Origin of the sequence: Microbacterium sp. MPKO10, assembly GCF_026107415.2 — a bacterium.
Classification (GTDB): domain Bacteria; phylum Actinomycetota; class Actinomycetes; order Actinomycetales; family Microbacteriaceae; genus Paramicrobacterium.
In genome coordinates, this window is sequence record NZ_JAPCHX010000004.1 from 341,338 (window position 1) to 399,008 (window position 57,671).

General features: G+C 65.0%; 53 protein-coding genes and 2 tRNA genes (2 of these 55 only partly in view). 19 read left to right on the top strand and 36 right to left on the bottom strand.

Features of this window, described 5'->3' with window-relative positions:
• Positions 1-127 carry the beginning of an anti-sigma factor gene (locus OK352_RS09790; RefSeq protein ID WP_265141287.1) on the bottom strand. 470 nt of this gene lie to the left of the window's left edge, so the window shows 127 of its 597 coding nt (coding positions 1-127); its start codon is at positions 125-127; its stop codon lies off the left edge, out of view.
• 214 nt (positions 128-341) lie between these two features.
• Positions 342-971 carry a DNA-directed RNA polymerase subunit beta gene (locus tag OK352_RS09795; RefSeq protein WP_265141288.1) on the bottom strand — a complete coding sequence of 210 codons (630 nt, stop codon included), beginning with the start codon at positions 969-971 and terminating at the stop codon, positions 342-344.
• Positions 972-1,074: 103 nt separating this feature from the next.
• Here OK352_RS09795 and OK352_RS09800 point away from each other — a divergent pair.
• Positions 1,075-1,150 (top strand) — tRNA-Lys (locus OK352_RS09800).
• 371 nt (positions 1,151-1,521) lie between these two features.
• Here the strand turns inward: OK352_RS09800 and OK352_RS09805 are convergent.
• Together OK352_RS09805 and OK352_RS09810 are read right to left on the bottom strand one after the other, a co-directional pair.
• Complete coding sequence (locus OK352_RS09805) at positions 1,522-2,754, bottom strand: LPXTG cell wall anchor domain-containing protein (RefSeq protein ID WP_265141289.1); 1,233 nt, start codon at positions 2,752-2,754, stop codon at positions 1,522-1,524.
• Positions 2,755-3,000: 246 nt separating this feature from the next.
• Positions 3,001-4,080 carry an A1S_2505 family phage non-structural protein gene (locus tag OK352_RS09810; protein WP_265141290.1) on the bottom strand — a complete coding sequence of 360 codons (1,080 nt, stop codon included), beginning with the start codon at positions 4,078-4,080 and terminating at the stop codon, positions 3,001-3,003.
• Between the two features lie 130 nt (positions 4,081-4,210).
• On the opposite strand from OK352_RS09810, the gene OK352_RS09815 reads away from it, so the two are divergent.
• Entirely contained in the window at positions 4,211-6,100 is a 1,890-nt protein-coding gene (locus OK352_RS09815) for an ABC transporter ATP-binding protein (RefSeq protein WP_265141291.1), read from the top strand.
• 465 nt (positions 6,101-6,565) lie between these two features.
• Positions 6,566-8,224 (top strand): thiamine pyrophosphate-binding protein, encoded by a 1,659-nt coding sequence (locus tag OK352_RS09820; protein WP_265141292.1) that lies wholly within the window; start codon positions 6,566-6,568, stop codon positions 8,222-8,224.
• Between the two features lie 150 nt (positions 8,225-8,374).
• Here OK352_RS09820 and OK352_RS09825 read toward each other — a convergent pair whose 3' ends face one another.
• Positions 8,375-8,641, bottom strand: a complete 267-nt coding sequence (locus OK352_RS09825; RefSeq protein WP_265141293.1) for a hypothetical protein — start codon at positions 8,639-8,641, stop codon at positions 8,375-8,377.
• A gap of 242 nt (positions 8,642-8,883) precedes the next feature.
• On the opposite strand from OK352_RS09825, the gene hpaH reads away from it, so the two are divergent.
• The 6 genes from hpaH to hpaD all read left to right on the top strand — a co-directional run bounded on the left by hpaH (position 8,884) and on the right by hpaD (position 15,501).
• Positions 8,884-9,669, top strand: coding sequence for a 2-oxo-hept-4-ene-1,7-dioate hydratase (gene hpaH / locus OK352_RS09830; RefSeq protein WP_265141294.1), 786 nt, complete (start codon positions 8,884-8,886; stop codon positions 9,667-9,669).
• Positions 9,654-10,475 (top strand): HpcH/HpaI aldolase family protein, encoded by an 822-nt coding sequence (locus OK352_RS09835; RefSeq protein ID WP_265141295.1) that lies wholly within the window; start codon positions 9,654-9,656, stop codon positions 10,473-10,475. Before hpaH ends, OK352_RS09835 begins: the two co-directional genes overlap by 16 nt.
• A 147-nt stretch (positions 10,476-10,622) precedes the next feature.
• Complete coding sequence (locus OK352_RS09840; protein ID WP_265141296.1) at positions 10,623-12,074, top strand: fumarylacetoacetate hydrolase family protein; 1,452 nt, start codon at positions 10,623-10,625, stop codon at positions 12,072-12,074.
• Positions 12,056-12,754 (top strand): GntR family transcriptional regulator, encoded by a 699-nt coding sequence (locus OK352_RS09845; protein WP_265141297.1) that lies wholly within the window; start codon positions 12,056-12,058, stop codon positions 12,752-12,754. The genes OK352_RS09840 and OK352_RS09845 overlap by 19 nt, the downstream gene beginning before the upstream one ends.
• 19 nt (positions 12,755-12,773) lie before the next feature.
• Positions 12,774-14,267 carry a 5-carboxymethyl-2-hydroxymuconate semialdehyde dehydrogenase gene (gene hpaE / locus OK352_RS09850; protein ID WP_265141298.1) on the top strand — a complete coding sequence of 498 codons (1,494 nt, stop codon included), beginning with the start codon at positions 12,774-12,776 and terminating at the stop codon, positions 14,265-14,267.
• Between the two features lie 91 nt (positions 14,268-14,358).
• On the top strand, positions 14,359-15,501 hold the full coding sequence (gene hpaD, locus OK352_RS09855; protein WP_265141299.1) for a 3,4-dihydroxyphenylacetate 2,3-dioxygenase: 1,143 nt from the start codon (positions 14,359-14,361) through the stop codon (positions 15,499-15,501).
• Between the two features lie 467 nt (positions 15,502-15,968).
• Here hpaD and OK352_RS09860 read toward each other — a convergent pair whose 3' ends face one another.
• On the bottom strand, positions 15,969-17,810 hold the full coding sequence (locus OK352_RS09860; RefSeq protein ID WP_265141522.1) for a phosphoenolpyruvate carboxykinase (GTP): 1,842 nt from the start codon (positions 17,808-17,810) through the stop codon (positions 15,969-15,971).
• 154 nt (positions 17,811-17,964) lie between these two features.
• Here OK352_RS09860 and OK352_RS09865 point away from each other — a divergent pair, with 154 nt between their 5' ends.
• Complete coding sequence (locus OK352_RS09865; protein WP_265141300.1) at positions 17,965-19,407, top strand: helix-turn-helix transcriptional regulator; 1,443 nt, start codon at positions 17,965-17,967, stop codon at positions 19,405-19,407.
• A gap of 72 nt (positions 19,408-19,479) precedes the next feature.
• Here OK352_RS09865 and OK352_RS09870 read toward each other — a convergent pair whose 3' ends face one another.
• From OK352_RS09870 to topA, 13 genes are all read right to left on the bottom strand, one after another.
• A complete protein-coding gene (locus OK352_RS09870; protein WP_265141301.1) occupies positions 19,480-20,238 on the bottom strand; it encodes an ABC transporter permease in 759 nt (252 codons plus the stop codon).
• 10 nt (positions 20,239-20,248) lie between these two features.
• A complete protein-coding gene (locus tag OK352_RS09875) occupies positions 20,249-21,136 on the bottom strand; it encodes an ABC transporter ATP-binding protein (protein ID WP_265141302.1) in 888 nt (295 codons plus the stop codon).
• On the bottom strand, positions 21,133-21,429 hold the full coding sequence (locus tag OK352_RS09880; RefSeq protein WP_265141303.1) for a transcriptional regulator: 297 nt from the start codon (positions 21,427-21,429) through the stop codon (positions 21,133-21,135). Before OK352_RS09880 ends, OK352_RS09875 begins: the two co-directional genes overlap by 4 nt.
• The gene (locus tag OK352_RS09885; RefSeq protein ID WP_265141304.1) at positions 21,422-22,102 is read right to left on the bottom strand and encodes a hypothetical protein; all 681 of its coding nucleotides are present in this window, start codon (positions 22,100-22,102) and stop codon (positions 21,422-21,424) included. The genes OK352_RS09880 and OK352_RS09885 overlap by 8 nt, the downstream gene beginning before the upstream one ends.
• A 301-nt stretch (positions 22,103-22,403) precedes the next feature.
• Positions 22,404-23,003, bottom strand: coding sequence for an isochorismatase family protein (locus tag OK352_RS09890; RefSeq protein WP_265141305.1), 600 nt, complete (start codon positions 23,001-23,003; stop codon positions 22,404-22,406).
• Between the two features lie 14 nt (positions 23,004-23,017).
• On the bottom strand, positions 23,018-24,430 hold the full coding sequence (gene dacB, locus OK352_RS09895; RefSeq protein WP_265141306.1) for a D-alanyl-D-alanine carboxypeptidase/D-alanyl-D-alanine endopeptidase: 1,413 nt from the start codon (positions 24,428-24,430) through the stop codon (positions 23,018-23,020).
• A 24-nt stretch (positions 24,431-24,454) separates the two neighbouring features.
• A complete protein-coding gene (locus OK352_RS09900; RefSeq protein ID WP_265141307.1) occupies positions 24,455-25,447 on the bottom strand; it encodes a Gfo/Idh/MocA family protein in 993 nt (330 codons plus the stop codon).
• A gap of 9 nt (positions 25,448-25,456) precedes the next feature.
• On the bottom strand, positions 25,457-26,392 hold the full coding sequence (locus tag OK352_RS09905; protein WP_265141308.1) for an aldose 1-epimerase family protein: 936 nt from the start codon (positions 26,390-26,392) through the stop codon (positions 25,457-25,459).
• Between the two features lie 291 nt (positions 26,393-26,683).
• Positions 26,684-26,756, bottom strand: a tRNA-Thr gene (locus OK352_RS09910).
• Positions 26,757-26,954: 198 nt separating this feature from the next.
• Positions 26,955-28,514, bottom strand: a complete 1,560-nt coding sequence (locus OK352_RS09915) for an alpha/beta hydrolase (RefSeq protein ID WP_265141309.1) — start codon at positions 28,512-28,514, stop codon at positions 26,955-26,957.
• 10 nt (positions 28,515-28,524) lie between these two features.
• Complete coding sequence (locus OK352_RS09920; protein WP_265141310.1) at positions 28,525-29,655, bottom strand: DNA polymerase III subunit delta'; 1,131 nt, start codon at positions 29,653-29,655, stop codon at positions 28,525-28,527.
• A 127-nt stretch (positions 29,656-29,782) separates the two neighbouring features.
• A complete protein-coding gene (gene tmk / locus OK352_RS09925) occupies positions 29,783-30,400 on the bottom strand; it encodes a dTMP kinase (protein WP_265141311.1) in 618 nt (205 codons plus the stop codon).
• Positions 30,397-33,153, bottom strand: a complete 2,757-nt coding sequence (topA, locus tag OK352_RS09930; protein ID WP_265141312.1) for a type I DNA topoisomerase — start codon at positions 33,151-33,153, stop codon at positions 30,397-30,399. Before topA ends, tmk begins: the two co-directional genes overlap by 4 nt.
• Before the next feature lie 208 nt (positions 33,154-33,361).
• Here topA and OK352_RS09935 point away from each other — a divergent pair, with 208 nt between their 5' ends.
• Positions 33,362-33,598 (top strand): hypothetical protein, encoded by a 237-nt coding sequence (locus OK352_RS09935; RefSeq protein WP_265141313.1) that lies wholly within the window; start codon positions 33,362-33,364, stop codon positions 33,596-33,598.
• Positions 33,599-33,810: 212 nt separating this feature from the next.
• Here the strand turns inward: OK352_RS09935 and OK352_RS09940 are convergent, their stop codons facing one another.
• From OK352_RS09940 to OK352_RS09965, 6 genes are all read right to left on the bottom strand, one after another.
• The gene (locus OK352_RS09940) at positions 33,811-34,308 is read right to left on the bottom strand and encodes an Rv3654c family TadE-like protein (RefSeq protein WP_265141314.1); all 498 of its coding nucleotides are present in this window, start codon (positions 34,306-34,308) and stop codon (positions 33,811-33,813) included.
• Positions 34,308-34,634, bottom strand: a complete 327-nt coding sequence (locus OK352_RS09945; RefSeq protein WP_265141315.1) for a TadE family type IV pilus minor pilin — start codon at positions 34,632-34,634, stop codon at positions 34,308-34,310. The genes OK352_RS09940 and OK352_RS09945 overlap by 1 nt, the downstream gene beginning before the upstream one ends.
• Positions 34,627-34,818, bottom strand: coding sequence for a DUF4244 domain-containing protein (locus OK352_RS09950; RefSeq protein WP_265141316.1), 192 nt, complete (start codon positions 34,816-34,818; stop codon positions 34,627-34,629). Before OK352_RS09950 ends, OK352_RS09945 begins: the two co-directional genes overlap by 8 nt.
• 378 nt (positions 34,819-35,196) lie before the next feature.
• Entirely contained in the window at positions 35,197-36,090 is an 894-nt protein-coding gene (locus OK352_RS09955; protein WP_265141317.1) for a hypothetical protein, read from the bottom strand.
• A 35-nt stretch (positions 36,091-36,125) separates the two neighbouring features.
• Positions 36,126-37,112, bottom strand: coding sequence for a TadA family conjugal transfer-associated ATPase (locus tag OK352_RS09960; protein WP_265141318.1), 987 nt, complete (start codon positions 37,110-37,112; stop codon positions 36,126-36,128).
• 94 nt (positions 37,113-37,206) lie between these two features.
• Entirely contained in the window at positions 37,207-37,518 is a 312-nt protein-coding gene (locus tag OK352_RS09965) for a helix-turn-helix domain-containing protein (RefSeq protein ID WP_265141319.1), read from the bottom strand.
• 160 nt (positions 37,519-37,678) lie between these two features.
• On the opposite strand from OK352_RS09965, the gene OK352_RS09970 reads away from it, so the two are divergent.
• Together OK352_RS09970 and acs are read left to right on the top strand one after the other, a co-directional pair.
• Entirely contained in the window at positions 37,679-37,957 is a 279-nt protein-coding gene (locus OK352_RS09970) for a hypothetical protein (RefSeq protein WP_265141320.1), read from the top strand.
• Between the two features lie 561 nt (positions 37,958-38,518).
• Positions 38,519-40,486: an acetate--CoA ligase gene (gene acs / locus OK352_RS09975; RefSeq protein ID WP_265141321.1), complete on the top strand. Its 1,968-nt coding sequence runs from the start codon at positions 38,519-38,521 to the stop codon at positions 40,484-40,486.
• An 814-nt stretch (positions 40,487-41,300) separates the two neighbouring features.
• Here the strand turns inward: acs and OK352_RS17695 are convergent.
• Positions 41,301-41,564, bottom strand: coding sequence for an endonuclease domain-containing protein (locus tag OK352_RS17695; protein ID WP_372338092.1), 264 nt, complete (start codon positions 41,562-41,564; stop codon positions 41,301-41,303).
• On the opposite strand from OK352_RS17695, the gene OK352_RS09980 reads away from it, so the two are divergent.
• Positions 41,478-41,810: a hypothetical protein gene (locus OK352_RS09980; protein ID WP_265141322.1), complete on the top strand. Its 333-nt coding sequence runs from the start codon at positions 41,478-41,480 to the stop codon at positions 41,808-41,810. The two genes, OK352_RS17695 and OK352_RS09980, sit on opposite strands and share 87 nt — an antisense overlap.
• Positions 41,811-42,492: 682 nt before the next feature.
• Here the strand turns inward: OK352_RS09980 and OK352_RS09985 are convergent.
• Entirely contained in the window at positions 42,493-42,963 is a 471-nt protein-coding gene (locus OK352_RS09985; protein WP_265141323.1) for a hemerythrin domain-containing protein, read from the bottom strand.
• Between the two features lie 298 nt (positions 42,964-43,261).
• Between OK352_RS09985 and OK352_RS09990 the strand changes: the two genes are divergently transcribed.
• The gene (locus OK352_RS09990; protein ID WP_265141325.1) at positions 43,262-44,251 is read left to right on the top strand and encodes a glycoside hydrolase family 3 N-terminal domain-containing protein; all 990 of its coding nucleotides are present in this window, start codon (positions 43,262-43,264) and stop codon (positions 44,249-44,251) included.
• Between the two features lie 212 nt (positions 44,252-44,463).
• Here OK352_RS09990 and OK352_RS09995 read toward each other — a convergent pair whose 3' ends face one another.
• The gene (locus tag OK352_RS09995; protein ID WP_265141326.1) at positions 44,464-44,934 is read right to left on the bottom strand and encodes a RidA family protein; all 471 of its coding nucleotides are present in this window, start codon (positions 44,932-44,934) and stop codon (positions 44,464-44,466) included.
• Entirely contained in the window at positions 44,934-45,092 is a 159-nt protein-coding gene (locus tag OK352_RS10000; RefSeq protein ID WP_265141327.1) for a Sp36 family protein, read from the bottom strand. The genes OK352_RS09995 and OK352_RS10000 overlap by 1 nt, the downstream gene beginning before the upstream one ends.
• A gap of 99 nt (positions 45,093-45,191) precedes the next feature.
• On the opposite strand from OK352_RS10000, the gene OK352_RS10005 reads away from it, so the two are divergent.
• Together OK352_RS10005 and OK352_RS10010 are read left to right on the top strand one after the other, a co-directional pair.
• Positions 45,192-47,744 carry a transglycosylase domain-containing protein gene (locus tag OK352_RS10005; RefSeq protein WP_265141328.1) on the top strand — a complete coding sequence of 851 codons (2,553 nt, stop codon included), beginning with the start codon at positions 45,192-45,194 and terminating at the stop codon, positions 47,742-47,744.
• 2 nt (positions 47,745-47,746) lie between these two features.
• Positions 47,747-48,709 (top strand): metallophosphoesterase, encoded by a 963-nt coding sequence (locus OK352_RS10010; RefSeq protein ID WP_265141329.1) that lies wholly within the window; start codon positions 47,747-47,749, stop codon positions 48,707-48,709.
• A gap of 3 nt (positions 48,710-48,712) precedes the next feature.
• Here the strand turns inward: OK352_RS10010 and OK352_RS10015 are convergent, their stop codons facing one another.
• The gene (locus OK352_RS10015) at positions 48,713-49,348 is read right to left on the bottom strand and encodes a MerR family transcriptional regulator (protein WP_265141330.1); all 636 of its coding nucleotides are present in this window, start codon (positions 49,346-49,348) and stop codon (positions 48,713-48,715) included.
• Between the two features lie 72 nt (positions 49,349-49,420).
• Between OK352_RS10015 and OK352_RS10020 the strand changes: the two genes are divergently transcribed.
• Entirely contained in the window at positions 49,421-49,834 is a 414-nt protein-coding gene (locus OK352_RS10020) for a hypothetical protein (protein ID WP_265141331.1), read from the top strand.
• Between the two features lie 97 nt (positions 49,835-49,931).
• On the opposite strand, the gene OK352_RS10025 is transcribed toward OK352_RS10020, so the two are convergent.
• Positions 49,932-50,960: a methyltransferase gene (locus OK352_RS10025; RefSeq protein ID WP_265141333.1), complete on the bottom strand. Its 1,029-nt coding sequence runs from the start codon at positions 50,958-50,960 to the stop codon at positions 49,932-49,934.
• A 155-nt stretch (positions 50,961-51,115) separates the two neighbouring features.
• Here OK352_RS10025 and OK352_RS10030 point away from each other — a divergent pair, with 155 nt between their 5' ends.
• Positions 51,116-51,661, top strand: a complete 546-nt coding sequence (locus OK352_RS10030; RefSeq protein ID WP_265141334.1) for a hypothetical protein — start codon at positions 51,116-51,118, stop codon at positions 51,659-51,661.
• Between the two features lie 32 nt (positions 51,662-51,693).
• Here the strand turns inward: OK352_RS10030 and allB are convergent, their stop codons facing one another.
• The 5 genes in view from allB to OK352_RS10055 are tightly spaced (at most 48 nt apart) and all read right to left on the bottom strand, a layout consistent with a single transcriptional unit that may run on beyond the window.
• Positions 51,694-53,052 carry an allantoinase AllB gene (gene allB / locus OK352_RS10035; RefSeq protein WP_265141335.1) on the bottom strand — a complete coding sequence of 453 codons (1,359 nt, stop codon included), beginning with the start codon at positions 53,050-53,052 and terminating at the stop codon, positions 51,694-51,696.
• Positions 53,049-54,179: a glycerate kinase gene (locus OK352_RS10040; protein WP_265141336.1), complete on the bottom strand. Its 1,131-nt coding sequence runs from the start codon at positions 54,177-54,179 to the stop codon at positions 53,049-53,051. Before OK352_RS10040 ends, allB begins: the two co-directional genes overlap by 4 nt.
• Positions 54,180-54,187: 8 nt before the next feature.
• Positions 54,188-55,966 (bottom strand): glyoxylate carboligase, encoded by a 1,779-nt coding sequence (gene gcl, locus OK352_RS10045; RefSeq protein WP_265141337.1) that lies wholly within the window; start codon positions 55,964-55,966, stop codon positions 54,188-54,190.
• A 24-nt stretch (positions 55,967-55,990) separates the two neighbouring features.
• Positions 55,991-56,869 carry a 2-hydroxy-3-oxopropionate reductase gene (locus OK352_RS10050; protein ID WP_265141338.1) on the bottom strand — a complete coding sequence of 293 codons (879 nt, stop codon included), beginning with the start codon at positions 56,867-56,869 and terminating at the stop codon, positions 55,991-55,993.
• Between the two features lie 48 nt (positions 56,870-56,917).
• On the bottom strand, positions 56,918-57,671 hold the 3' portion of the coding sequence (locus tag OK352_RS10055; RefSeq protein ID WP_265141339.1) for a hydroxypyruvate isomerase family protein. It continues 38 nt past the right edge of the window; 754 of the gene's 792 nt are visible here — the last part of the coding sequence; the start codon falls outside the window, past its right edge; it ends in the stop codon at positions 56,918-56,920.

The window sequence follows — 57,671 nt, forward strand, 5'->3', positions numbered from 1 at the left end:
CTTTTTTGGCCGCTCTGCGCTGGGCCTTGTGCTCTTTCCAATCGGTAGCACCGGCCTCGGTCGACGCGCTCCTGCCCGACTTGGTCGTCGGTGCGCTCGATGGCGTTGTGTGATTCTCGTTGCTCACGGTTACCAGCTTCTCATGGGGAGGGGTGCACACCTGTGAAGGTGCCGCGGCGAGCCATAACCACGCCCGAACGCAGAGAGTGACCGGGCCGCTGAACGCCTCTCGGCGGAAGGCCGCTCGAAGCGGCAAATGTTGGAGCCCGGGGTTAGCGGCCCGGCCACGAAAGAGTGTAACGCATGGCTCACGGGGTTATTCCCAGTCTCTGTTGCGCCGCTCAGTCAAGCTCGTCACGGTGCCACAAGCGGGCAGCAGACGCCAGGTCGCTCGCGTATGTCGCCAGGCGCAGAGCCCGTCGTGTGAGGTCACTCGCGCGCTCCGGCTCGGTGGATTCGAGGTCGTCGGCGATGCTCGTGCACCCCGCAGCCGACACACGGCAGTATGCGGCGGCGCGATCAAGCGCGATCGTGAAGTCTCCCTCGAAGACGCCACGCAGAATCCGGTCGGCAAGTTCGATGATCTCACCGGGTCCGGTCGGCTCGGATGCTCCGGCGACGACGGGATCGATCGTGCGCAGAATCTCTGAGCCGCGCTGAAAGACGAGTCCGCACCCATGGGGATCGTCACGCACCTGCATGCGCAGCAGGTAGATGCGCCAGAGGCATCCGGGGAGGCTGCGGCTCGTGGCATGCGACCACAGTTCGGCAATGGTGTCAATGCCGTGCTCGTCTGTGTAGGCGACGAGCCGTGTGACGAGATCCGGGTCGTCTTCTTCCCGCACGCGCGCGAGCAGAGCCCGCGCGGTCTCGTGCGCGATCCGGCTGGTCTCGGCCGGATCGATCCCGCCCTGGATGTTCTCGAATGCCGACGCCGGGTAGCGTGCAGGCTTGTGAAAGTCTCGCGTCAAGCAGTACTCCTTCATGACGAGGGTGCTCGTACAACGGTACTCGCGCCGCCGACTGCCGTGGTGGTCACATCGTCCAGAAAAGACCTGTAGATTAACAGGGTCGGCGCCTGTAGCTCAGTTGGTAGAGCATCGGACTTTTAATCCGCGGGTCCCGGGTTCGAGCCCCGGCGGGCGCACCACCTCCGCGTTGTTTCGCGATCTCTGTCTGTCAGCGGCGAGGTCGCCCCAAAGACACCCCGAACAGGAACGAGATCGCTCGCGCTGCTCCGTGCATGCTGCGCTCCCCGCGCGCGGCGCTCGCAGTGTGCGCGTGGTCTCCTGCGCTGCGCATCGCCGCCGGCACACGCGTTGGGGGACGTTGTCACAAGCGATCACATTCTTCGGCAGCAGCCGGGTGCAGCGACTCACGCATACGGTCGCTGGGGTCCGATGAGTGTGCCGCTGCCTCGCGCTCCGAGCCTTCACCTGTCACGCAGACGACCGAGAGACAGAACCGGGTGTGGTCCAGCAGGTCTTCCCCGCTGGGCCACACCCGGTGAGATTCGCCGTGTTATGCCTGGCGTGCGCGGAAGCGCCGCACGAGCACGAGGGCGACACCGAGCGCGAGCAGGCTCGATCCGGCGGCGAACATCACTGCCGAGTTTTCAGCGCCCGTGACCGGCAGGGTCTCAGAGACCGGTGCCGCGTCTGCGGGTGGGGCTGAACCGTCAGCATCCGGATCCGTCGGCACCGCAGGTTCTTCAGCTTCTTGCTCCGCGGGGGTCTCGCAGTCCGGCGTGGCGTACTCGTGGCTCCACGTGTCAATGCCGTCCGCGATGACATAACCGTCGTCGGCTTCGGCGACAATTGTCACGGTCTCCCCCGGTGCCACGGGATAGGTGCCGGCGTCGACGTATGTCTCGAAGACGCGGTAGTTCACGTGCTCGACGTCCGGAATCACATAGCTTCCGTTGGCGATGCCCGCCTGGCCGCACACTGCCTCGCTGTACTGCGGGGCGTCGGCGATGACGACGGTGGGCTCGACCACATCGCCATCACAGTCTGGCGTCGTGAACCCGAAGTACCAGGTGTGGGTGTCACCGCTGAGTTCATACCCTTCGTCGGCCTCGGCGGCGATAGTGAGGTTGGTGCCCGGTTCCACCTCGTAGGTACCCGGTTCGGCAGGACTGCCGTTCACCGAGTAGGTGACATTCGGTTGGTCGGGAATTGTGTAGCTGCCGGAAACGACACCGTCTGGCCCGCATGACGTGTCGCGGGTCTCCGGCTTGGGCGCGTCGGCCGGCAGAGCGAGCACGTCGTAGGTGCCACTTCTGTGGAGTCGTTCATCACCATCAGCAGTCTCAACAGAAACGGTCACCGTTCCGGGCAGCGCAGAGACAATCGACACCGTGAGCTGCCCGAACCATGTGCTGTGTTCCGTGTTGAGCGTGCCTCCGACCTCCACGATCGCCGTGCTGGTCCAGGCGGACGCCGTCTCACCGGCGGTGCCCACCACCGCGGCAGCCCCGCCCGAAACCTCCAGAGCCAGCGGATTGTCCACGCTCGTGCCCTTGGGCTGTGAGACCGTGATGTCGAGCAGATCTGTCGACTGTGTGGAATTCCAGCTCACACCGGCCGTGGCCGCCGAATTCACAGTGACGCTCGCCGCGGGCATGTCAAGCGTTGTCGCACCGATGCTCGCGTTGGCGGGTGTTGCGACCATGACGCCCGCGGCCAGTACCCCGGCAGCAGCCCCGAGTCCGACACGCCCCCACATCCGACGGCCCTGCGTGACTTCTCTCATTCGTTCAATCCTCATTTTCGTGATGCGTACACTCAAGCGATGTCGATGCGTCGCCCCACGGGAACGCGCAAAGATCCGCCGTCAGTCTGATGGACACCGCTCACATGGGGCTCACACGGCACTCATTCCGCCCGTGAGCGGGCACGCCGCCCCTCGCTGAGGAGAGGGTCAGACCATTCGCCCCGATCCGATTCGCGCACACAGCAGACGGAGGTTCGGCTCTCCGAGCACCGTGGCGATACCGCGTCAGCGACGGAGCAGCAGCACGACGTTGTCATCGAGCAGCCCGTGCTGCCCGTCGGGGCCCGTCGCCGCCCGCTGGCGCTTCTCGGCGATCACGATCGTCCACTCGGTCGGCGCCCCGACGGCGGCGAGCTCGCTCTCGATCGTCGGCATATCGGCGTGGTCGTGGTGCTGAGACCACGGCGGCATCGCCGCGTGCGACACGATCAGCAAGTGCCCGCCCGGCCGTACGCACCGGCTCATCCGGTGGAGGACGGCAGACCGGTTGAAGTCCTCCGGCGCCTGCAGGAAGCAGGCGGATACCAGGTCATAGTCATCTCTCGGCTGCCACGATTCGAGATCGGCGCTCTGCCAGGCAATGTCCAGCCCGCGACGGCGCGCCTCAGCATCCGCCCTCTCGAGCGCGACCGTCGAGACATCGACGCCAGTCACGCGCCACCCGTGCTCCGCGAGCCACAGGGCATCACCGCCCTCGCCGCAGCCGAGATCCAGCGCCGTCCCCGGCACCAGGTCAGCGGCAACATCGGCGAGCGCCGCATTGACGCGTCCAGACCAGAGTCGTGGGCTGTCGCCGTAACGGCCGTCCCAGTACTGCTGCCTGTCGCCCGCGGCACCGCGATCGTGCCGTCCCCGTACGGCGGAGCCCGGTTTCCCGGCGGCGCTCGGCTTTGCTCTGGCCTCAGAGGGAGCTCCACCGGCCGGATCATCGTTCTCACCAGCATCCGGAATCTCGATCACTGCGCGGAACTGGGCGGGCAACTCGACGTTTCCGGGCGCATCCGTGAACAGCGGGGCCACATCCGCTGCCGCATATCCGGCAATCCCGCACCCGACGGGTGTGAGCAGAAACGTCAATTCCGGATGCTGTCGCGCGACGCTCACGAACTCGGCGACCTCGCGTCGCAGAACCTCGAAGCCGCTCATCGTGTCGATGCCGTACGACTGGCCCTGCAGCCCCGAGCCCTGGCCCCACACGGCGCCGAACTTCTCATACGCCGTGCGTGCGGCACCCGCCCCGTGCGCGCCCTGCGCGTTTGAGCCGAAGACGAAGACCTCGCCCGGAGCCAGCGATTCGATATGCATGTGGCAGCCCTCCAGCATCCGCTCTGGCTGTCAGACTAAACCGCCCGGCGGCACTCGGCACGCACACTCGCCATCTTCAAAGGCACACTGGGTAGAGTCGAGTGCCGTCATTCGCTCGTCGAGAGTACCCATGAGCTCACCTGCCACACCCCGCCGCTCCCCCTTCGCCCGTCGCGCCGACGATGGTCCCCGCGCAACATTCCGGCAGCTTCTGCCGTACCTGTTCGAGCACAAGGGCCCGCTCGCTGCTGCTCTCGTGCTGGGTGTGCTCGGTGCCGCCGCCTCGCTGGCCCAGCCGCTCCTGGTCAGCCAGGTGATTCAACTGGTCGAGCGCGCACAGCCGCTCGGCTGGCTCGTCGGGGCGCTCGTAGTGCTGGTCATCGTCTCGGCCCTGATCTCGGGCTACCAGCACTACCTGCTGCAGCGCATGGGCGAAGGCGTCGTGCTTTCAAGCAGGCGGCGGCTCATCGCCCGCATGCTGCACCTGCCGATCGCGCAGTTCGACGCCCGACGCACCGGCGACCTCGTCTCGCGCGTCGGAAGCGACACAACACTGCTGCGCGCCGTGCTCACGCAGGGTCTTGTCGAAGCGATCGGCGGCAGCATCACGTTCCTCGGTGCGCTCATCGCAATGCTCATCATCGACCCGGTACTGCTCGGGCTCACCGCCGCCGTCATCGCCGTCTCCATCATCGTCGTCGGTGCGCTGGCCGGGCGGATTCGCGTCGCCAGTGCGCGCACGCAGAAGAAGGTGGGCGACCTGACCGCCGCGCTCGAGCGCGCCATCGGTTCTGTCCGCACGATCCGCGCCTCCGGTGCGACCGAGCGCGAGATCGATGCGGTGAACACCGAAGCGGTAGGCGCGTGGCGCATGGGAGTCAACGTCGCAAAGATCTCGGCACTCGTGGTGCCCGTCGCCGGGGTCGCCATGCAGGCATCGTTCCTCGTCGTTCTGGGCGTCGGCGGGTTTCGCGTCGCCAGCGGGGCAATCACCATCGCGAATCTCGTCGCGTTCATTCTCTTTCTGTTCATGATGATCATGCCCCTCGGCCAGGCATTCGGCGCAATCAGCGCCACGAACCAGGCGCTCGGTGCGCTCGGCCGCATTCACGAGATCGTGTCGCTCGAGTCAGAGACCGACCGCGACGCCGCCATCGCGGCATCCATCACCGCCCCGGGTGCGCGGTCCACGACGGCTCCGGCGATCGCGTTCGAGAACGTGACATTCTCGTACCCGGATGCTGTCGCCCGCGCTCACCGCGATGGCGACGGTTCCGCATACGATTCGGCCCCCGCGGATGCCGCGGCGGACGACTCTGCACCCGACGTGCCGACAGACGGTGTTGTGCTGCGCGAGGTGAGCTTCGCCGTCGAGCGCGGGCGCCGCACCGCGCTTGTCGGGCCGAGCGGTGCCGGCAAGTCCACGATCCTCGGGCTGATCGAGCGCTTCTACGATGCGACGGGCGGCAGCATCCGTCTGGATGGCGTGGACATACGCACGCTCAGCCGTGACGACCTGCGCTCCCGCATCGGCTACGTCGAGCAGGACGCCCCGGTGCTCGCCGGCAGCATCCGAGACAACCTGCTGCTCGCCTCCCCCGACGCAACCGACGAGCAGTGCATCGACGTGCTGCACGCTGTCAATCTGGGCGATGTGCTCGGCCGCAACCCGCTGGGCCTCGATGCCCCGGTCGGCGAAGACGGCATCATGCTCTCGGGCGGCGAGCGCCAGCGCCTCGCCATCGCACGCTCGATCCTCTCGGCGCCGCCGATTCTGCTGCTCGACGAATCCACGTCGAGCCTTGACGGCGTGAACGAGCAGAAGATGCGGGCGGCCATCGATGCGGTGGCCGAAGACCGCACGCTGATCGTGATCGCGCACCGGCTGTCAACGGTCGTCGACAGCGACCGCATCATCGTGCTCGACAGCGGCCGCGTGATTGGCGCCGGAACCCACTCGGAGCTGGTGCAGGAGGTTCCGCTGTACCGCGACCTCGCGAAGCACCAGCTGCTCGTCTAGCGGCGGCTCGTCTCATGCGCGAGCATTGAAAGGTCAAAGTTTGCTCTCAGAACGCCGTTTAAAAGCATTCTTTGCCCTCTGAAACGTTCTGGGGTGCGCAGACACGCGCGAACACGTCCACGCACGGGCCAAACAGCTCTTGCCCACGCTCATGGACGTGCATTCGGCACCTACCTATTGCAACGACGAGATGTATTCGGGGCGCTCGCGAGCCACCCGGAGTGCGACGCAGCACAAGCGACAGTCCGGCCTGCCAAGCACGCATCAAACCGCTGGACAGCGCACCAATTATGCGTTCCACCGCACGCGAACCGGCGGCCGGCTGCGATCTCATGGTCGTCATCTCCCCCTGGTGTTACAGTAAAAGTGTCCGGGCCGCCAGCCCGGTGCTCGAAAAAGGGGCACGAAGCGCGTCGCGCGAGACATATACGGAATGTCATTCGTCCGTTGTCTCGAAGGAGCACCATGCCCACGGTCTCAGCGCATATCGCCACCACTCTCGCCGCCCACGTCACCGACATGTTCGGAGTGATGGGCAACGGCAATGCCTACTTGCTCGACGCCCTGGCTGACACGGCGGTCCGCTACACAGCCGTGCGGCACGAAGCCGGCACCGTAGCCGCGGCCGACGCCTATTACCGCACGAGCGGGCACCTCGCGGTCGCCACCTCCACGTACGGCCCCGGGTTCACGAATACCATCACTCCGCTCGCCGAGGCAGTGAAGGCGAGCACTCCTCTGCTGCTCGTCACCGGATCGGCCCCGACCACGGGGCTGCGGCCGTGGGACGTCGATCAGGCCGCACTGTGCCGCGCGGTCGGCGCTCACGTCATCACGGTCACGCAGGACTCCCCCGTCGACAGCACCCGCGCCGCCCTCGAGCACGCTCTCTCGAACCGCACGGCCGTCGTCCTCGAGATTCCCTACGACATCGGCGGACTCGAAGCGCAGGATGCTGCCGAGCAGGCGTCAGCGCCTCTTGCCGTTCCGGCCCCGCAGCCACCGCGCGCCCACGATCTCGACGTCGCCGCCGCGGCGCTGCGTACGGCTCGGCGCCCGCTGCTGCTCGCCGGCCGCGGTGCGTTCCTCTCTGGCGCAGGCCCCGCACTGCGCACGCTGGCCACCACTCTCGGTGCCGTGACAGCGTCCTCCGCCCTCGGCCGCGGGCAGTTCGATGACCGGTACGATCTGGGCGTTGCCGGCGGCTTCGGTCAAGAGAAGGCGATGGAGCTCACGGCAACTGCCGACGTTGTGCTCGTCGTCGGGGCGGGGCTCAACCAGTTCACCATGCGCTTCGGTGCTCTGTTCGGCGAGAACGCTCGAGTCGTGCAGATCGACATCGCCGACGCCCCCACGAATGCACGCGTTGACGATTTCGTGTCGGGCGATGCGCGCACCGCCATCGAGGGTCTCAACGCTCGGCTCTCCGGTGCTCCCTCATCCGGTTGGCGTGCGTCGGTGACCGGGTTCGCTGACGGCAGCCTCCGTGTGCGCGAACCGGGTGACGCGGCAGCATCCGACGGCCTGCTCGACCCGCGCAGTCTCACGCGGCGCCTCAACGAGATCATCCCGAACGACCGTGTCATGGTGACCGACGGAGGGCACTTCCTCGGCTGGGTGAATCAGTACTTCGACGTTGCCGATCCTGACCGTTTCGCGATGATCGGCACGCCATTCCAGTCGATCGGGCTGGGCCTGCCCAGCGTGGTCGGTTCGGCGATGGCGCGACCCGACGCGTTCTCGGTTCTGTGCACGGGCGACGGCGGTGGCCTCATGGCGCTTGCCGACCTCGAATCGGCGGTGCGCGCGATGAAGCGTGGAGCGATCGTCGTGTACAACGATGCGGCATATGGCGCAGAGATCCATCTGTATGGCCTCGCTGGCTTCGACAGCAGCCCGATGATGATCTCGGGCGTGGACTTCGCAGGCCTTGCCCGGGCAGTGGGGGCGGATGCTGTCACGGTGAACACTCTCGATGACCTCGACGTGTTCGAGCGCTGGGTGGCGTCGGGCGACGATGGCGTCATGCTTCTGGACTGCCGCATCACGCAGTCGCTCCGTGCGCCGTACCAAGAAGAGGTCATTGCGCAGAACAGTGCGCTCTTCCAGCCGACTCCTGCGTAAGCGAACCTACTTTGACTCGCACTGCGCGCTTCGATCTCGAGAACGTACCGCAGCAGGCCGAACTGAGACTCCACGCGGCAGTCGGGTAGTCCGATCGTCGTATAGTGCCGCCGGAGTATCACTCCCACATCGCCCTATTCCAGCGCCGGGTCACCTCTGGTCATACGTGTTCGCCGGGACCGACTCGTCGCGTCGCCTCGCCGACATCCACCGTACGAGCCATTGGACGAAGTTTATTCCGCTGAGAATGAAGAAGAACACAGTGATGAACGGAAAGAAGTCTTTGTCGCTCTGCAACGCGTCGTCAATATTGAAGAGCACAATCGTCACAACGAGAAAAACGACCCCGAGGAAGAGGAGGGCAAATCCGCGGCAGCGCGCCCACCCACCTGGCGCCTGATAAACATGTGCAATCATCCAGCGTCCGAATGGCCCGTACTCTTTCCCCCCCCGTTTCAGAGTGCCTCTCAGTGAATGCATGACCGCAGCCTATGAGACGACGTTGCATGCCGGTGTGAGACACGATGTCTGTCCAGCGTGTCAGCCGCGGGTGTGCCACAGGTACTGACCGGGTCCCTAAAAAGATCTCCACCCACACAGATCGCCCGTGATCGTATACGATCATTGCAGAAGCTTTCGACGACGAAGTGGAGCCACACGTGCTTGAGCATTCAGACATCGTGTCCATCGCAGATGAGCTGGCCGAGGCGGAGAGAACCCGGTCGACCATCCCCCTGCTGACGGCGCGTCACGACGGCATGACCATCGAGGATTCCTACGCCGTGCAGAATGTCTGGAAGCAGCGCGGCATCGAGGCTGGGCGCCGCGTCGTCGGCCGCAAAATCGGCCTCACCTCGAAAGTCATGCAGCAGGCCACCGGCATCACCGAGCCCGACTATGGCGTGATTTTCGACGACCTCGTCTACGAAAACGGCTCGGTCCTCGAGTTCGACAGGTTCTCGAATGTGCGCATCGAAGTTGAGCTGGCCTTTGTGCTCGGCGAGAGCCTCACGGGCCCAAACTGCTCACTCTTCGACGTGCTGCGCGCAACTGAGTATGTCGTGCCCGCGCTCGAGGTGCTCAGCTCGCGCATCGAGATGGCCGGCCGCACGATTGTCGACACGATCTCAGACAATGCCGCCCTCGGCGCCATGGTTCTGGGTGGCCGCCCCGTCGCCGTCGACGCCGTCGACCTGCGCTGGGTCTCGGCTCTGCTCTACCGCAACGAGACCATCGAAGAGTCGGGCGTCGCCGCCGCGGTGCTGAATCATCCAGCATCCGGAGTCGCCTGGCTCGCCAACAAGTTTGCTCACCACGGCGACCGCCTCGAGAAGGGCGAGATCATTCTCGCCGGGTCATTCACGCGGCCCATGTGGGTCGAACGCGGAGACACCGTGCACGCCGATTACGGACAGCTGGGAGCCATCACATGCCGATTCGACTGACCCCTCCCCCCACCATGCGTGAGCGCATTGCTTCCTCCGATCGCGCGCTCGTCGGCATGTGGGTGAGCAGCGGCAGCACACTCAACGCCGAAATCTGCGCCGGGAGCGGCCTCGACCTACTGCTCATCGACGGCGAGCACAGCCAGAACACTCTCGACACGATCTTGACGCAGCTGCAGGCCGTCGCCGCGTACCCCATCACGCCGCTTGTACGCGTGCCTGTCAACGACACGGTGATCATCAAGCAGTATCTCGACATCGGGGTGCAGAACCTGCTCGTCCCGATGGTTCACACGGCCGAGGATGCTGAGACTGCCGTCGCCGCCGTGCGCTACCCGCCGCGCGGTGTTCGCGGTGTCGGGAGTGCGCTCGCCCGTGCCTCGCGCTGGAACCGCGTCGACAACTACCTCACGGATGCCGACGACACGATCTCGCTCTACGTGCAGATCGAATCGGCGGAAGCCGTGCGCAATGCGCGGGCGATTGCCGCCGTCGACGGCGTGGATGGTGTGTTCATCGGGCCGAGCGACCTTGCAGCATCCATGGGACACTTGGGCCAGCAGGGCCACCCCGATGTCGTGGATGCTGTCGAGACCACGATTCGCACGATGAACGAACTCGGCGTGCCCGTCGGCGTCAACGCGTTTGCCCCCGAGGCCGCCCGCGGCTACCTCGAGACGGGCGTCGATTTCACCTTCGTCGCCGCCGATGTCGCACTGCTCGCCCGCGCGAGCGAAGCTCTGGCGGCCACGTGGCTGCCTCAGGAGCAGACCGATGACGACGCTGAACCTCGGGCAAGCTATTGAGCGCCGTGAACGCGGCAACCGGGATGCTGTGCGCACCGCGTGCGTCGAACGGTGCCGCGTGCGACAGCATCCGGTGGGGTCTTCCCCCACGCGTCAAGATCGTATATCATTTGGAATACGACAGTCCACGATGAGGAGAGACCGTCCATGACCCACGACGTGACCGCACCCAAGATCGTTGCCGTGCACCTGAACTATCGTTCCCGCGCCGAGCAGCGTGGGCGCATTCCCGCGCACCCGTCGTACTTCTTCAAGCCGGCATCGTCTCTCGGCGAGACGGGAGGCACCATCGAGCGCCCCCTCGGCACCGAGCTGCTGGCGTTTGAGGGCGAGATCGCGCTGATCATCGGCACGGATGTGCGCCGGGTCTCCCCCGACGAGGGCTGGGCGGCCGTCTCAGGCGTCACCGCAGCCAACGACTTCGGTCTCTACGACTTTCGCGCGGCCGACAAGGGCTCGAACGTGCGCTCCAAGGGTGGTGACGGGTACACGCCGCTCGGGCCGCACGTGATCGCAGCTGACCGCGTCGATCCGGCGGCCATACGCGTGCGTACATGGGTCAACGGCAAGCTCGTGCAGGACGACACGTCCGCGGGGCTGCTGTTCCCCTTCGGCCAGATCGTTGCAGACCTCTCGCAGATGATGACCCTGCACGCGGGCGACATCATCCTCACCGGAACACCGGCCGGGTCGTCCGTCGTCGCCCCCGGCGACACCGTCGAGGTCGAAGTGGATGCTCCGACAGCCGCCGGTGCGCCCTCATCAGGTCGCCTATCGACACGGGTCGTTGAGGGGACAACGGCGTTCACGGATGCTGGTGAGAAACCGAAAGCGACAGACGCACAGCGCGAAGCCGCGTGGGGCAGCCGCGAAGCCGCCGGGCTGACGCGCGACGAGACCTTCGAGCTCACGCCTGACCTGCGCACGAAGCTTGACGCCACAGCTGTCGCAACCTTGAGCGCCGCGCTGCGGAAGCTCGGCCACGTCGACATCTTCATCGAGGGCGTGAAGGCGAGCCGCACGGGAACGAAGATGTACGGTCTTGCCCGCACCTTGCGGTTCATCCCGTTCCGCCCGGACCTGTTCGCGAGCCACGGCGGCGGTTACAACGCGCAGAAGCAGGCGTTCGACAGCGTCCAACCCGGCGAAGTGCTCGTGATGGAGGCCCGCGGCGAGCCCGCAACGGGCACCGTGGGCGATGTTCTCGCCCTGCGGGCGCAGGTGCGCGGTGCGGCAGGCATCGTCACCGATGGCGGCATCCGTGATTTTGCCGAGGTCGCGAGCTTCGAGATTCCGACGTTCTCGCAGGGTGCCCATCCGTCGGTGCTCGGTCGCCGTCATGTGCCGTGGGCGACCGACATCACCATCGCCTGCGGCGGAGCCGCTGTGCAGCCGGGCGATCTCATCGTGGGTGACGACGACGGCGTCATCGTCATTCCACCGGCAGTTGCGCACGAGGTGATCGATGCTGCCTACGAGCAGGAACGCCGTGATGGCTGGACGGCCGAGCAGGTGGCGAACGGCGAACGCATCGAGGGGCTCTTCCCCATGAACGACGAGTGGAAGGAACGGTACCAGGCATGGCTCTCACAGCAGTGAGCGGCGACGAACCGGCAGCGCTCAGCAAGTCCGAGCGCGCCTACCGTTGGATCCGCGAGCGCATCGAAAGCGGACGCTACGTTCCCGGTTACCGTCTCGTGCTCGGGCAGATTGCGCGTGAGCTCGACGTCAGCGTCGTGCCGGTGCGCGAGGCGATCCGTCGCCTCGAGGCCGAGGGACTCGTGACGTTCGAACGCAACGTCGGCGCCCAGGTCGCGATGATCGAGGTCACCGAATACGTGCACACGATGCAGTCGCTCGCCATTATCGAGGGGGCAGCGACAAGTCTCACGGCGCATCTCATGACCCCCGAGCGCATCGCTGCCGCCCGCGACATCAACGACGCGATGGCCGCCAGCCTCGACGATTTCAATCCGCACCGCTTCACCGAGCTGAACAAAGAGTTCCACGCGGTGCTCTACGAGGGATGCCCGAATCCGCACATCCTCGACCTCGTGCACAAGGGTTGGAACCGCATGCGCGCGCTGCGCGACTCGACCTTCAGCTTCGTTCCGGGCCGTGCTCGCGACTCCGTGACAGAGCACGAGAACATCCTGACGCTCATTGAGTCAGAGGCCGCGCTGCTCGACATCGAACTGGCCGCCCGCAATCATCGTCTCGCCACCCTCGAGGCGTTCACCGCTTACCAGCAGGCTCACGGGCCCGCTCACACGTCGTAGCCGAAGAAGGAGGCACCACATGGGTCACCACGTTCCCGATAATCTGCCGTCGAGCATCAAACATTACATTGGCGGAGAGGTCGTTGACAGCCTGTCCGGAGAGACGTTCGACGTTCTCAACCCTGTGACGAACGAGAGCTACGTCACGGCAGCATCCGGTCAGAAAGAAGACATCGACCGCGCCGTCGCTGCCGCGAAAGATGCGTTCGACAACGGCCCCTGGCCACGCATGCTCCCCCGCGAACGCTCGCGTGTGCTGCACCGCATTGCCGACATCGTCGAGTCGCGCGGCGACCGCCTCGCCGAGCTCGAGTCGTTCGATTCGGGTCTGCCAATCACGCAGGCTCTCGGGCAGGCCCGCCGCGCGGCCGAGAACTTTCGCTTCTTCGCCGACCTGATCGTCGCTCAGGCAGACGACGCGTACAAGGTTCCGGGCAAGCAGATCAACTACGTCAACCGCAAGCCCATCGGCGTCGCGGGGCTGATCACTCCCTGGAACACGCCGTTCATGCTGGAGTCCTGGAAGCTCGGGCCCGCACTCGCAACCGGAAATACCGTCGTTCTGAAGCCCGCCGAGTTCACCCCGCTCTCCGCATCACTCTGGGCGGGAATCTTCGAAGAGGCCGGTCTTCCCACGGGTGTGTTCAACCTCGTCAACGGGTTCGGTGAGGATGCTGGAGATGCTCTCGTGAAGCATCCGGACGTGCCTCTCATCTCGTTCACGGGCGAGAGCAAGACCGGGCAGCTGATCTTCGCGAACTCGGCTCCCTACCTCAAGGGCCTCTCGATGGAGCTCGGCGGCAAGTCGCCGGCGATCGTGTTCGACGACGCCGACCTTGAGCTCGCGATCGATGCCTGCATCTTCGGCGTGTTCTCACTGAACGGTGAGCGGTGCACGGCCGGGAGCCGCATCCTCGTGCAGAGGTCGGTGTACGACGAGTTCGTCGAACGCTACGCTGCGCAGGCGAAGCGCGTGAAGGTGGGGCATCCACATGACCCCGAGACGGAGGTCGGTGCGCTCGTTCACCCCGAGCACTACGAGAAGGTCATGAGCTACGTCGAACTCGGCAAGACCGAAGGGCGCCTGGTCGCCGGTGGCGGTCGGCCCGAGGGCTTCGACACCGGAAACTATGTTGCCCCCACCGTGTTCGCGGATGTGAAGCCGGATGCACGCATCTTCCAGGAGGAGATCTTCGGGCCGGTAGTGGCGATCACGCCGTTCGATGATGAGGCTGAAGCACTGGAGTTGGCGAACAACACCAAGTACGGTCTTGCCGCGTACGTGTGGACGAATGACCTGAAGCGGGCGCACAACTTCGCGCAGTCCGTCGAGGCCGGCATGGTGTGGCTGAATTCGAACAACGTGCGCGACCTGCGCACCCCGTTCGGCGGCGTCAAGGCGTCGGGGCTGGGCCACGAGGGCGGATACCGCTCGATCGACTTCTACACCGACCAGCAGAGCGTGCACATCACGCTTGGTGCCCCGCACAACCCCACTTTCGGAAAGAACTGACAATGCTCGCCCTCCCGGCGAGGGCGCGATGCCGCACAGCATCCGCGCCCCGCCGTGAGGCTGGCCGAGCACGTGAAGCAAGGATGCTGACATGACAAACCGTGAAGACATGACCCTGACGTCGTCGGGCTTCTATGTGAGCCAGGAGGCTCCCATCACCACAGACAACCCGGTGCCGACACCGACCGTTGCTCCCCCGGACATCCTGCGCTGCGCATATATGGAGATCGTCGTCACCGATCTCGCGGCCTCTCGGGAGTTCTACGTCGATGTCCTGGGTCTGTACGTGACAGACGAGACCGACGATGCGGTCTACCTGCGTTCGACGGAAGAGTTCATCCACCACAACCTGGTGCTGCGCCGTGGGGATGTGGCGGCGGTCGCCGTGTTCTCGTACCGTGTGCGCTCCCGTGACGAACTCGATCGCGCCGAGGAGTACTACCGGCAGCTCGGGTGTGATGTGCGCCGTGCTCCCGAGGGGTTCACGAAGGGCATCGGCGATTCCGTCCGCGTGGTCGACCCCCTGGGATTCCCGTACGAGTTCTTCTACGACGTGCAGCATGTCGAGCGGCTGTCGTGGCGGTACGACCTGCACCACGCGGGTGAGCTCGTTCGGCTCGATCACTTCAATCAGGTCACGCCTGACGTGCCGCGCGCGGTGAAGTTCATGCAGGACCTCGGCTTCCGCGTCACCGAAGACATCCAGGATGCCGAGGGAACGGTGTATGCAGCCTGGATGCGTCGCAAACCCACCGTTCATGACACCGCCATGACGGGCGGCGACGGACCGCGCATGCACCACGTGGCGTTCTCGACGCACGAGAAGCACAACATTCTCGCAATCTGCGACAAGCTCGGCGCACTTCGCCGCTCAGATGCAATTGAGCGCGGGCCGGGCCGGCACGGCGTATCAAACGCGTTCTACCTCTATCTGCGCGACCCCGACGGTCACCGTGTCGAGATCTACACGCAGGACTACTACACAGGCGACCCCGACAACCCGGTGGTCACCTGGGATGTGCACGACAACCAGCGCCGCGATTGGTGGGGAAACCCCGTCGTGCCGAGCTGGTACACCGACGCATCGCTCGTACTCGACCTCGACGGCAATCCTCAGCCCGTGCACGCGCGCACTGATGCCAGTGAGATGGCGGTGACGGTCGGCGCCGACGGCTTCTCATACACGCGCAAGGATGACGAAGAGAAGGGCTTCAAGCTCGGCAACACGCTGTAACACGCACAGAAGTCGGTGAGGGGGCGGATGCTGTCAGCATCTGCCCCTCACCGTGTGACGCACATTGCGGCACGACGACGCACCGACGACGCGCACTCTACGGCCGAGACGTCACGCTGTGCTGCCGCATGTCCGCGTGCATCGCGTTCCTGCGTGGACATGCGTAATTTGAGAATCAGCACTTGACCGCGAACTGCGGCGACCCGCCCACTGAGCTCGTACTTTCTAGCTCGACTATTCTTGTCTCCTGGCCATGACGGCGAGTTCTCATTGCCGCGGGGCACAGCAAAACGGGTGGCACACGCACGCCCCACTGGCATGTGCCACCCGTTGCCTTTCGCTCCAGGAGCGAGGAGGTGTTCCGAAACCGTCCGGCCAAGGCGTCATTCCGGCCCACCTCCTCACCACTGGTGAGAATGACCGCGGCGCGCGCACTTGTGTCCCCCGCGCGCGCCGCGGTGGTCTGCTTACTCCTTCTCGAGCCGGTAACGCAGCGCCTCAAGCTCGGCGCGCAACGCGGCAGGAACCTTCGAGCCGAACATCGCAAAGAACTCTTCGGTGAGGTCGGCTTCCTCAAGCCAGCCCTCACGGTTCACCGAGAACAGCTCCTCAAGGTCTTCGCGCGGCAGATCGATACCGTTCAGATCGAGATCATCCAGCTGCGGCAGTCGGCCAATGGGCGTCGTCTCGGCAGCGGCAGAACCGCTGAGCCGGTCGGCGATCCACTCAAGAACACGGGAGTTCTCGCCGAACCCTGGCCACAGGAAGCGACCATCGTCGCCCTTGCGGAACCAGTTGACCTGGAAGATCCGCGGGGCACGGTCAAAGCGAAGCTTGTTTCCAATCGACAGCCAGTGCGCCCAGTGGTCCGCCATGTTGTAGCCGCAGAACGGCCGCATTGCGAACGGGTCACGGCGCAGTTCGCCGACGGTTCCCTCGGCCGCGGCGGTCCGCTCGCTGGAGATCGTCGCCCCCATGAAGACGCCGTGGCTCCAATCGGAGGCCTCGACGACAAGCGGAACGTTCGTGGCACGGCGACCGCCGAACAGGATCGCGTCGATGGGCACTCCCCCGTCGGCCTCCCAATCAGGAGCCATCTGCGGGCACTGCGCCGCGGCGACGGTGAAGCGCGAGTTCGGGTGCGCGGCCGGACGCCCGGATTCGGGAGTCCAGTCGTTGCCTTCCCAGTCGATCAGATGATCCGGCGGGGTGTCCGTGAGGCCCTCCCACCAGACGTCTCCGTCGTCGCGCAGCGCAACGTTGGTGAAGATGGTATTTCCCCACAGCGTCTCGACGGCGGTGACATTCGTCGATTCACCTGTGCCAGGAGCGACGCCGAAGAAGCCGGCCTCGGGGTTGATCGCCCACAGGCGCCCGTCGTCACCGGGACGCAGCCAGGCGATGTCGTCACCGATCGTCTCGACCTTCCAGCCGGGGATCGTGGGGCGCAGCATCGCGAGGTTCGTCTTGCCGCATGCCGAGGGGAACGCCGCCGCAACATGGAAGGCACGGCCGTTCGGGTCGGTGACCCGAATGAGCAGCATGTGCTCGGCCAGCCATCCCTCGTCACGAGCCATGACGCTCGCGATGCGCAGGGCGAAGCACTTCTTGCCGAGCAGGGCGTTGCCGCCGTACCCGGATCCGTAAGACCAGATCTCACGTGACTCGGGGAACTGCACGATGTATTTCTCGTCGTTGCACGGCCACGAGACATCCTCCTGGCCCGGCTCCAGCGGGGCACCGACCGAGTGGTAGGCCTTGATCCACGGTGTGCCGCCCGCGATCAGCTCCAGAACTTTGTCGCCCATGCGCGTCATGATGCCCATCGAGAGCACGGCGTACGCGGAGTCGGTGATCTGTACGCCCAGCTGCGACAATGGTCCGCCGACGGGGCCCATGGAGAACGGGACGACGTACATCGTGCGTCCGCGCATGCTGCCCGTGAAGACGCGGTTGAGCGTCTGCCGCATTTCGGTCGGTTCGGCCCAGTTGTTCGTGGGACCAGCATCCTCTTCGGTCTCACTCGCGATGAACGTGCGCGCCTCGACGCGCGCCACATCGGACGGCGTCGACCGGGCGAGATAGCTGTTGGGGCGCCATTCGGGGTTCAGCTTGATGAGCTTGCCCTCCGCGACCATCTGCTTGGCCAGCCGATCGAACTCTGCGCGCGACCCGTCGCACCAGACCACGTCGTCCGGCTGCGTCAGCTCGGCCACCTCGTCAACCCACGCACGCAGGTCATCCAGGCCGCCGGGGAGTTCACGCTGAGACGGGGACGCACCGCGAGTGCCATCCTCCGCTTTATCCATGGTGTCGCTTCGCTGTTCGATGAGTCCTGCGAGTGACATTTGCGCCTCCGAGCACTGTCAAGATCATGTCCTAACTCCACTTTGCGGCATGGTTTGACGAGTTCCTTGTCAATTCTGGTGTTAAGAAATGCAATTCTTGCGATATTGTTGATTCATGGTCACATCGAGCGATCTCGCCACACTCGGGCACCGCATTCGCCATTTCCGGACGCGTGCCGGTCTCACCCTCGACACGCTGGGAGAGTCCGTGGGCGTCACAGGAAGTCAGCTCTCGCTGATCGAGAACGGCAAGCGCGAGCCCAAGCTCTCGCTGCTCACCGCGATCGCCGACGCTGTCAATGTTCCACTGACCGATCTTCTGACCCGCGAACCGCCCTCCCGTCGCGCCGCACTGGAGCTCGAGCTGCTCGACGCCCAAGCCGGGCCGCTCTACTCCACGCTGGGCCTGCCTGCAGTCAAGCCGAGCCGCGGCATGAGCGATGAGACACTCGAGGCGATCGTCGGATTGCATCGCGAGCTACAGCGCCGCGCCACGGAGGCGATCGCGACGCCCGAAGAGGCCAGGCGCGCAAACACCGAGTTGCGCGCCCTCATGCGTTCGCGAGACAACTATCTGCCCGATATTGAGAAGGTCGCCGAAGAACGTGTGACTGCGGCGGGCCACGCAACCGGTGCACTCACGCACCGCACCGTCGGGATCATGGCGGAGCAGCTCGGGTTCGAACTGCTCTATGTGAACGACCTGCCCAACTCGGCGCGCTCCATCACCGACCTCGAGAACGGGCGCATCTACCTTCCGCCCGCGTCGATTCCCGGCGGTCACGGGCTGCGTTCCATGGCACTGCAGGCCATGGCGCACCGCATTCTCGGGCACACGGTGCCCACGAGTTACGCACAGTTTCTGCGGCAGCGTCTCGAGATCAACTACTTTGCCGCCTGCTGCCTCATGCCGCAGACCCGTGCCGTCGCCTTCCTCACCCAGGCGAAGAAAGACCGCAACCTCGCCGTCGAGGACTTCCGCGACGCCTTCGGTGTGACCCACGAGGCGGCGGGGCTGCGCCTCACCAACCTCGCGACCTCGCAGCTCGACATGCGGTTGCACTTTCTGCGGGTCAACGATGAGGGGATGCTGCAAAAGGGCTACGAGAATGACGGGCTGCCCCTCCCGAGCGACGTCACCGGCTCGATCGAGGGCCAGCGGGTCTGCCGCAAATGGAGCGCCAGATCTGCATTCGCCCGCCGCAACCGCACGACAGAGCAGTATCAGTTCACCGACACACCCGTCGGAACATTCTGGTGCTCGACGCAGACGGGCACGACGGATGCTGGTGAGTACTCGATCTCCGTCGGCGTTCCCTTTGACGAGGCGAAGTGGTTCCGCGGCCGCGAAACACAGCGCCGTGCCGAGTCTCAGTGCCCGGACGAGTCGTGCTGCCAGCGACCCTCGGACGAGCTTTCCGAGAAGTGGCGTGACAAGTCGTGGCCGAGCGCTCGCCTGCACACCCAGGTGCTGGCGCCGTTGCCCTCGGGTCGCTTCCCCGGCGTCGACGACAACGAGGTCTACGACTTCCTCGATCGTCACGCAGCGACCGAGTGATGACCGGCCCCGCGGAAGCAATCCGCGGGGCCGGTCGTACGGCGTCAGCCAGACGCCATCAGGCGAAGATCGTCAGTGGAACCGGCGTCCCTCGTCACGGCGATAGAGGAGGAGCGCCAGCACTCCGGTCACGATGATCCAGGCGATGATCCCCAGCCACGTCGCGGGTTCGAGCGATCCGCCCTGGACGGCCCAGATCACGAGGTCGCGCGCCTGCCGGGATGGGAAGAACCGTGACAGCGTGTCGAGCCACGATGCGAACATCTCAGGTGGCAGAAACAGCCCTCCGGCGAAGGCGAAGCCGAACATCACGACCTGCACGACGGCGATCGCCGCCTTTGACGGCATCCCGTACCCAACGGCGACACCGATCATCATGAATGGAATCGCCGAGATGGCCAGGGCGACGAATCCGGCGACGACGCGCCAGGGGTCGGCCTCGGCCGCGGTGAACAGGCCGCCGATCAGAAGGACGGGGACGATGGCGGCAAGCCCAAGCGCGCCGGTGGAAAAGACATAGCCGAGCACGCGGGACAGCCCAGGTACGGGCAGCGTGCGCAGATACGGATCCCACGGCTTCTCGCGGTCTTCGGAAATTGAGATCCCAAAGGCGAACAGCGAGTTGGCCATCACCGCAAAGACGCTCATCGAGATGACAGCCTGCGTGGCATAGAGCGGATTCTGAGCGACGTATTCCTGGGGCACAACGAAGAACAGCAGGGCGAGGGCCGGAAAGACCATCGTGCCAATCACCGCGATGGGAATGCGGAATGTTTCAATCAGCGCATATTTTGCATGAACGCCAGAGAGGCGAAGTGTTGTGTTCGACATGATGTCCTCCTCAGGCCGTGGTCTTTTCAGTGAGCGCCAGGAACGCCTCTTCGAGAGTGGCGCGGCGCATCGACAGATTCGAGAACGGGATGCTTTCGCGCACCAGCTCCGTGACGACGGCGTCGCCGTCCCCAACGAGGAACGTGTGTGACCCATCGTTCTCGGGCTGATGATGCCGGACGTCATCAAGTGCGAGAACGGCGTCGGGCTGCGGCGTCGACAGCCGCAGCATCCGTCCCTGCACCTGCCCCAGGATCTGCGGGAGGTCGTCATCCGCGATGACATGCCCCTCGTCGACGACAATGACACGTTCGGCGAGCGCTTCGACCTCGTCGATGTAGTGACTCGTGACGACGACCGTGGCGCCGTTCTCGTGCTGGCGACGGACCGCCTGCCACAGGGTGCGTCTCGCATCGACGTCAAGACCCGTCGTTGGCTCGTCGAGCAGGACGAGCATGGGACGTCCGACGAAGGCAAGCGCGACGGATAACCGTCGCTTCTGCCCTCCAGACAGCGCCCCCGACTGTTTGCGGAGCATATCGCTGAGCCCGAATTCGGCGGCGATCTCGTCGACGGGAACCGGGTCGTCGAAGTGTTTCCCGACGAACTGGAGGATCTCCCCGACCTTGAGCGCCTGCGGCAGAGCCGTCTCTTGCGGCGTGCAGCCAAGGCGTTGGCGCTGTCGGTAGTCACCCGGCTCTCCACCGAACAGCCGCACGGTTCCGCTCGTGGGGCGGCGAAGGCCCTGCAGCAGTGAGAGCAACGTTGTCTTTCCCGCCCCGTTCGGGCCCAGAAGGCCGACGATGTGGCCCGACTCGATGTCCAGAGTGACGTTGTCGAGTGCTGTGACGTCGCCGTATCGGCGCGTCACACTGTCGAAGTGCGCGAGAGTGGTCATGAGGCTCCTCCCAAAAGGCTTCTCAATGATTCGGTGTAGTCCTCGAAGCGTCGTCGCCCCAAGGTGGTCAATGCGATGTAGGTGACGGGCGAACGACCCTCGATCACCTTCTCGACCGAGACGTAGTCCGCGGTCTCCAGCTTGCGCAAGTGCGTCGAGAGATTTCCTGCGGTCATGCCGAGCACCTCCTGCAAGCGGGGGAACGTGATTGCTTCCTTCGGCCCGAGAGTGGCAAGTGCCGAGGTGATGCGCAGCCGCGCCTGCGCGTGGATGACAGGGTCCAGATCAGCCACGGCGATCTCCCTGGACGCGCCGCTTGAGGCCGGAATTGTATGCGGCCGCGGCGATGGCGAACCCGATGAAGACGAGGCCTCCGCTGATCGCGAGGAACAAATAGTTTCCCGGGGCACCGAAGAATGGTGCCACTGCGGCGATCACCACGAGCCAGATCCCGATGAAGAGCGCGGATTTCATCTTCCAGACCGCGGCAGTCACGGCCATCATGATCCCCGTCATCAACACGAATCCCGACGAGAAGTAGAACTGAATGATGTGCGGGCTCATGCCCTGCGAGATCAGCGCCATTCCGAACAGCCAAATCCCGATCATCGACAGCGACCACGTGCAGCCATACGCCGCAGACGAGAACGCTTCCTCCCGTGTCGTCTTCACTCCGCGACCGGTGCGGATCCCCATGATGACCGAGACGATCACGGCAATACAGACAACCACGCCGAGCACGATGAAGCCCGCCGCTTCGGGAATCGAGAATGCCGGTTTGAGCCCGTCGATGAGCCACACGCTCGTGAAGCCCACCGTCCAGGCGATACCCCATGTGGCAGTGACCGTCCAGGCCATGCTCCCGAATTGCGTGGAGACGCTCTTTTGCTGATCGTTCAGCAGTCGCAGCATCTCGGCAGGATCAAGCGCCTCGTCGCCGGTGGGCTCTTCGTCGAAATCTGACATGTCTACTTTGTAACACAAAGTAGTTTTCAAAAGCAATGTCTTTGTCAAATATAAAGTTATGCCCGACGGATGCTCGTGCGCGACGCTCGACGGATAGCCGCCATCGACATCCGGGCTTTGCCCCGATATCCCATGCGCCAGTGACCGAACCCGTACAGCGCATACTCCGACACAGCACCTGTGGCGCATACGGACATCAAGATGCCGACGCAGGGCTCCTGGTCAGCACCTCACCCCCTGCCAAGCGCGGGCGCTCAAGGGCCTCGCCCTCGTGTACCGGGCACAGCCCTGGTTCAGCCCCTTACTCGGCGGGCACCTCTCCCGATGTCGTCAGGGTCGCTCCGTGAACGGCCATCTCGTCGAGTGCAGCCGAGCTCGGGTCCGCAGCAACGCCGGCGATCAGATCGGTGAGCACCGTGACGTGCAGACCATCTTCGAGAGCATCGAGCACCGAGGCGCGCACGCAGTGATCGGTGGCGATGCCGACGGCGTCAATCTCGGTCACCCCTGCCTCGGTGAGCGATTCGAGGAGGCTGCGTCCGTCGTCCGTCGTGCCCTGGAAGGCCGAATACGCGGGAGTTCCCTGTCCCTTGCGAACGTGAATATTCACCGATGATGTGTCGAAGGCCGGGTGGTACTCGGCGCCGGGTGTATCAGCGACGCAGTGCACCGGCCACGTGTTGACAAAGTCGGGTTCGGCGTCGTCGGCGGCGAAGTGGCCGCCGTTGTCGTCACTGGCGTTGTGCCAGTCACGTGATGCGACAACAGTGTCGTACCGAGCCGATGCGAGATTGAGCCAGCGGGTCACATTGCGGGCAACGTCAGCGCCGCCAGCGACGCCGAGCGCTCCGCCCTCCGTGAAGTCGTTCTGAACGTCGATGATCAGTAATGCGCGCGCCATAGAGCTCCTCCAGATCACAGATTCGATAGGTCGTTGCCGCAACGGTAGAACGCTGTGGCCAGCATATCCACCGCGTGCGCAGTCGTACTCGGGAGCGGCTGATCCCCGAGCGCGTAGATCGAGAACACCAGGGTCGAGCCATCCTCAGGCTCGATCACGCCCGAGAGCGTGTATGCCGTTTGGATCCACCCCGTCTTCGCCATGACGTGGCCCGCCGCCGCCTCGGCATCGCCCGAGAAACGGCTGTCGTATCGCAGGGTGCCTGATTCCCCGGCGACGGGCAGCCCGTCGAGAATCGACGGCATATCAATAGTGCCTTCCACGACGCCGCGCAACAGCTTCGTGAAGTAGATGTTCGGGACGGCATTGTCGGCGCTGAGGCCCGAGCCATCGACGATCGTCAGCCCACTCGTGTCGATCCCGAGCGGCTCAAGTGCTGCGGGGATCCCATCGGCAAGTGCGGCGAAGTCACTTCCGGCACCCTCTTCAATCGCGACGAGACGCGCGAGGCTTTCGGCGATCATGTTGTCGCTGTACAGCAGCATGTATTCCACGAGAGAGCTCAGCGGTGCCGACTCGACGGCGGCGAGCTGCGCAGCATCCGCCGGTGCCTCACCGATGGTCGTCGTGGCGTCGGGGAAGTACGCGGCGAAGGCCTCCCCCGCGCGTGCGACCGGGTCACTTCCGCGTGGTGAGTATTCGCTGGCCGGCCAGAGGCGATCGGCGTCGACCTGCAGTGCGCTGACGTGCGACTGGTAGCCCTCGCGCATCCCCTTGGTGTCCCAGCTGGGCAGCCAGCTCTCCCCCGTGAACGCGCTGCTGTCGAGCACGATGCGGGTGATGGGCTCTGTGTGCCCGGCCTCGGACCACGCCGTTTTGACGGCGGAGGCGAGAGCGTCGAGGTGCGCGGCCCCCGGATACACTGACTCCTGCCCGGTCGGAAGACGGGTGAGCGTCATGTCCCCTTGCCCGACGAGCACGATCGTGCCCGGTTCGCTGCCCTCGACGACGGGGGTCGAGATACGGTAATTGGCACCGAAGGTCTCCAGCGCCGCTGCCGCCGTGATGAGCTTCATGTTGCTCGCCGTCCGCGCGGGAGTTGTCGAATTGCGGTCGTAGAGAAGCTCACCGGTGTCGGCATTCACAACTCGAGCCTGCAGAGTGTTCAGCAGCGGGTCGGATGCTGCCTCGGCGACCGAGCACTGCCGAATACTGTTCGCCGGGACCGGGCTCTCGGCAAGCGGTCGCGGATCGGGAGTCGGCGTCGCTGACGGCGTCGGTGTCGCCGATGCGCTCGTCGCGATGGGGAAGGGATTCTCGATCGCCGCCCCGGCCGCAACCGAACCTCCCGCAAGGATGACGCCGACGATGGCACCGACGGCCCAGAGGGCACGGCGGCGCGGCGAAGAGCGAACGGGGCGAGACACCCTGTGATTTTAGCGCGTGGTAGCTCAGAACTCGCTTGGATACACCACGCCGACCTGGCGGCGCACCTCGTCGAGGACACCCATGATGTCGACAGACTCCGCGGGCGGGAGGATGCTGCCGGCGATTTCGCCCGCAGCGACGAGGCGCTCGAGCTCCAGTGCCTGGTAGTGCATGCCGCGCCCGTTCACCTCGCTCGTGAACTCTTCCAGCACCTCTCCCGCCGTCGCCGTCACCCGGAACGAGGTCGCTGAGTACCAGACTCGGTCGATATCGATACGCGCGGAGGTGCCGATGATGCTCGCCTGGTTAGGACCGGCTCCGCGCATGGAGCTGAACGTCGTGGCCATGGCGCCGCTGTGGTAGCTGAGCACAGCGGAGACCTGGGCATCGACGCCGGTCTCTGTCAGCTGCGCCGTCGCGTCGATGCGGTCGGGCAGCCCAAGCACGTCGACAGCGAACGAGAGTGGGTAGATGCCGAGATCGAGCAATGCTCCCCCACCAAGCTGAGGATCCATCATGCGGTGCTCAGGGCCGACCGTGATGTTCTGCGTGTGATCGGCCGTCACGGCGACGATCTCGCCGAGGGTGCCCTCCGCGATGATTTCGCGCACACGACGCATGTGCGGAAGGTAGCGGGTCCACATCGCCTCGAGGGCCACGAGTCCGCGCTCGGCAGCGAGACTGGTGACAGCGCGCGCTTCGTCTTCCGTCATGGTGAACGGCTTCTCGACGAGCACGTGTTTGCCCGCGTCGAGCGCGAGGGTCGCCTGTTCGGCATGGAAGCTGTGCGGAGAGGCGATGTACACGGCGTCGATCTCGGGATCGGCGACGAGTTCGTCGTAACTGCCGTACGCATGAGTGATGCCGAACTCCTCGGCGAACGCGCGCGAGCGCTCGAGTGACCGTGACCCAACAGCGGTGACGGCGAAGCCGCCAAGGATCAGATCTTTCGTGAACGTGCGGGCAATACCGCCGGGGGCGAGGATTCCCCAGCGCAGAGCATTCGGAGTCGACATGCTGACAGCCTATTCGGTTGCGCGGTACGTCACTCCCCAGCGTCCGCTCCAGCTCTCCCCTGGCGCAATCCACGTGACGCCGTCGCCACTGTTGAGCGCGTCGGCGGGCATCGTCATTGGCTCAATCGCGATCGACCGCGATCCATCGCCGCGCACGCGGTCCGACGTGTAGAACTGCACCCACGCGAATGCCGGGTCGGCCCAGACGGTGACGGCGCGACCATCGTCGGCAGACAGCACGTGCCGGATGCTGTCGCCCACAACGTCGAGCTCGGTGTAGGCATCGTCGAGCGACAGCTCGCCTACGCGGCGGCCGGTCCGCAGATCCTTCTCGGGTGGCACGGGAACGGTGCGCACCGGGTTCATCCGCTCGTCGACCTCGATGACAGCGCGGCCCGTGCTCGTCAACGTCAGGTCGTCGCTGTCGAGCTCGCCGATGCGATAGTAGCCGTGGGTGCCGACGCCAACCGGGGCAGATGTTGTTCCATGGTTCACGATCGTGTGCGTAACCTCGAGCCCGCGCCCGGTGAGCGCATATCGCACACTCGTGGCGAGGCTGAACGGGTAGCCGCGCTGCGGGTGAATGCGGGCGGAGAGCGTGATGCTCGCAGCATCCGAGTCACTCACGGTGTATGCCTGCGTGCGCAACAGGCCGTGTGAGGCGTTCTGCTTGGCTGGCTCGGTGAGATCGAGCTGCTGCACGGTATGTGTGCCGTCTGACCCCGCGAGCGACCACCGTCCGTCACGCACACGGTTGGGCCACGGGACGAGCACGGCGCCCTGCGATGAGGTGGGCAGAGCGTCCTCGGGGAACGTCTCGGCGACGCGGATGCCGTCAAGGACGAGGTCGCGCAGCGTGGCACCGACCTCGGTGACGATCAGACTGTCGTCCCCCTGTCGAACGGTGAACTGCTGGCCTGTGGGGTTCCACGTGTGCGAGGTCATTGTTTTATCGTATCGAGCGTGCGGGCGGCGGCACGGCGACGTCCCGCGCGCCGGCACCGTCCGGACGTGTCCGTGGCTTCTCGATGACAGCGTGCCATAGGCCTCGTCCGAGCAACACCGTCAAAGAAGACCACTGACCTCGCCACGGATAGGCTAGGACGAGGATGACACGCCCAACCCCATACACACGTTCTGGCCTATAAGCCCTATAAGCCGGATTGACAACCACGCTACACACAAAAAGCGGGGCCGATCAGCTGTTTCTCGCTGACCGACCCCGTCTTATTTCTGAGCCGCCTGCCGGAATCGAACCGGCGACCTATTCATTACGAGTGAATCGCTCTACCGACTGAGCTAAGGCGGCGTGGCCGCACCATCGTGCGCACACAGCGATCTATATTACACGTTCCCGACGGTGCTCATGACCACGTCGAACAAGAGCGCACGTGCACCCGCCAGACGCTCGCGTGCCGATCTGCACGACGACCGAGCCCACACAGTTGTGGGGTCTCTCTGGCCGGGCACGTCACGTCACAGAGTCGATTCACAGGCCTGAGTGCAGTTATGAGCACTTCGGGTCGTCGTCGGGCATGATTCCCGTGATGAGGTACTCGTCCACCACATCGTTCACACACTGCGAACCCTTGTTGTAGGCCGTGTGCCCTTCGCCCTCATAGGTCACCAGCTGCCCGGATTCGAGCTGTTCCGCGAGGTTCTCCGCCCACTCGTACGGCGTTGCCGGGTCGCCTGTGGTTCCGACAACCATAATGGGGTCGGCACCTTCGGCGTGGATCTCGTTGCGCTCTGCACTGTCGGTGAAGGGCCAGTTCGCGCAGCTGATGTCTCCGTAGCCGAGAGAGGGGCCGAACACCGGAGCGGCCTCGGCGATCTCCTTTGCTTGCTTCTCCATCGTGGCCGGATCATCGTCGTACGGGTAGTCACGGCAGTTGTATGCCATGAACGCCTCCGTCGAGTTGTCCTGATACGTCCCGTCTTCGTTGCGACCGTTGTACTGGTCAGCGAAGTAGAACGCGTTCGTCGCATCGCCGTCCATGACGTCGGCGAGCATGACGTTCAAGTACTCCCAGCTGTTTGGCGAGTACAACGGAAGGATGATCGCCGTTGTCAGTGTGCTCGATCCCAGCATCCGGCCGTCTGGCCCCCTGAGTGGCGATTCGCCAACGGATTCAATCAACTCAGAGATCGTCTCTTTCGCTTTGTCGACGCTCCCCGAGAAGGCGCACTCGCTGTTGTTGTCGATGCAGTCCTTGAGGAAAGCCGACAGCGCCCCCTCGAAACCCTTGGCCTGAGCCTTCGACACCTCAAAATTGCTCTTCGACGGGTCAATAGCGCCGTCAAGGACGAGTCGCCCGACTTTGTCAGGGAACAGCTCGGCATACGTGGCGCCGAGGAAAGTGCCGTACGAGTAACCGAGATAGTACAGCTCGTCATCGCCGAGAACAGCGCGCAACAAGTCGAGGTCCTTCGCCGCTTGTACCGTCGTGATGAACTCGAGCAAGGGCCCGGTGTTGTCGAGACATGCCTCGCCGAATTCGGTGGCGCTCGTGGTCATCTCGTCGATCCACGCGTCGCTTCCGACATCCGAGTTCTCCGGGAGGCCATACAGGTATTCGTCCATCTGCTCGGGCTCGTAGCAGCTCACCGCTGTCGAGCGTCCGACACCTCGCGGGTCGAAGCCGACGATGTCGAAATTCTTCTTGAGGTCGGCATCGACGGCGTAGTCGAGACTGTCCTTGACGAAGTCGAAGCCCGATCCGCCCGGGCCGCCGGGGTTGACGAGCAGCGACCCGATCGGGTCACCCTGCGCCTTGCTGCGAATCAGCGCCAACTCGATCTCGCCGGCCTCCGGGTCGTCCCAGTTCATCGGCGCACGCACCGTTGCGCACTCGAAGCCAGACGGGCACGCGTCGTTCGACCACTCGACATCCTGCGCATAGAACTCGTCTGCCGACGTGCCCGTCGTGGTCGGCTGCGGTTTCGGCGTGCTTGAGGATGTGTCCTCCTTCGGCGGGATGAACGCCGTGAAGCATCCGCTCAAGGGCACGACGAGTGCGGCGGCGAAGGCCACCACGGCCAGTCGGCGGGCGCTGTTCTTTCTCATGGTCCTCCCTTTAGCGGATCGCGGTCACCAAGGCTGCCTCGAGCGCGAGTGCCGGTGCCACGTTGCCGGCGATGCGGCGTCTGGCGAGCTGGATCGCATCCATCGTGTGAAGCGTACGTGCCGCATCCGTTGATTGTGCTGCGCGACGCAGGTCATCGGTGAATTCACGGTTGATGATCGCGCCCTCTCGCCCCAGCTGGATCATCGTGATGTCGCGGTAGAGCGACAACAGATCAACGAGGATGCGGTCGATGCCGTCACGCAAACTTCGGGTGGCGCGCCGCTTCTGCTCGTCTTCCAGCGCCTTCAGTTGGCTCCGCAGCGCGGGGGGAACCGTTTTGCCCGGTTCGACGCCGAGGGAGCGAAGGACGCTCTCGCGTTCGGCCTCGTCGCGTTCCGCGGTGAATGCTTTGGCGTCGTCACCCGCGATCTCGAGCATGCCCGCTGCCGCCATCACGGCATCGGTGACGGTGCGCATGCCCAGCGCCGTCCGCAGCGTGCGTTCACGACGCCCGAGTGCATCGTCGTCGGTGGCGAGGCGCTTGGCCATGCCGATGTGGCTCTGGGCCAGCCGTGCGGCGCGCTCGGCGATCACCGGGTCCACTCCCAGCTGCACCTGCAACAGGTCTGCCACGTCATCGACCGTGGGCAGGCTGAGCCGCAGGGTGCGCACGCGGCTGCGGATTGTGGGCAGCATGTCGGCATCGCTCGGAGCGCACAGCACCCACACGGTCCGCTCGGGTGGCTCCTCGAGTGCCTTGAGCAGCACGTTCGATGTGCGCTCGGTCATGCGGTCAGCATCCTCAATGACCATGACCCGGTAGCTTCCCACCGACGGTGAATAATACGACGTCGTCGCGAAGGCGCGGACCTCTTCGATCTTGTAGCTGACGTTCTCGGTGCGCAGAACCGACAGATCCGGGTGCGTGCGTGACTCAACCTGCGCCAGCGTGTGCGCGTCGCCGTCGGGGTCGCCGCTCAGCAGGGCGGCGGCGAATGCGTAGGCGATGTTCGAACGACCCGAGCCTGGCGGGCCCGTGATCAGCCAGGCGTGAGTCATCGACGAGCTCGACGCGGATGCTGCGGAGCGCAGAACATCGACGGCGCCCGATTGCCCCGTCAAGCCGTCCCATACGTTCACGCGGTCAAGCCTACCTGCGGCGTCTGACCGTACACCATCGCATCCACAGATGCACGACAGCGGAATCTTCGAGGCACGCTCTCCGGTGATGACCTCCCGCCGACGACTCGCTCGCGCGATCCGGAGCTCAGTCGAGGAGCTGCTCGACCCGACCGCGAATCTCTGCGGCGATCTCCTCGGGTGCGCGGGCAGCGTCCACGACGAGGAACCGCGCGTCGGATGCTGCCAGTTCGAGGTACGCTGCGCGAACGCGCGCGTGGAACTCCTGCTTCTCGGCCTCAAGCCTGTCGAACCGTTTCTCGGCAGCATCCAGTCGCTGTCGGGCCGACGCCTCGTCGAGATCGAGCAGAACCGTGAGATCGGGCAGCAGCCCGTCAACGGCCCACAGCGACAGATCGCGAATCGTGTCGCCCGAGAGCACCCGCCCGGCACCCTGGTAGGCGACGGACGAGTCGATGTAGCGGTCCTGCACGACGACGCTTCCGGCCTCGAGTGCGGGGCGCACCTTCGTTGCAATGTGGTGGGCGCGATCAGCAGCGTACAGAAGCGCCTCTGCCCGTGGGGCGATGTCGCCGCGGTGGTGCAGCACGATCTCGCGGATCTGCTCCCCCACGTCGGTTCCGCCGGGCTCACGCGTGCGCAGGACCGTGCGCTCGCGCGCTGTCAGCCACCGCTCGAGAAGCTCGGCCTGCGTGGACTTTCCGACGCCGTCGCCGCCCTCGAGCGTGATGAACAGCCCGCTCATTCTGCGCTCGAGCTGCTCTTCTTCGCCGCGGGCTTCTTCGCGGGCGCCTTCTTGGCCGCCGGTTTCTTCGCGGCGGTCTTCTTGGCCGGAGCCTTCTTCGCAGGCTTCTTCGCCGGACCCTTCGCCCGCTTGTCGGCGAGCATCTGCACAGCTCGCTCGAACGTCATATCCTGTGGGTCTTCGCCCTTGGGGATCGTGACGTTCGTGGTGCCGTCGGTCACATACGGTCCAAAGCGTCCGTCTTTCACCCGCACGGGCTTGCCGCTCTCGGGGTCCGCGTCGAATTCCTTCAGCGCGTTTGACGCCCGCCGCCCGGCATACTTCGGCTGGGCAAAGATTTCAAGCGCCCCGGCAAGGTCGATGTCGAAGATCTGCTCTTCGCTCTGCAGCGACCGCGAGTCTGTGCCCTTCTTCAGATACGGGCCGAATCGACCGTTCTGCGCCGTGATCGGGTCGCCGGACTCCGGGTCCTCGCCCACAACGCGCGGCAGGCTCAGCAGCTGCAGCGCCTGGTCGAGGTCGACGGTCTCGGGCGACATCGACTTGAACAGCGACGCCGTGCGCGGCTTGGGGCCCTTCTTCGCCGACTTCTTCTTCGGGGCGTCCGTGGCCGGAGCCGCGGGTTCCGGCTCGAGCTCGGTCACGTAGGGGCCGAACCGGCCGTCCTTCACCACGATCGTCTTGCCGGTCTCGGGGTTTTGGCCGAGCTCGCGGTCGTGCACAACGGGTGCGTCCTTCAGCTCGTGCGCCTTGGCGAGCGTCAGTTCGTCCGGGGCAAGCTCCTGCGGGATGTTCACGCGGCGCACGGGAATCTCTCCCGTGGCAGCATCCGGTGTGGCATCGTCGTCGATCACTTCGAGGTACGGACCGTACTTTCCGATGCGCAACGTGATCTGGTCATCGATGCGCACCGAGTTGATCTCGCGCGCATCGATCTCACCGAGGTTGTCGACGACGTGCCGCAGGCCCGCATGCTGGTCATTGCCGAAGTAGAAGTCGCCCAGCCAATCAGCTCGCTTGGCGTCTCCTGCCGCGATGCGGTCGAGGTCCTCTTCCATGCCCGCCGTGAAGTCGTACTCGACGAGGTCGCCGAAGTGCTCTTCCAGCAGGCGCACGACGCTGAACGCCACCCAGTTCGGCACCAGTGCTGTGCCGCGCTGCGTCACATAACCGCGGTCGACGATCGTCGACAGGATCTGCGCGTAGGTCGACGGCCGGCCGATGCCGAGCTCTTCGAGGCGCTTCGTGAGGCTGGCTTCCGTGTAACGCGGCGGCGGGCTCGTCTCGTGCCCCTTGGCTGCGACGTCGGCGAGCCCGGCGGCCTGCCCCTCCGTCATGGCGGGAAGCTTGGCGTTTTTGTCGCGGTCTCCGCGCACCTCGTCCTGACCCTCTTCATAGGCGGCGAGGAATCCACGGAAGGTGATGACGGTACCGGATGCTGTCAGCTCAGCCGTCTTCGCGACGTCGCTGCTCTGCAGCTCTGCCTCGACAGTGACCGTGGCCGTCTGCCCCTTGGCGTCGGCCATCTGGCTGGCGACCGTGCGCTTCCAGATCAGCTCGTACAGCTTGAAGTCGTTGCCGTGCAGCGAGCTGGACAGCGACGCTGGAGTGCGGAACGTGTCGCCCGAAGGACGGATCGCTTCGTGCGCCTCCTGCGCGTTCTTCGACTTGCCCGAGTAGTAGCGGGGCTTCTCGGGAACCGCGTCGTCGCCGTACAGCGAGCGGGCCTGCGCGCGAGCAGCATCCGTCGCCTGCTTCGACAGCGACACCGAGTCGGTACGCATATAGGTGATGTACCCGTTCTCGTACAGAGACTGGGCGACGCTCATCGTCTGCCGGGCCGAGAAGCGCAGTTTGCGCGCGGCTTCCTGCTGCAGCGTCGATGTGATGAACGGGGCCGCGGGGCGGCGTGAATATGGCTTGGTCTCGAGGTTCGAGATGCGGGCGGAGGTTCCGGCCTCTTCCAGCGCGGAAGCGAGGGACGTGGCGGCAGCCTCGTCGAGCTGACGCACCTTCGCCGTGAGTGTGCCCGAATCGTCGAAGTCGCGGCCCGTCGCCACGCGAGTGCCGTCGAGGCGCACAAGCTTCGCTTCGAAGCTCGACTCGGCGTCAGCAGGGGTCACCTCGGCGGTGAGGTCCCAATAGGATGCTGCGACAAACGCGAGGCGTTCCCGTTCACGATCCACCACGAGACGTGTCGCTGCCGACTGCACGCGGCCCGCAGAGAGTCCAGGGCCGACCTTGCGCCAGAGCACGGGCGAGATCTCGTAGCCGTACACGCGGTCGAGGATGCGCCGGGTCTCCTGCGCGTCGACGAGTGAGTTGTTGAGCTCGCGGGTGTTGTCCTTCGCCGCCAGGATCGCGTCTTTTGTGATCTCGTGGAACACCATGCGCTTGACCGGAACTGTGGGCTTCAGCACCTGCAACAGGTGCCACGCGATGGCCTCGCCCTCGCGGTCTTCATCAGTGGCGAGCAAGAGTTCGTCGGCGTTCTTCAGCGCGCGCTTGAGCTCGGCGACAGTCTTCTTCTTGGTGTCAGAGACGACGTAATACGGCTCGAAGTTGTTCTCGATGTCAACGGCGAACTTGCCGAGGGAGCCCTTCTTCACTTCAGCGGGCAGTTTCTTAGGCTCCGCGAGATCCCGAATGTGCCCGACGGACGACAGCACTTCATAGCCCTCGCCCAGGTACCCGGCAATGGACTTCATCTTGGTCGGCGACTCAACGATGACCAACTTCTTCGTGCTTGACACCCGACTCCTTTCGTCGTGCACACCATACACACCCCGCCTGCGACGGAACCTCGACGAAGGCTGTGTGGCTACTGTACGCCGGCGCGACGTCTGCCCTGGATCAGCCGACTCTCGCACCGAGAACAGAGTTTCGCACATCTGACGAGAAGTTCGGGCATTTGCCCCGTCGAGGGCTTGCACATTCCGCGCAGTGCCTCACAATAAAGATATGAACAACACCTCAGGCAGCAGCTACACCGCCAAGCTCACGGACGGCCCGCTTGAGGGGAAGACGATCTCGATCGAGTTCTTGCCCTCAGGTGAGGCGAAGCCGTCGATCGAGGTTCCCGTCGACGAGGGCAAGTCCTACCTCTATGTACGTGCAGGCATGGAGGAGTTCGACGCGGAAGACTCCGACCGGCCCACCGCAGTCGGCTATCGCTATCGCACCACGACCTACAGCTGACCCGATCACGCGGGGAGTCTGTTTCGGCTCGGTCGGACGACCTCGGCTAGATCGGCCGTCCGCTGAACCGCTGAGGCATTGAAGAGCCCACCAGTCGACAGCGTGCGCGCCCAACGGGCAGGGTTGGCTCATTCGTGGCAGAGGGAATAGCCGTTACTGGCCGCAGAACACGCAGTCGCTGCCTCGAGTGGTCGAGGCAGCGAGCGCCACGATCACGTCGAGTCGTCGACGGATTCTGGCGGCGGACCGGCACGCGCCGATGCCGTGATCGGAAGACTCAGCACACTCGACGACACCGTCACACGAGCGATCAATCCCTCCACAACGCATTCTTCGAGACGCGCGCCGTTGAGTTCGGCAGCCCGGTTCGCTGTCTCGCACGGGACGCCGGGAACCAGCCCGGACGCGGTATCCGCGGCGGCCAACGCTGCGGCGTCCGCCGCACCGGCCGCGGCCTGACGCGCTGCAAACGCTGCGCACAGCGGTGCGAGAAGACCGGCGGCGATGAGCGTCGCCGCGACAAGACCGACAGCAAGAACGGATGCTGCGCCGCCCTCGTCGCGCAGTCGGCGACGCGCCCGCACGCCGCGGGTACGAGAGCCGTTTCTCGGAGCACTGCGCCGAGGCGCGCCGCTTGTCATGGCGCTGCCTGCAGGAACGTCGCCTGTCAGTACGCTGCTCCTCGCAGCCCCGCGCAGCTCGCCGCTCATCAGAGGCCTCCGGCGAGCGCACACCCGCGGGCCGTGATGTCGAGCGGCAGCACGGCGGCACGTGCCGAGACCGTGGCGCAGACGAAGTCCCCGGACGGCGACGACGACACGTGCGCGCCGGGAACGAGCGCCGAGACCCGTGACCGCGCAACAGACATGCTGTCGCCCCGCGCCAAGGTGCGCGCGGCGTCGGCTGCAGCATCCGTCACCCGCACCTGCAGAGACGTGGCCTGCAGACCCCACATGCACAGAGCGAGCACGAGCATCACGGCGGGGATCACCACGGCGAGCTCCGCCGTGACGCTGCCGTGCTCGGTGTCAGTCAACCGTGAGCGCACGTCGCACCAGATCGGTGAGAATGCCCTTCACCTCGTCGCTCTTCATAATCACGACGAGCAAGCCCGCGAAACCGACAGCAGCCATCGTGGCGATGGCGTATTCGGCGGTCGCGGCTCCTTCGTCATCGCGCAGGCGATCGACGACGGTCTGGGCGGTGGGCAGATGTGGCATGTGCATCCTTTCGTCTCCCCGTACGGGGGCGGATGGCACGAGTACTCCCAGTGTGCGCGCATTCGCGTCGGCGTGAGCGCTCGACACCGGATGCTGTGGAGATGTCGCCCTTCGGCTCGGCTGTGGACGGAGTTTCCCGGTGACTGCTCGACTGCCTGACGAACGACGCCGACAGCCACGTGCTCGGTAACGTCTGCCGACGTAGCAATAGGCGGCGCGTGCGATCGCTCTGCTGGCGGATCACTACGCCCTTCGCGGCGATGGCGGGGCGAAACATAGCCATGAACGATGAGCACAAAAGAGAGCACACCTCGCGTCACGCCGCACGGCCGGGCTTACGCAATCGAGAGACCACGAAGCGCATGGCCGCAATGCGCGTCAAATGCCGAGGTTCGTCGAGGTGACGATGCCGATCATCATGGGCGCGACGCCCAGAAGCATGAACGCCGGAAGCACGCAGACCCCGAGCGGGATCATGAGGTGGGTCGACAGCCGAGCCGCCGCGTCGGCAGCCTGCGATGCGGCATCGCGGCGAATTCGCGCCGCTTCACTGCGCAACAAGTCCGCCGCCGGAACACCCGCGCGCTGTGCCAGCGCCACCACGTCATCGACCGCACCATCGGCACCCGTGCCATCCGTCACGCCAAGTTCGGCCACAACCTCGTCGACGACGCTGCGTGCTCCCGTCACCGAAGCCCCACCCGAGAGCGCGATCGCCGTGAGGTCGACGATCAGCCCGGGTGCCGACACGCCGGGGTGTGCCCGCCTGGCGAGCATCGAGCTCCACCGCCAACCGCCGAGCATGAGCAGCCCACCGAGCACACCGCAGACGGCGCCGGGCACCGTTCCCAGAGCCGCCCATGTGTCGAAGCCCAGCAGCATCCCGAACCCGATCCCGACGAGGGGCAGCAGCATCACGAGGCGCGATGTCGAGCGCGGTCCGGCCAGGGATGCCGCGATGTCGCGCTGCGTCTGGCCGATCGCCCGCAGGGTGGACGCGAGGGTGTGAAGTGCCGTCGCCGCCGGGGCACCGCACCGCGCGGACACCGCGAGTGTGGCGGCGAGAACACGCCACTCCCGGCCCGCTTCCGCGAGGGCTGCGGGAACGTCGTCGGCTGTCGCCACGGCGTGCACCGCGCGCGAGGCCGGGTGCCGCCTGCCGAGTGACTCGTCCAGATACTGCCACGCGAGCATCGGCGCCACACCGCCGGTCATGAGCACGGCGATCCGTTCGGCGATGGCGGCGACGGTTTCGACGGTCGAGGCCGGCACCCGGGTTCGTCGATGAAATCGGGATGCTGCGCGCATTATGTGCCCTCCGCGACCACGGTGAGTCGGTCATCGGCGAGCGCGAGGCGACCAACCTGCGCCAGACGGCGCGTTCCACCCACTCGCTCAAGATGCAGCACCAGTCCGATCGCGCTCACGGCTTGGCGCCCAATTGCCTCAGCCGTCATTCCCGCGAGAGCGCCCAATGCCTCGAGACGGGCCGGAACATCGGCGAGCGAATTGGCGTGCAGTGTGCCGGCCCCGCCGTCGTGCCCGGTGTTGAGCGCCGCGAGCAGTTCGCGAATCTCCGCTCCGCGGCACTCCCCCAGCACCAGTCGATCGGGCCGCATCCGCAGCGCCTCTCGCAACAGCTGTTCGAGTCCGATCCGCCCGGCACCCTCGAGGTTGGCCTGGCGAGATTCCAGCGACACCACATGCGGATGATCAATGCGTAATTCAGCGACGTCCTCGATCGCGACGATCCGGTCAGCGGGGTCGGCCTCGCCCAGCAGCGCGGCGAGCAACGTGGTCTTCCCGCTGCCCGCGGCGCCGGTGATCAGCATGTTCGTGCGTCGCGCGACGGCGCGATGCAGCATCCGGATTCCCTCGTCACCGCCGAGCATGCCCGCGGTGTGGAGCGCTCCGAGGTCGAGAAGCCCGGCCCGTGGCACGCGAATCGACAGGAGCGTTCCGGTCGTCGAGACCGGTGGCAGAACAGCATGAACCCGGATGCCGCCGGGCAGACGCACATCAACACACGGTGTCGCCTCGTCGACGTGCCGGCCGCCGAGGGCGATGAGGCGTGTGGCCAGGAGGCGCAGCTCGGGTTCGGGAACCTCCCAGAGCGGATCACGGACGAGCCCGCGGCCGCGGTCGAACCAGAGACCTGCACTTCCGTTCACCACGATGTCGGTGACGTCAGCTGCCGCGAGGTAGGCGGCGAGGGGTCCGCAGCGGCTCGCAAGCTCCAGTCGCGCGGCATCGCCGACGGGGGCGAACGACGGCTCGGCGACGAAGGAGTCCATGCGAGGGAGCTTACGAAGGGCTGCCGTCGGCAGCATCCGGAATCTGCGCCGCTGTGGATAACACCCCGGCCGCCGGATGCTGTGGGCGAAAGGTTCAGCGCTCGGCAGGAACGAGCGCGAATCTCCGCCCGAGCGCGTTCGCCAGTCGCGTCAAGGTCGCCGCCGTCGGATTTCCAACTCCGCGTTCGATACGGCTGATCTCCGCCTGCTGGATGCCCGTGATTGCGGATAACGCCGGCTGAGTCAGCTCCCGGCTGCGCCGAGCTTCTGCCAGCGCGGCACCGAGAGCAGCCTGTTCGCCCATCTCTGCGGCGAACTCCGCAGCCGCTATCTCGTAGACACGTTGCGCTTCGTCAGACCACGCGGCCTTCGTGCGCGCAGCCAGATCGCTGAACTGCCGGGCCATCGTGACCACCTCCGTCACTCTATTATGTGCTTTACCACATACACGATCAACTATATGATCACGCGCGGCGCTGCCGCTTCCACCGCTCATGAAGGGCGCGTGCTCTCGCGATCTCGCGCTGCTGCCGCTTCGACGAGGGGTCACGCTTCTTGTCATATCCGTGGAAGAGAACAATGACTTTGCTGCCGTGAAAGGTGCAAAACACCCGGAGCAACACCGAGTGTTCTCGACTCGAATCGCGCATTCGATCGTCACCTGCGGCGGCAAGAATGCGGTGAAGAGGCTTTCCCCACTCCCCGGAACAGATGTCGATCCCGTGAACCTGGAGAACGTTCTCAACGGCCGCGAAGAGAACGGCTTGTTCATATTCAGGCAGTGTCCGCACGAAGCGCTCAAATCGATCGCCGTAATACTCGACCGACCACCGCGGCATCAGTGAGGCTCCTGGGACGAGAGGGTACTCAGGTCAACTCGAGAGAACGATCGGCCTGCGAGTCGGTTCATGCGAGGGAGCTTACGAAGGGCTGCCGTCGGCAGCATCCGGAATCTGCGCCGCTGTGGATAACACCCCGGCCGCCGGACGCTGTGGGCGAATGAACGGGGAACACTCACCGCCAGAGAAAGACTCTGGACCCGCAAAGGATGGGCAGGACGAGGATGACACGTCCAACCCCATACACACGTTCTGGCCTATAAGCCAAAAACACAGAGCACCTGTTAAAAGAGGACGGCACCCATCGGGGGGAATGGGTGCCGTCACTGCAACGTCTCGATTGGGGGGAATCTGTGCGTTGCACGCCAGAATTAAGTATTCGGCCTTTCACATAATACGCATTCACACGATGAGTGCAAGCAAATCGTCCACACTTTGGGGGACAGATTTTTCAGGCGGACGCGAGGAGGCCTCAGAATCCGCGAAAGCACACGGATTATCACGGTTCGATACCAGCGAGTATTGTCGAGGGTGAACGCAGACCGCAAAGGAGCGAAGAGTCGAACAATGAACACGCAGATAGACAGCCTGCTGCAGGAAAACCGCCGGTTCGCCCCGTCAGAGGAGTTCGTGTCGAATGCAGTGGTGGATTCCTCCATCTATGAGGATGCTGCTGCCGACCGCCTCGAATTCTGGGCGAAGCAAGCGCGTGAGCTCGTGACCTGGGACACCCCGTTCACGAAGACCCTTGACTGGTCGAACCCGCCCTTTGCGAAGTGGTTCGACGACGGCAAGCTCAACGTCGCCTACAACTGCCTCGACCGGCACGTCGAAGCCGGCAACGGCGACCGCGTCGCCATCTACTGGGAAGGCGAACCGGGAGACACCCGCACCATCACCTATGCGCAGCTCACCGAGGACGTGAAGCGCACAGCAAACGTGCTGACCGAACTGGGGATCGGCACGGGCGATCGCGTCGCCATTTACCTGCCGATGATCCCCGAGGCCGTCGTCTCGATGCTCGCCGTCGCCCGACTCGGAGCGATCCACTCGGTCGTCTTCGGCGGCTACAGCTCGGACAGCCTGCGTTCACGCATCGACGACGCCGAAGCGAAGGTCGTCATCACCGCCGACGGCGCATGGCGAAAGGGCAAGGTCTCCTCGCTCAAGCCCGCTGTCGACCAGGCGCTCGCGGGTAAGGACGGCGATACGCAGAAGACTGTGGAGCACGTGCTCGTCGTCAAGCGCGGCGAGAACGAGGTGGACTGGGTCGACGACCGGGACATCTGGTGGCATGACGTCGTTCCGGCAGCATCCGCCGACCACACGCCTGAGGCCTTCGGAGCCGAGAACCCTCTCTACATTCTGTACACCTCGGGTACGACCGGTAAGCCCAAGGGAATCCTGCACACCTCGGGCGGCTACCTCACGCAGGCTGCGTTCACGCACAAGAACGTGTTCGACCTGCATCCTGAGACGGACGTGTACTGGTGCACCGCAGACATCGGCTGGGTCACGGGCCACACGTACATGGTCTACGGACCGCTCACGAATGGCGCCACGCAGGTGATGTACGAGGGCACGCCCGACACGCCGCACCCGGGACGCTGGTGGGAGCTCATCGAGAAGTACAAGGTCTCGATCTTCTATACGGCGCCGACGGCCATCCGCTCGGCAATGAAGACCGGGCGCCAGGTGCCGCAGGAGTTCGACCTCTCGTCGCTTCGCGTGCTTGGTTCGGTCGGAGAGCCGATCAACCCCGAAGCCTGGATGTGGTACCGCAAGGTCATCGGCAACGACACAACGCCGATCGTCGACACGTGGTGGCAGACCGAGACCGGTGCGATCATGATCTCTGCACTGGCGGGTGTCACCGAGACGAAGCCGGGCAGCGCCCAGGTCGCGATCCCCGGAATCACGGTGTCTGTGCGCAGCGACGACGGCACGAAGGTCGGCAACGGCGGCGGCGGTCTTCTCGCCGTTGACGAGCCGTGGCCGGCCATGCTGCGCGGTGTTTGGGGAGACCCGGAGCGCTACAAGGAAACCTACTGGAACACGTTCGGCGACAAGTATCTCGCCGGCGATGGCGCCCGGCTCGACGAAGACGGCGACGTCTGGCTGCTCGGCCGCGTCGACGACGTCATGAACGTGTCGGGGCACCGCCTCTCGACCGCAGAGGTCGAGTCGGCACTCGTCGCCAACGAGATGGTCGCGGAGTCCGCGGTCGTCGGTGCGAGCGACGAGACCACGGGCCAGGCCGTTGTGGCGTTCGTGATCATCAAGCAGAGCCACCTCGACCAGGCCGAGAAGATCGCCGACATCACGAGCTCACTGCGCAGCTGGGTGGGCGAGCAGATCGGCCCGATCGCGCGGCCACGCGAGGTGTTCGTCGTCAACGAGCTGCCGAAGACCCGCTCGGGCAAGATCATGCGGCGCCTGCTTCGTGACGTCGCCGAGGGTCGTGACGTCGGTGACACGTCGACGCTCGCCGACACCAAGGTCATGAAGGTCATCACCGACCAGGTGCGGAACTAGCCACACACAACACCGGATGCTGCGGGGCGCTGCCTCGCAGCATCCGGTGTTTTAACTACTCCGTTGGCCACCGTATGTCGTGATTCGACTCATCGCCCCGCCCAGCGTTCCGTCTGGAGCGCCCCGGTGCACCAACTGTCCGGAGAACCCCCGGTACACGTACGGTCCGGAACGCCCCAGTACACCGACAGTCCGGAGAACCCCAGTGCAGCGGCGCTGTGACCCAGGTTGACGGCCATGCACAGTGACGGCACGTTCGTTTGCCCCCGAAAGAACACTTTCGAGGGCGTGGCCGCCTCCCCGAGGCTTCGGGCTTCGGAACAGCTCACGGGAACGCTTCAACTCGCCCGGAGTATCCCAGGAGCTCGCCTGCACGCTCCGCCGGGCTTCGAAAAATCTTCCGTGTCCTGAGAACCAGCTTTGGGGCGCCGCGTCGCGAGAACGGCCTGCTCACCACGTCCCGTGAACGCTCCTCTGCAGCGCTATATGTCCCGAGAAAAGGGAATGTTACCGAAAAGAGGGTCAGCTGAACGCTAATGCACTCTTCTCGGTAAGTTTCCCTCCTTCGGGGAAGCAAACACCACCAGCCCTTCCGGCACCCGCATCACGAACGACGATTCTGGCGCACGGTGCCGGAAAGCGACTGGATCGCCTCACCGCGCGACACTACGCGGCAGCGGAACGAGCGGAAGCAGCAGCAGCAGCAACGGCAACAGCAACGGAAGCGGCAGCAGCAGGAACGGCAGCGGAAGCGGAAGCGGAAGCGGACGGCAGCGGCAGCGGCAGCGGCAGCGGCAGCGGCAGCGGCCCGATGCTACGCGGCAGTGGAAGGCGCGAGGTGCGCCCCTTGCGCGAGCGCGCGCTGCACTGAAGCCTCGACGTACGGCCAGAATTCCACGACATCCTGATAAGTGAAACGCAGTACCGTATAGCCCATGAGCCGAAGTTCATTGTCATGCCGCGCGTCTGTTTGTTTCTGCTCTCGAGAGAGATGATCGGCACCGTCGAACTGGAGTACCAGGCGTTCACCGACGAGCCCGTCGACACGGTGTCCGGCAATCCGCACCTGTTGGCGCATGTGTATTCCGGCCGCAGAGAGGCGAAGACGTGGCAGCGTTTCGATCCCAGAGTCCGAGAGCTCGCTCACGGCAGCGGCGACACGGGCAAATGCAGCCGATCTCACATGCAGGCTCCGCAGTTCGGTTCTCGAGATATGCCCCGCGCGGACAGCAGAGTCCGCTACAACCAGTGCGCGCTCAAGGCTCTGGCACTTGGCCACACCGACGAGCACATTGACAACCGGGTCCACGACGGTGTTCCGTGAGCGGGCAATCGGGCCTGTGCCGTAGTGCAGCCGCACCTTCGCCCGGTTCGGCTGAACATTCGAGTGATTGCGGACCACAATATGACAGCGATCGTCGTGCAACGTCCACAGACCATAGTGTTTCGCCGCACTGACGCAGGTGAGATGCCCTCCAAGCATCGCCGCCCATCTCAGATCCCGGGGGCATGACAACGTGCACACCCAGCTTCTTCCCGCACGCGTGACAAGCCCTCGCTTCACCTCACTCGCCACGTCACGTTTGCTGAACCCTGCGCTATAGATATCGGCCGTTCGCGCAATTTGGTCATGCTGCCGAAGCCAACTGCTGATCAGCGAGTCACCCATGAGCACAGCATGCACCGATCTCGACGTTCGTCACGCCACAATTCGAACACCTGTGGAAACCCAGAGCACAGCCGCGATCTGTGGACGAACCAGCTGTTGGAACGCCGACGACCTCGCTACGTGCCCCAGCGCGAATGCCCGAATGCCCGAATGCCCGAATGCGCGGATGCTGCGAGGCGACGCCCCGCAGCATCCGGAGTTATTCGCCTGTGGGCCCGCCACCCGATTCTTTTGAAGAGCCGTCACCCGGGTCTTTGCAGGGCGAGAGGGCCGTCAGAGAACCTTCCTCAAACACGTCGTGGATATCGCGGGGCACAGCCCAGCGGCATCCGGCACGTCAGAACGATCCGAGAACTGCATTCGCATCTGCATCGAGCTCCAGCCCCTCAAGTACGCCGAGAAGCTGCCGCTCCTCATAACGAAAATGGCTTTCCATGATCGCCGCGATTCCCTCGACGTGCTGCGCAAGTTCCCGCGGTGAGGCAGAGCGCTCGATCGCATCCGTCAACCCGTTCATGAGATGCGCGATCATCGAATGATCCTGCGCGAGGGAGCGCAGCGTCTCTCGCAGCTCAGGATGCTCCGCGGCCAGCGCGGGGAAGAGCTCACGGTCTTCCGCGCTATGGTGCCCGCTGAGGGCAACGCAAAAACCGTGACAGTACAGCAACAGGTCACGTGCTGCCGGCCCGACCTGCCCAGCATCGTCAAGCGACTCTCGCGTCACTCGCAAAGCACCACGCAGGCGTTCATGGACGGCGCGCAGTTCTCGGCTCCAGGCGATGAACCTGCTCGTCTCGCCCTCAGTCACGTGAGGGCGAAGGGGATGATGCTGACATCATTCTCCTTCGTGTTCGGCGCCTCCATGCCTGACACTGCCTGCCACCGACACGCGACGCTGAACTCAGCATACTCACGAGCATGCGGTACGTGCGATGATGGCCGCGATGATGTTCTTTCGACACGCCGGCCGACTCGCCATCGTTGCGGCGGTGATTCTCGGGTTGTCGGCGTGCGCCGGGAGCGCGCCGCAGCCGTCTCAGGCGCCCTCGAGCTCGTCCCCCTCCTCGAGCACTCCGACCCCCACTCCCGACGATCCCGTGGCATCGATGACCCTCGAACAGAAGGTCGCGCAACTGTTCATGGTGGGAACGCCTGTTGAGGGGGCAGACGAAACCACGCTCGCCGCCGTCGGAGACGATGGCGTGGGCGGGCTGTTCCTGCACGGTCGTCTGTCGACGGGCGTCGACGCGGCGGCCACACTCGTCAGTCAGTTCACCAACGTTGCGTCGTCGCCGCTCCCCCTCTGGGTCGCTACCGATCAAGAAGGAGGCCAGGTTCAAGTTCTCGGCGGAACCGGTTTCGATTTGATCCCGGCGGCGGTCGAGCAGGGCGCGATGGATCCTGACGATTTGCGTGCGTCAGCATCCGAGTGGGGCGATCAGCTCGCGCAGGCCGGGATCACAATGAATCTCGCTCCCGTCGCTGACATCGTGCCGCCGGGCACGGCAGGTTCGAACCCACCGATCGGGTCACTCGACCGCCAGTACGGCGACGATGAGGCGGCGGTCTCAGCCGGTGCTGGCGCATTCGCCGCGGGAATGCGCGACGCCGGAATCATGCCCACGCTCAAGCATTTCCCCGGCCTTGGCTACGTGACGGACAACACAGATTTCTCGTCAGGCGTTGTCGACAGCACGGTCACAGCCGACGGGCCGGATCTCGGCGTCTACCGCACACTGCTCGACGAGGGGCCGGCGATCGTCATGATGTCCACGGCGATCTACGCGAACATTGATCCGGATGCTCCAGCGGCATTCTCCGCGTCGGTCATCGGTTTGCTGCGCGATGATCTCGGCTTCGATGGCGTCGTCACGACCGACGACCTCAGTGCCGCTTCACAGGTCTCGGCGTGGACACCCGCCGAGCGCGCCACGATGGCGATCGATGCGGGAGTCGACCTCGTGCTGGTCTCGAGCGACCCGTCCGTGTATCCGGAGATGCGCGACGCCGTCCTTGAGCGGGCGCAGAGCGACGCCGACTTCGCGCAGAAGGTCGACGATGCCGTGCGGCGCATCGCCGCGGCGAAGGGCCCGTAAGCCGTCGAGCAACAACCCGGCGGATGCTGCGACCACGCAGCTCCCCGCGCGGCCATGCGGCGCGACGGTCAAGTGCGACGCACAGCAGACTGCCTCGCAGCATCCTGATACTCGCGGTCCGCGTTGGAACCTCGCACAGGCAGTTCGACGACGCTTACGCCCTACACATGAGCGAGAACCCGCTCCGTGCGCGTAGGCGAGGATCCGCCCCCTTACGCGTAAGCGAGAACGAGCTCCACCTCGACGGGCGAGTCGAGCGGAAGCACGGCGACTCCCACGGCAGAGCGCGCGTGCTGGCCCGCATCACCGAAGATCTCGCCCAGGACCTCGCTTGCGCCGTTGATCACGCCGGGCTGCCCAGTGAAGGCGGGGTCGCTCGAGACGAAGCCCACGACCTTCACGACGCCGGTGACGCGGTCGAGAGATCCGATCACGCTCTCGGCGGCGGCCAGCGCGTTGAGGGCGCACTGTTTCGCGTAGTCTTTCGCGTCGGATGCGGGGACAAGCCCGTGCCCGTCACCGACCTTGCCCGTGGCCGGAAGCGCTCCGTCAAGGAACGGCAGCTGCCCCGACGTGTAGACGAGGCCGTCGTGCGTGATCGCCGGCACGTAGGCGGCGACGGGGGCTGCGACGGCGGGCAGTTCAAGCCCGAGTTCTACGAGGCGGTCTGCGATTCGTGACATCAGGCGTCCTCCACCGGACGCTTGAGGTAAGCGACGAGCCCGCCTTCTGGGCCCGTCACGACCTGCACGAGTTCCCAGCCTTCGCTGCCCCAGTTGTTGAGAATCGCTGAGGTGTTGTGAACGATCAGCGGGGTGGTCACGTACTCCCACGTGGTCATGCGGCTCCTTCGTCAGGCTGCAGTGTGATGAGGCAACGATCCGATTAACAGCACTGTCGCGTCGGCTGTTTTTCAGAAACGTCACTTAGCATCGATCCTATGCCTGAACAGAAACGAACGGCTAGAGGCGTGGTCGGAGGCCTTCTCGGCTTCATCGGACTCAGCGCCGCAGCCGGAGTTCTCGTCACCGCCGCTGTCACCCCCGCACTCGCCGTCACCGGCATCACGGCGAACAGCGCCATTGGCGTCTTCGATGACCTCCCCGAGTACCTCGAGATCACTCCGCTCATGGAGAAGTCGAACATCTACGCGAAAGACGGCGACAAGAACGTTCTGCTTGCAAGCTTCTACGAGCAGAACCGCGTCGAAGTCCAGTGGGACGAGATCTCGCAGTATCTGAAGGATGCCGCAGTCGCGACGGAGGACAACCGGTATTACGAGCACGGGGGCATCGACCTCACGGGTACGCTCCGCGCCATCGTGTCGAACCAGCTGGGCGAAGACACGCAGGGTGGCTCCTCGATCACGCAGCAGTACGTGAAGAACGTGCGCATTCAGAAGTGCGAGAGCGACACCGACAACAAAGAAGATCTCGCGAAGTGCTACGACGAGGTCGCCGGCGTCCACTACTCGCGCAAACTCAAGGAGATGCGCTACGCCATCGGGCTTGAAAAGGAGTACTCGAAGGACGAGATCCTCCGCGGCTACCTCAACATCTCTGGCTTCGGCGGCGTCATCTATGGCGTCGAATCGGCGGCCAACTACTACTTCGGCACCAGTGCCAAAGACGTGACGCTCGCGCAAGCCGCGACGATCATGGGCATCGTCAACAACCCCAACCTTCTGCGCATCGACAAACCGGACAACCCCGATAACGGGGAAGAGAACGGCTATGCGCTGACGAAGCACAGGCGCGATGTGGTGCTGAAGGCGATGCTGGCCTACGGCAAGATCACCCAGGATCAGTTTGACGAGGCGATCGAGACCGAGATCGAGCCCAACATCACCAAGCCCAAGGGCGGCTGTGCCGCGGCCGGCTCAAACGCGTACTTCTGCGACTACGTCACCAAGGTGATCGCGAACAACGAGGCATTTGGTGATTCAGAGGCGGAACGTGTCTCGACGCTCAAGCGCGGCGGGCTCGACATCTACACGAGCCTCGACCTGCGTCTGCAGAAGACCGAAGCGGATGCTCTCCACGCGGCCGTCCCGTCACACGAAGATGGCATGAAGCTCGGCGGAACGGCGACCTCAATCGAGCCGGGCACCGGCCGTGTCCTCGCCATGGTGCAGAACACTGCATACTCGAACGACCCCGACAAAGGCCCCGGCTACACGGTCGTGAATTACAACACCGACAAGGCCTACGGTGGATCGAGTGGTTTCCAGCCCGGTTCGACATGGAAGACCATGGTGCTCGTCGAGTGGCTTTTGCAGGGGCACTCAACGCAGGAGATCGTGAATGCTAATCTCCGGCAATTCAACTACAACACGTGCACCGGTCCCTCAGTCTGGAACCGCGGTGAGCTGAAGAACTCGGGGGACGGCGGCGGAAGCCCCGGCGGAATGTTTTCGGTACAAAAGGGTGTCACACAGTCCATCAACACTGTGTTCGCCGCGATGGGAGAAAAGCTCGACCTCTGCGACATCGCCAACACGGCCGAGGCGCTCGGCGCACACAGTGCGACCGGTGCTGATCTGACGCATTACCCCACCACGCTCATCGGAACGTCGGAGGACACCATCGCTCCGCTGTCCATGGCGAATGCCTACGCAACCCTTGCGGCGAAGGGCATGCACTGCGAGCCGCGTGCGATTGACAAGATCGTCAAGGCTGACGGCTCCGAGATGGACGTTCCCGGCAAGTCGTGCGACCAGGCCATTCCTGAGAACGTCGCAGCAACGGCCGTGCAGTCGCTCACCCAGGTGATGACCCAGGGCACTGGACGAGGTGGCAATCCCTACGCCGGGCCGATCTTCGGCAAGACCGGTACGACAGACGGGTACAAAGACACCTGGCTCGCAACAGCGACGACCGAGGTCGCCAACGCCGTCTGGGTCGGTAACTTGAACAGCTCGAACTACACGCACATGAACCACAAGTACATCAATGGCCAGCTTGGCAGTCAGATCAAGTTTGGACTCACGAGCGAGATCGTCCGGAAGACCTTTGAGCTGTACGGTGGCGAGCAATTCCCCGAGGCAGACAAGGACCTCACGAGGCGCATTCTCAAGGACGTCCCTGACGTTGTCGGGCAGTCCGTGGAAGAAGCAACACAGGCGTTGAAGGACGCCGGCTTCGGTGTCTCGGTCTCGGATAAGCAGGTTGATTCGACCGTCGAAGCCGGTAAGGTCGCGAGCACAGACCCCGCTGGGGGTGAGCGCGTCAACAGCGGGTCGACAGTCACCATCAGTGTCAGCAATGGCAAGGGCAAGGAGGTGCCCGACGTGGTTGGCGACTCGTACAACTCGGCCAAGAGCTCGCTGAAGGATGCCGGGTTCAAGGCCAAGAAGGCCGGTTCTTGCGAGCCGGGCGGGGAGAAAAACGACGTTGCCTCGCAGGATCCTGGCGGCGGCTCGACAGCAGCTGAAGGCTCGACTGTGACGCTGACCCTGTACTGCGGCGACGATGGTGATAAGGACGACGACTGACCATGGGGAGTCGCCCGCTCGGAATCGCTGGCGGACTGCTCACGGCGGCAGCCACGGCCGCTGCCGGAGCTTTCGCCTGGGGTTCGCTCATCGAACGTCGCCTGTTTACCCTACGCTCCGAGACAGTGCCTGTGCTGCCTCCGGGGGCCGAAAGCATCCGGGTGTTGCATATCTCAGATCTGCACATGGCCCCGTGGCAGCGCGATAAGCAGCGCTGGGTCACCGAGCTCGCAACACTGAAGCCCGACCTCGTTGTCGTCACGGGTGACAACCTGGGGCACGAAGACGGCTTGATCGGGCTCCGGCGTGCATTCGAGACGTTCCGCGGAATTCCCGGCGTGCACGTGCACGGGTCGAATGACTATTACGGACCACTGCGCAAGAACTGGCTGCGCTACTTTCAACGCCACACGGGCGGGATCCCACCGCGGTCCCCCAATCTTGACACCGCGGCCATGGACCGGTTTTTCGGCGAGACGCTGAGGTGGAGAGACCTCAACAATGCGGTGTCGAGCCTCGAGGTCAACGGCACCACTCTCGACTTCTTCGGCGTCGATGATCCGCATATTCACAGAGACCGCCTGGACGTGCTCACGGGACTCATCGATGATCTGCGTGATGACCAAACGTCCGATGGCACAAGCGACGTGTCACGCCATGTGACCCTCGGCGTCGCACATGCTCCTTACCAGCGCGTGCTCAACGCGTTCGTGACGCACGGGGCGCAGATGATCTTTGCCGGTCATACCCACGGCGGCCAGGTCTGTGTTCCCGGCTACGGAGCCCTCGTCACCAACTGCGATATTCCACGCTCGAAGGTCAAGGGGCTTTCCGTGTGGACGCACGCCCTGCGCTCGTCGTTCCTGAACGTGTCTGCGGGGCTCGGCACGTCGATCTACGCCCCGGTGCGCTTCGCCTGCCGTCCGGAGGCGACGTTGGTGAAACTCGTCGCCGCTCAGGTCTGAGACTCAGCTTTCGTCGTCGCCCGCCAGCGACCGCGCCGTGATGTCCTGATGCGCCAGGCGGCGCAGCGCCACGAGCACCGGCTCGTATAACGCGGTCCCCAGAACCGCGTACTCGATCGCTGCCGCCGGAGCCGCGTCGGCCTGCGGCATCCGTGAAATGTCGAACTCGGCAACCTGGCGAGCCGCCGAGGCATACGCATCGAGCCGCGCGTCCGACATCGGAATTCCCGTTCCGTCGATCGCAGCGATCGATCGTTCGAGCTGTGCTGTCCCCGCGTAGCGCGGATCGTACGTCCACCCCAGCCGTTCGATCACTGCCCTGGCCCGTGGATAGTCGACAGCATCCGCTTCGCCGTCGGTCGTGTATGGAGGCAGAGAATCCACAGCCTGACCGAGCGTCGCGAAAATGTCATCGCCGGGCTCGTCGATGAGTTCGAAGATGCGTTTCACCTTGGCGATCGGCAGCCCCACGACATCAACGAGAGCGCGGATCAGCCGCAAACGCGTGACGTGCTCGTTGCCGTAGTCGGATTGACGGGCGCCGAGCGCGGTCCCCGCAGGCAGCAGTCCCTCACGCAGGTAGTACTTGATGCTGGCGATCGAGACACCGGTTTCGCGCGACAGTTCAGAAATTCTCATCATCACCTCTTGCTTTAGATAGTATCAGTATCTACTATTGGATACCGTCACTATCCACAAGAGGAGATCACCATGTTTTCGCCATCCATGACCATCACGGCCGGCGCCGTCCTGCTCACGATCATCGGGATCGCCTACGGAGGCACATTCATGCTGCGCGTCGTCACGGGAAAGCAAGGAGCGAACTCGCTGCAGAAGTCGTTCTTTCGCGCCGGGCATGCTCATGCCGGGATGCTGGTGACCTTGGGGCTCGTTGTCGGCCTTGTCATGACCGCTGCGGGCGTGGGCCCGTGGGGAGACCGGATCGCGGGCGCTGTGCTCACGACGGCAATCCTCATCCCGGGAGGCTTTTTCTTCTCTGTGATCGGCCGTGACCCGCAGAAGCCCAACGCGTGGATTGCGCTCATCTGGGCTGGTGCGGCGCTCTTGACGGTGTCGCTGCTGGCTGGCGGCATCCTCTTGATCACGACCGGTGCATCCGCCTGACCAGGTTGTCCGGGTAGATGCGACACCGCCGGACGAGCGCAACAATCGCTACGCCGAACATCGGAAGCTGTCGCACCCCGTCGCCGGGGCCCGGCACTCACCGACCGCCGTGCTCGCCCTGTGCACACAGCTCAATGCCGATCTGACCCAGCGGCGTCGACCGCGTCGCCACCATCGCAAGACCGGCCGCGTGCGCGCACTGCTCGAACTCAGCGATCGTACGCTCGCGGCCACCGCAGAGCACGAGCATCCGCAAATCCATCTCGGCGTGCTCGGCACGGGCCGCAGTGTCGTTCTCGATGATCACCACGCGCCCTTCGCGGCCCGCAGCGTCGGCGCATCGTCGCAGGATCTCTACGGCGTGTTCATCGTTCCAGTCATGCAGAATGCTGTTCAGAACATAAACGTCGCCCTCCCCGGGCAACGGCTCGAAGAAGCTCTGAGCCACATAGCGCACGCGGTCGGCGACTCCCTGATCGTGCAGGAACATTCGACCCCGCTCCACGGTTGCAGGCAGGTCGATGAGAGTCGCAGTCATGCCCGGATGCTGGCGCAAGAGAGCCGCGATCAAGCGACCGGTTCCCCCGCCAACGTCGACGATGTGTCGAGCGCGCGACCACTCGAAACTCGCGACGTCGTCGCTCACGTACTCGCTCCCGGAGGACATGACCCGGTCGAACGATGCGTTCAGCGTGGGCGACTCCGTCACATGCTCCCAAAACGGTGCGCCGAACATTGTCTGCCACGCGGGCTCCCCCGTGAGCACCGTGTGCATCAGCTCGGTGAAGACGAGGTCCATCTGCCCGCCAAATCCCGAGAGATCGAGGTTCTCGCGCATTCCCGACGGGTGATCAGAGTCGAGAAGAGCAGCAAGGGAGTTCGTGCCAAACACTCCCCTCTCGGGCTCGACGAAAACACCGTGTGTGACGAGGTGTCGCATCATGCGTTCGAGCGCTTCATCATTCGCTCCGACCCGGCGTGCGAGCTCGTCCGCGCGCAGCGGACCGTCGCGCAACTCGTCAGCGAGCGCGAAAGTTGCGGCAACGCGCATTGCCATCGGCGTGACCAGGTCGATGAGGGGTGCAAGCCGCTGCCACCCCGAAGGCTCTGCGTCCGTCGCTGACATCGTCATCGCTCCTTCGCGCTCCCTGGCACTCACCGCCAGTGTAGATCCCCATGCGAGCACGGTGAGTCTCGCCGAAGCCGTCACGGCGCGCTATGTCGCCCGACGCGCCGCATCATCTCACACCCGAGCGCTCGCTCAGGGCCACAATGATTTCTATGAGCGAGAGCAAATCGCCCGACGTGGTTCAGTTGGAGGCTCGACTGTGGGCCGCGCGCAACGAGATCGCCACTCTTCGCGGGATGTTCACCGGCTTCGCCGCCATCGTCGTGGCCGCGGTTCTTATTGCAGCCATCGTCACCCCGCTCACCATCACCAGGCACGATGAGCGGTCGCCCACCTCAAACCTGGGAGAAGTGATCTCGGGGCTCATGCAGAACAGCGGGCGCCCTGATTTCGGTTTCAGCGAGAACCTCACTCTCGGCCTGCTGGTGGGAATCTACGTCGTGGTCGTCGTCGCCCTCGTCTCGCTTCTGCTCATCGCGATGCGCGCGGTGTCACGCTGGGGCGTCATCGCGGTGCGCATCATTGGGATGCTGCTCATCGTCGCGGTGCTCGGTTTGTGGGCAGCTCAGACCCAAGTGACCGATGCCGACGAAATCAACGCCGGCCCCGCAATCTGGGTGCTCGTCGCCGGAACAGTGCTATACAGCATCCTCGTGTTTGCGAAGGATGCATCATCGCTGTGGGGGCCGGACAGGTAGCGGTGAACGCGCCGCCCGATCGTTGATCGTGCCTACACCTCTCCACGACGCAGCAGTTCACCCCGCGGCACGTCGCCGTCGACCTCGATGCCGCGCAGCACAGTCCGGCGCACAACTCCCATGAGCGCCTTGCCCGCATACGGCGATACGGGGTTCTTGTGCCGCAGGGCGCGGACGTCGACGGTGAACTGCTCGTCAGGCGCGAACACGGCGAAGTCGGCATCAGCCCCCACCTCGAGTCGCCCCTTGCGCTGCAGGCCGACCAGGTTCGCGGGTGCCGTCGACATCCACGACACGACGCGGTCGAGCGGGATGCCGCGACGGCGCGCTTCGTTCCAGATCAGCGAGATGCCCAGCTGCAGTGACGAAACTCCGCCCCAGGCGGTCCCGAAGTCGCCCGTGCCCTTGAGCTCCTCGGTGCTCGGCGAGTGGTCGGACACGATGCAGTCGATCGTGCCGTCGAGAAGCCCCTGCCACAGCAGTTCGCGATTCGCCTCTTCACGGATCGGCGGGCAGCACTTGAACGCCGTCGCGCCATCCGGAACTTCCTCGGCGGACAGCGCGAGGTAGTGCGGGCACGTCTCGACGGTGAGCCGCACGCCGTCCGCCTTCGCCTGGGCGATCATCGGCAGTGCGTCGCTGGAGGACAAATGCAGAATATGCGCGCGGGCGCCGGTGCGGCGAGCACGGTCGATCACAGCAGCAATTCCCGCGTTCTCGGCGTCACGCGGGCGTGAGGCGAGAAACCCCGCGTAGCCCGGGCCGAACTCTTGGGGCGCCGTCTCGATCGAGTGAGGGTCTTCCGCATGCACGATCAGTAACGAGTCGAACGACGCGATCTCGCGCATGTCCGTCTCGATCTCATCGAGCGGCAGCGGCGGAAATTCGTCGACGCCGCTGGGCAGCAGAAAGCATTTGAAGCCGAAGACGCCCTCGTCGTGCAGCGGGCGCAAATCGGCGGTGTTGCCGGGAACGGCGCCTCCCCAGAAACCCACGTCGATGTGAGCCTGGCTTCTGGCGACGTCACGCTTGACGTTCAGCGCGTCGACGGTGACGGTGGGCGGGATGCTGTTGAGGGGCATGTCGATGAGCGTGGTCACTCCCCCGGCAGCGGCGGCCCGCGTCGCCGAGGCGAAGCCCTCCCACTCGGTGCGGCCGGGCTCGTTGACGTGCACGTGCGAGTCGACGAGGCCGGGAAGCAGCACTTCGTCATCGGCAAGGTCGACGATGCGGTCGGCGTCGAAACCGGCCCCGGATGCTGCGATGGCGGCGATGCGCCCGTCGGCAACACCGATCTCGCGCGGAGATTCGCCGTCAGCGGTGAGCACGCGGCCGCGGATCACGAGATCGTATGGGCCGGATGCTGCGCCGGTTGTCGTGTTGTCTGTCACGGTGTCACTCCTTGCGTGAGCCTCTCGGCGTCCGCGTTGATTGTCGTTCCGATCTGCCGCAGCAAGCCGGAGGCACCGGCCATGCTCTTCTGCACATCGGGCTCGAGGTCAGAGAGCGCGTAGACGGCGGCGAAGCCAGCCTCGCGCAAAGTCGTGTCATCAAGGGTGGTGCGGCCGCACACGGCTACGACGGGAACTCCCGCCGCGATCGCCGCCTTCGCCACGCCGATCGGTGCCTTGCCGCCGAGGCTCTGCTCGTCCAGGCTGCCCTCGCCCGTGATGACGAAGTCGGCCTCAGCGATCTTCGCGGTCAGATCCGTGAGCCGCTGCACGACGACGGTGCCCGGCTCACGGTGAGCGCCGAGTACGAGGGCGGCGAATCCGACCCCTCCGGCGGCACCGGCGCCCGGCGCGGCAACGTGGTCGGCCGCAGCGGGAACGGCGGTGCTGAGTACGTCGACGAAGTGCGCGAGCGCAGCATCCAGTCTCTCGACGTCTGCGGACGTCGCGCCCTTCTGCGGCCCGAACACGGCCGCGGCTCCGCGTACGCCGAGCAGTGGGTTGTCCACGTCGGCGGCGAGCACGATCTCGCACGACGCCACGCGCGGGTCGAGGCCAGAGAGGTCGATGTTCGCGAGGTCGGCGAGCGCTGCTCCGCCGTCGGCGATCGCAGTTCCGGCAGCATCCTGAAGCCGGGCGCCGAGGCCGACGAGCACACCAGCTCCCCCATCGGTATTGGCACTTCCGCCCACGCCGATGGTGATGCGTGTGCATCCGGTGTCGAGGGCGGCGCGGATCAGCTCGCCGGTGCCGCGGCTCGACGCGGTGAGCGGGGCGAGCGTGCCGCCGGGAAGGACGTCCAGACCGCTCGCGGCCGCCATCTCGATGACCGCCTCACCGCCGCGGACGGCGAACCGGGCTTCCACCTGTTCGCCCGTCGGCCCTGACACCGTCGCGCGGTGCTCAGTGAAGCCGACGTCGATCGCCGCGTCCACGGTTCCCTCACCGCCGTCGGCCACGGGGACCGTGTCGACGCGGTGCCCGTCGAGGCCCGCCGCAAGGGATGCGGCGACTTCGGGGCCGGTGAGGGAACCTTTGAACTTATCGGTGGCGATCAGAATACGCATGGCACAGATTATGCCTGCAATTCGGTGAGCGCCGTGGGAGCATCGGCGGAAGCCTCGGCGAGTTCCTCGAATTCGTTGATCGACGCGATGCTCGTGCCCATCGACACGTTGGTCACGCGCTCCAGAATCGCCTCGACGATCACGGGCACCCGGTGCTCTTCGGCGAGTGCCTGCGCGTTCGCCAGAGCCGGGGCCAGGTCGTCGGGCTGCTCCACCCGGATCGCCTTGCAGCCGAGGCCTTCAGCCACCTTGATGTGATCGACGCCGTAGCCGTTCGTCTCGGGAGAGTTGATGTTGTCGAACGCGAGCGACACCTGATAGTCCATATCGAAGCCGCGCTGCGATTGACGGATCAGCCCGAGGTACGAGTTGTTCACGACCACGTGCACGTAGGGCAGGTTGTGCTGTGCACCGACGGCGAGCTCTTCGATCATGAACTGGAAGTCGTAGTCGCCCGAGAGCGCAACGACCTTCTGGTCCGGCTTGCCGCGCACCACGCCGAGGGCCGCGGGAACGGTCCACCCGAGCGGGCCGGCCTGACCGGCGTTGATCCAGCGGCGCGGGCCGAACACGTGCAGCATCTGCGCCGCCTGAATCTGCGACAGACCGATCGTCGACACATACGTGGTGTCTTCGCCGAATGCCGTGTTCATCGCCTCGTAGACGCGCTGCGGCTTGAGCGGCACGTTGTCGAAGTGCGTCTTGCGGTGCATCGTGCCCTTGCGTGCCGTGCACTCGTTCGCCCACGCGCTGTAGTCCGGCAGTGTGCCCGCCGCCGAGCGCCCACGGGCAGCGTCGAGAAGGGCCTGCAGCGCCAGCTTGGCATCCGAGACCACGCCGTAGTCCGGAGCGAAGATGCGGCCCAGCTGTGTGGGCTCGATGTCGATGTGCACGAAGGTGCGCCCGGCCCGATACGTCTCGAGATCGCCGGTGTGCCGGTTGGCCCAACGGTTGCCGATGCCCAGAACAAAGTCAGACTCGAGGAACGACGCGTTGCCGTAGCGGTGTTGAGTCTGAATGCCGACCATGCCCGCCATCAGGGGGTGATCATCTGGAATCGCGCCCCAGCCCATGAGCGTGGGAACGACGGGCACGTCGAGCAGCTCCGCCAGCTGCACGAGCTCGTCGGCAGCATCCGCGTTGAAAATGCCACCGCCGGCCACGATGAGCGGATGCTGCGACGCGGCGAGCATGTCGAGAACCTTGTTCGCCTGAGCCGACGTTGCCGCCGGTGTGGCGACGGGCAGCGGCTCGTATGTGTCGATGTCGAAGTCGATCTCGGCCATCTGCACGTTGATCGGCAGGTCGATCAGCACCGGACCAGGCCGGCCCGTCCGCATCTCCTGGAAGGCGCGCTGGAACGCGCCGGGAACCTGCGCGGGCTCCAGCACCGTCATCGCGAACTTCGTCACGGGCTTCGCGATCGACTCGATGTCGATGGCCTGGAAGTCCTCCTTGTGCAGCACGTGTGTGGGCGCCTGGCCCGTGATGCAGAGAATCGGAACGGAGTCGGCGATCGCGGCGTACAGCCCCGTGATCATGTCGGTTCCGGCCGGGCCGGACGTGCCGAGGCACACGCCGATGTTGCCGTGCGCCGACCGAGAGTAGCCGTCGGCCATGTGCGAGGCGCCCTCGACGTGGCGTGCGAGGGTGTGCCGGATGCCGCCATGGGCACGCATCGCGGAATAGAACGGGTTGATGGCGGCGCCGGGCAGACCGAACGTCTCGGTCGCGCCCTCCTTCTCGAGGATCAGGACGGCAGCATCAACGGTGCGCATCTTTGTCATGATGTTCTCCTAGACGTATGACGGTCACTTGCGCCCGGACGAGCGCGCAACCTGAGTGAAGAGACCGGAATGGTCGAGATCTCCGTCGCCCTGGGCGACGATGTTGCCGACCAGCTGGGCGACGGTGGCGCCGAGCGGAATCGAGACGTTTGCCTCGCGTGCCGCCGAGGTGACGATGCCGAGATCCTTGTGGTGCAAGGTGAGGCGGAATCCGGGGTCGAAGCTGCGGTCGAGCATCTTCTGGCCCTTCTGGTCGAGGACTTTCGAGCCGGCGAGCCCGCCTCCGAGTACCTTGAGCCCGGCCTCGGTGTCGACGCCGTAGGCCTCGAGAAATACAACGGCTTCGGCGAGCGCCTCGATGTTGGCGGCGACGATCAGCTGGTTCGCCGCCTTCACCGTCTGGCCGGAGCCGGAGGGGCCCACGTGAACAATGGTCTTGCCGACGGCATCCAGAACCGGCTGCGCGTCGTCGAAGTCTTCCTTCGCCCCGCCGATCATGATCGAGAGAACGCCGTCGATCGCGCCCTGTTCCCCGCCCGAGACGGGGGCGTCGAGCGGACGGATGCCGGCGGCGCGCGCGTCCTCGGCGAGGCGTGCTGCCACGTCAGGGCGAATTGTGCTGGCGTCGATCCACAGCGCTCCGCTCTTGGCGTGAGCGAAGATGCCGTCCTCACCCGAGACGACGGCCTCGACGTCAGGCGAATCGGGAACCATCGTGATGATGACGTCAGCGCCGGCGACAGCATCCGCAATGCTCGATGCGCCGGTGCCGCCCTTCGCCACGAGTTCGTCGATCTTGGGCTGGCTGCGGTTGTAGCCGGTGACGCTGAATCCGGCGTTCACGAGGTTGGCGGCCATGGGCAGGCCCATGATGCCGAGTCCGATGACTGCAACGTTCGTCATTGTTGTCACTCCTGTGTGGTGGTCGAAGTTTTTTCGGGGTGGCGTGCCTTAGGCACGGGATGCTGTCTGCTCGCTCAGCCAGGAGAAGGGGTTCTCGGCTGCCGTCTTGTACTCCAGCCCGATGGGCCCCGTGTAGCCGCCGGTGCGGGCGTCGTCGATCCAGCGGTCGAGCGGAAGGTCGCCGCTTCCGGGCTCGCCGCGGCCGGGAGCATCCGCGATCTGAATGTGACCGAATTCGGCGGCGTGCTCGGCGATGACGCGATCGACGTCGTCGCCGTTGACGGCGAGGTGGTAGAAGTCGGCGAGCAGCTTGATGTTCGGCTTGCCGACCTTCGCGATCACATCGAGGGCGTCTTGCGCCGTCTTGAGCGGGTACGCGTCGGTTCCGCTGACGGGCTCGAGCAGAACGGTGCCGTCGATCGCGGCGACGGCGTCTGCGGCGAGGGCGAGGTTCTCGAGCGCGACCTCGTCTTGCGCCGCCGGGTCGTCGCCCTCAACGCGGTTGCCGTACAGCGCGTTGAACCCACGGCATCCGAGCCTCTCGCCGATCTCAACGACGACGGGGATGTTGTCACGGAACTCGCCAGCGCGGGCGGGCCACGAGACAAGGCCCCGCTCTCCGCCGGGCATGTTCCCCGCGAAGAAGTTGAGGCCTGTCAGCTGCACGCCGGCATCGGTGACGGCGGCGACGAACGCGTCGATCTCGTCCTGAGCGGGAACCGCTGTGGCGAAGGGCCACCAGAACTCGACGGCGTCGAAGCCCGCCGCTTTCGCCGCGGCCGGGCGGTCGTTGATGGGCAGA

Bases quoted from the DNA above. Each gene is read 5' to 3' on its own strand.
- OK352_RS09990 (WP_265141325.1), top strand. From the start codon at position 43,262: ATGACCCTCGAACAGAAGGTCGCGCAACTGTTCATGGTGGGAACGCCT.
- OK352_RS10040 (WP_265141336.1), bottom strand. From the start codon at position 54,179: ATGCGTATTCTGATCGCCACCGATAAGTTCAAAGGTTCCCTCACCGGC.
- OK352_RS09890 (WP_265141305.1), bottom strand. From the start codon at position 23,003: ATGGCGCGCGCATTACTGATCATCGACGTTCAGAACGACTTCACGGAG.
- acs (WP_265141321.1), top strand. From the start codon at position 38,519: ATGAACACGCAGATAGACAGCCTGCTGCAGGAAAACCGCCGGTTCGCC.
- OK352_RS09905 (WP_265141308.1), bottom strand. From the start codon at position 26,392: ATGACCTCGCACACGTGGAACCCCACAGGCCAGCAGTTCACCGTTCGA.
- OK352_RS09965 (WP_265141319.1), bottom strand. From the start codon at position 37,518: ATGGCCCGGCAGTTCAGCGATCTGGCTGCGCGCACGAAGGCCGCGTGG.
- gcl (WP_265141337.1), bottom strand. From the start codon at position 55,966: ATGACAAAGATGCGCACCGTTGATGCTGCCGTCCTGATCCTCGAGAAG.
- OK352_RS09840 (WP_265141296.1), top strand. From the start codon at position 10,623: ATGACCCACGACGTGACCGCACCCAAGATCGTTGCCGTGCACCTGAAC.
- OK352_RS10010 (WP_265141329.1), top strand. From the start codon at position 47,747: ATGGGGAGTCGCCCGCTCGGAATCGCTGGCGGACTGCTCACGGCGGCA.
- OK352_RS09820 (WP_265141292.1), top strand. From the start codon at position 6,566: ATGCCCACGGTCTCAGCGCATATCGCCACCACTCTCGCCGCCCACGTC.
- OK352_RS09815 (WP_265141291.1), top strand. From the start codon at position 4,211: ATGAGCTCACCTGCCACACCCCGCCGCTCCCCCTTCGCCCGTCGCGCC.
- OK352_RS10050 (WP_265141338.1), bottom strand. From the start codon at position 56,869: ATGACGAACGTTGCAGTCATCGGACTCGGCATCATGGGCCTGCCCATG.
- OK352_RS09805 (WP_265141289.1), bottom strand. From the start codon at position 2,754: ATGAGAGAAGTCACGCAGGGCCGTCGGATGTGGGGGCGTGTCGGACTC.
- OK352_RS09935 (WP_265141313.1), top strand. From the start codon at position 33,362: ATGAACAACACCTCAGGCAGCAGCTACACCGCCAAGCTCACGGACGGC.
- OK352_RS10000 (WP_265141327.1), bottom strand. From the start codon at position 45,092: ATGACCACGTGGGAGTACGTGACCACCCCGCTGATCGTTCACAACACC.
- OK352_RS09865 (WP_265141300.1), top strand. From the start codon at position 17,965: ATGGTCACATCGAGCGATCTCGCCACACTCGGGCACCGCATTCGCCAT.
- OK352_RS09845 (WP_265141297.1), top strand. From the start codon at position 12,056: ATGGCTCTCACAGCAGTGAGCGGCGACGAACCGGCAGCGCTCAGCAAG.
- hpaE (WP_265141298.1), top strand. From the start codon at position 12,774: ATGGGTCACCACGTTCCCGATAATCTGCCGTCGAGCATCAAACATTAC.
- OK352_RS09950 (WP_265141316.1), bottom strand. From the start codon at position 34,818: ATGCCACATCTGCCCACCGCCCAGACCGTCGTCGATCGCCTGCGCGAT.
- OK352_RS09885 (WP_265141304.1), bottom strand. From the start codon at position 22,102: ATGTCAGATTTCGACGAAGAGCCCACCGGCGACGAGGCGCTTGATCCT.
- OK352_RS10030 (WP_265141334.1), top strand. From the start codon at position 51,116: ATGAGCGAGAGCAAATCGCCCGACGTGGTTCAGTTGGAGGCTCGACTG.
- OK352_RS17695 (WP_372338092.1), bottom strand. From the start codon at position 41,564: ATGCGCCAACAGGTGCGGATTGCCGGACACCGTGTCGACGGGCTCGTC.
- OK352_RS09835 (WP_265141295.1), top strand. From the start codon at position 9,654: ATGCCGATTCGACTGACCCCTCCCCCCACCATGCGTGAGCGCATTGCT.
- tmk (WP_265141311.1), bottom strand. From the start codon at position 30,400: ATGAGCGGGCTGTTCATCACGCTCGAGGGCGGCGACGGCGTCGGAAAG.
- OK352_RS09870 (WP_265141301.1), bottom strand. From the start codon at position 20,238: ATGTCGAACACAACACTTCGCCTCTCTGGCGTTCATGCAAAATATGCG.
- OK352_RS10015 (WP_265141330.1), bottom strand. From the start codon at position 49,348: ATGAGAATTTCTGAACTGTCGCGCGAAACCGGTGTCTCGATCGCCAGC.
- OK352_RS09960 (WP_265141318.1), bottom strand. From the start codon at position 37,112: ATGGACTCCTTCGTCGCCGAGCCGTCGTTCGCCCCCGTCGGCGATGCC.
- OK352_RS09940 (WP_265141314.1), bottom strand. From the start codon at position 34,308: ATGAGCGGCGAGCTGCGCGGGGCTGCGAGGAGCAGCGTACTGACAGGC.
- OK352_RS09980 (WP_265141322.1), top strand. From the start codon at position 41,478: ATGATCGGCACCGTCGAACTGGAGTACCAGGCGTTCACCGACGAGCCC.
- OK352_RS09900 (WP_265141307.1), bottom strand. From the start codon at position 25,447: ATGTCGACTCCGAATGCTCTGCGCTGGGGAATCCTCGCCCCCGGCGGT.
- OK352_RS09915 (WP_265141309.1), bottom strand. From the start codon at position 28,514: ATGAGAAAGAACAGCGCCCGCCGACTGGCCGTGGTGGCCTTCGCCGCC.
- OK352_RS09825 (WP_265141293.1), bottom strand. From the start codon at position 8,641: ATGATTGCACATGTTTATCAGGCGCCAGGTGGGTGGGCGCGCTGCCGC.
- OK352_RS09810 (WP_265141290.1), bottom strand. From the start codon at position 4,080: ATGCATATCGAATCGCTGGCTCCGGGCGAGGTCTTCGTCTTCGGCTCA.
- OK352_RS10025 (WP_265141333.1), bottom strand. From the start codon at position 50,960: ATGTCAGCGACGGACGCAGAGCCTTCGGGGTGGCAGCGGCTTGCACCC.
- hpaD (WP_265141299.1), top strand. From the start codon at position 14,359: ATGACAAACCGTGAAGACATGACCCTGACGTCGTCGGGCTTCTATGTG.
- OK352_RS09995 (WP_265141326.1), bottom strand. From the start codon at position 44,934: ATGTCACGAATCGCAGACCGCCTCGTAGAACTCGGGCTTGAACTGCCC.
- OK352_RS10020 (WP_265141331.1), top strand. From the start codon at position 49,421: ATGTTTTCGCCATCCATGACCATCACGGCCGGCGCCGTCCTGCTCACG.
- OK352_RS09860 (WP_265141522.1), bottom strand. From the start codon at position 17,810: ATGGATAAAGCGGAGGATGGCACTCGCGGTGCGTCCCCGTCTCAGCGT.
- OK352_RS10005 (WP_265141328.1), top strand. From the start codon at position 45,192: ATGCCTGAACAGAAACGAACGGCTAGAGGCGTGGTCGGAGGCCTTCTC.
- OK352_RS09875 (WP_265141302.1), bottom strand. From the start codon at position 21,136: ATGACCACTCTCGCGCACTTCGACAGTGTGACGCGCCGATACGGCGAC.